This window comes from Pseudomonas sp. DE0010, assembly GCF_007680745.1.
Taxonomy (GTDB): Bacteria; Pseudomonadota; Gammaproteobacteria; order Pseudomonadales; family Pseudomonadaceae; genus Aquipseudomonas; species Aquipseudomonas parafulva_B.
This window is the reverse complement of sequence record NZ_VEJQ01000008.1, coordinates 106,460-163,208: the sequence shown is the minus strand read 5'-3', so window position 1 is coordinate 163,208 and position 56,749 is coordinate 106,460. Positions and strand designations below refer to the sequence as shown.

The window sequence follows — 56,749 nt, the reverse complement described above, 5'->3', positions numbered from 1 at the left end:
CTTTGCGCTGGCGTACCAGCAGGTCGAGGATTTCGTCCTGGCGCTGGCCCAGCACACCGTTGAAGGTGATCCCGCTGGCCTTGCGCGGCGCCAGCATGGCCACGTCGTACAGCTCGACCGACAGCGGCGAGTCGATCGACAGCGGGCCAGAACCGTTGGCCGCCAGCTGCCCGCCCACCAGGATCAACGACACCTTGGTGTCGAACGGGTCGAGGGCAATGTCACGGTCGGTGTCGGACAGGTCCTTGATGTGGCCGTAGACACCCACAAGGCCGTTGGCCATGGCGACGTTGTCGTACAGCCGGATGTTCACGCTGTTGCGCACGCGAATGCCGTGGCGTCGGTTGTTGACCAGCGTGTTGCCCCAGAGCAGGTTGTCGCCGCTCTCGTACAAAGTGATGCCGTCGGTGTGGTTGCGGTAGATCTGGTTGTACGCCACCAGGTTGTTGACGCTGTTGCGATCGATCACCACGCCTGACAGCTTGTTGTCGAAGCTCTTGTTGTTGAAGATCCAGCTGTCGTTCACCTCGCGCGAGACGATGATGCCGTGCTTCTTGCGCGTGCCATGCACGCTGTTGCCGGCGATGATCAGCCCATGGGAGCGGTCGTGCGGGTCGATGCCGTAGACGATGTTGTCGCGGTAGGTGTTGTCCTTGACCACGAAATCGCGTGTCTCATAGCAGTAGAAGCCGTACCACAGGTCGCTGAACTGCGAACCGATGATCCAGCCGGTCGGCTCCGCCCGGCCCATGCGCTTGGCCAGGTTGGGTGTGTACTGGGAAATGCTCACGCCATAGGACTTGGACTTCGCATAGCCAAGGCTTGCCAGGGTGCTGTTGACGATATAGGTCTCGGTGCCGCCCCAGGACAGCAGGAACGGGCGAAACGCCTGGGGCGAGCGGAACGTGGCCGGGCCCTTGGCTTGCTCGCGCCACCCGGTTACTTGAGTGTCGGTGATGAACAGCTTGCCGTCGTTGATCAGAAATGCCCCACCTTCCTCGGACAGGCGCAGTTGCTTGACCTTGCCGTCGATTTCCAGCGTCCCGGTGCGCCCGACCACGATGGGCAGGCGCGCCAGGTACACACCGGGCTGCACCTCGGACAGGTACTGGCGCGGCACCTGGCGGCGCAACTGCGCCAGGTCCACGTGGCCATCGTCGATGAAAATGGCCTGCGGAATGCCGTGTTGGCGCCGCACCCATTCGGCGGCCTTGTTGTCGCCACCGACGAACTCCTTGAGGCTGTCTTGCTGGAACATGCGGCGCAGGCTGACTTTGCCCGGGTGGCTGCGGTCGATCTTTTGCTGCACGGCCTGCGGGGTGTAGCCACTGAGGTCAGGGAGCGTCGGCGGGTCGAGTTGCAGCGGTGCGATCGGCGCGCTGGTCACGGTGTAGCTGCGCGCCTGTTGCAATTCCTTGGTCAGCAGGCCCGGTTGCGCCGCGCAGGCCCAATCGCTGGCAAGCAGCAGCGCGCAGGCCAGCAGGCTGTGGCGAAGATGTGGATGAACGTTCATGACAATTCCCCGTGGCCTCAGAAACGCCAGATCACATCGACGAAGGCGCGGTGCATGTAGCTGTCGGCCTCCTTGCCGTAGGCATCGCCCGGCTTGAACACTCCAGCCCGCAGACGTACCAGGGCCGAAGGCTCGTCGATCGCCTGGCTCAGCGAAGCAGGCAGCAGGCCTTGCTTGAAGTACTTGGTCACGACCACATCCATTTCCTGGCCGAGGTCTTTCTCACCCTCGACCAGTGGCCGGTTGATGCCGTTGTCGTTGACCACGGCGTTGATGCCGCTGGAGCCGATGTTCTGCCGACCGTCCACACGCCAGAAGCGGTGGTAGAGGAAGCTGGCGTCGTAGTCGTCGCGCAGTTGCCAGGAGGCGAACACGGTCGCGGCCTGCAGGTTGCCCAGCTCGCCACGGAAGGCTTCGCCGAAGCGATGCACCCGCGACCGGGTGCCGGTGAAGTTGGAGCGATTGCTTTCAAGGCCGGTCTGCTCGAAGTTGTGGCCGCCCTGGTCACCGCCGCCGCTGCCGCGGGCATAGGCGGCGCCCACCTGCCACTGCGGGTTCAGGCGCAGGCGCACGCCCAGGTCGGTGGCCCAGGCATTGACGTCGCCGCGCTGGGTGCCGGTGGCCACTTGCTGGTCGCCCATCTGGCGGCTGCCGAGTGTGTCGCGGTTGCCGGTCAGCCAGGTCAGGCTGCCCCAGTAGTTGACGTCATGCTCATTGCGCCAGTTGTAGGCATCGCTGTTGGCCTCAAGGCCCAGCCATGTCAAGTCGCCGGTGCGGGTCTTGTCCAGGACGTCGACGGTTTCGCCGGGGTTTTTCAGGCTGCCGCTGTCGTGGGTGTGATGAGCCCGCAGGCCCACCCAGTGGCCAGGTGTCCACTGGGCGGCGACATTGCCGTAGAGGTGAGTACGGTCCTTGTCCTGCGGGGCCAGGTCGGTCAGGTCGGTGCGGTATTCGCTAAAGCGCCGGGCCACGCCCAGGTCGGCCTTGAGCAGGGTGGTGTCGAAGGTCCAGTTGAGGGCTTCGATGTTGGTGTCGCGCCACATGCCATCGTCGCTGCGCAGCCGTTGCCGGCCCAGTCGCAGTTGTTCGCCGGGGTAGGCGGTCAGGCCGCTGTAGCCCACCCAGAATTCGCGCATGGCCAGGTAGCTCTTGTCCGGTTGACGGCTGTCTGCGCCCGTGTCGGTGGTGGTGCCATCGTCGTTCTGGCGCAGGGTATCGGTTTCGATGGTGTCGGTGGCGGTGACCGCCTGACCCATGGCATAAGCGCTCCAGTTGCCGCGCTCGCCGTAGATCCAGGGGCGCAGGTCCAGGCCCAAGCCATTGACGTCACCGCCTGGGCGAGTGCCCAGGTCACGGTCGTCTTCGGACTGGCCAGTGACTTTCACTTCCAGGCCAAAATTGCGTTCGGCCGTGACCTGGGCCAGGCTCGGGCAGGACCACAGCAAGGCAAAGCCAAGGCCGATCCCGGCTTTGACGAAAGGGTTGAGCATCATGGCGAGTCCTCACCGTCTACGTCGTCTTGATCGTCCTGCAGCACATCCAGGGCCAGGGCATTGCTGGCGCCGGGCGTCATGGCCGCGCGGGCCTGGGTTTCCCGCGCCAGCGTCTGCTGGGCCTGGCGGCGCGCGTCGGGGGCAAGCTGCTGGTCGAGCTGCTGCAACAGCTCAGCCGACTGGGGCGTGGGGTTGGCCTGGGCGAGTTGCGCAAAGACCCATGCATCGGCAGGTTGCGGGCGGATGCCATGCCCCTCGCTGAACAACTGCGCCAGGGCATAGTCGGCACTGACCTGACCACCGCGTGCGGCTGCCAGCAGGTTATCCAGCGCTTTCTGCGGCTCTACGTTGCCCAGGTAGCCACGGCGATAGAGTTGGCCCAGGTAATAGCGGGCACTGGTCTCCCCGGCCGTGGCGGCGGCCAGCAGGTGACGCTCGGCCTTCTCGGCATCGGCCGGCAGCTGCTTGCCCTCGTAGTACAGGCGGCCGAGCAGCAAGTCCGCGCGAGGTTGCTGTGCATCACGGCCTTTTTCCAGGTAAGCCAGCAACTGGTCGGTGTCCCCCAATTCAGGGAAGTCGTACAGCAGCTGCGCCAGGCTGACCCAGGATGCCGGGTACGCCGGCGCCACCCGTTCGAGCAACGCCTTGGCAGCCTGCCCGTCGGTCTGGCCCAGGCTGCGGTCGGCCAGCACGCGCGCGACGCTGTCCACCCGGCTGGCAGGCACTGCCCCACGGGCGTAAGCCGATTCGAGCTGCTGCAACAAGGCGGTCAGCTGCTCGGCCTGGCCACGCTTGCGGTACACAGTGGCCAGCTCCACATAGCACAGGTCGGCAGTTGCCAACCCCGCCTGACACAGGCTCTGCACCTGGTCCAGATGCTGGTCGTAGGTGCCCTGCGCGCGGTAGAGCAGCACCTGGGCGATGCCCGCTTCCGGGTAGCCCTCGGTACGCCACCGATCGATCTGCTGCTGCGCATTGATGTTGGGGAAGCTCTGCGGATAGGCCAGGTACAGCAGGGCCAGTGGCACCAAGGTATTGCCCTGGCCCTGGCGGGCGGCAAGTTTGAGCAGCGTTTGCGCTTCTTCCCGCTCGGCCTGGGTGCTGCCCGGCTTGGTCACCAGCAGGCGGCCGAGGCGCGCCTGGGCACGGGGCGAGGTGGCGGCGGCGGCGCGGTAGGTGGCTTCGGCTTGGTCACGCTGAGCGCTGTCACCGGTGGCCACCTTGATGTCGGCCAGTCCCACCTGGGCATCGCTGTAGCCCAAGTCGGCCAGCGCCTGGTAGTTGCGTTCGGCTACTGCCAGGTCGCCGCGCTTGAGCGCTTCGTTGGCCAGGCGCTGGTCGGGCAGACCGGCACATCCGGCCAGCGTCACGGTCAGGGCAAGTGCGCACGCAGTAAAGGGGCGCGGGTTCGACCCTGGCAAGGTTGGCATGCTCGTCATCACCTTGCCCTCACAGGCCACGGGCCGACGCGCTGCCGATCAGCCAGTCCAGCGAAGGGCCCCGGTCGCTGGTGACCGACACCGGCCGGCCTGCCAGGGCTGCTGGCAGTGCGCTGTCCGGTTTGATCTGCACACGGATGTCGGCGGCCAGCGCCTCGGGTTCCAGGCTGCTGCTGGCGACGATTTCCCCAGCGCGCACCTGGTCTTCGCCTGCTACCTGGAAGTTGACCCGCGTACCCGGCCTGACCTCGTCGAACTGGCGGTAACTGAAGCGGGCCTGGACAGTGGGTGTGCTGGTACGTGGCACCAGCTCGAAGATCGGCTGGCCCTTGGCGGCGTACTGGCCGTCCTCCACACGCTGGCGGGCGACGATGCAATCGCAAGGGCTGGTGAGGGTGCCGGACAGTTGCTTGCCGAACAGCTCCTGGATTTTGTCAGGTTCGAGCTGCGTGTCGTCCAGGCTGCCCTTGAGCATGTCCAGCATGCTGGTGCTGAAGCTGGCGAGCGGTGCGCCCTTGCTCGTTTGGGCCCCGCCTGGCACCAGGCTGCTGACGGTGCCGTCCCTGGGCATGGTGATGGTGGTGACGGGCACGGCGACGACGGCGGCCTGGGCATGGCTGACGAAGTACAGGCCATACAGCGATTTGGCGACGAAGCCGAACGCTGCCACGCCCGCCACGAACACGCCCAGCGTCACGCTGACCGCCTTGAACCGGGCCAGGGGGCTTAGCCCGCTGCCGGCGTCCTTTTGCTTGCGCGCCTTGGTGAAGTTGTCCCGTTGCAGCGTGCTGAGCACATCGCCCACGGTGATCAGCTCACCGGACAGGTGGCTGGTGATCAGGTGGCGCAAGGTGGCGATATCGCGCGGCTCCAGGTTCTGGAACTGCACGCCGGCCCGTCCGCTGCCAGGCACGTAGGCGCGCACCTGAAACGCCACGTCCATCGACAGCCCCAGGTGATCGACGGTGAACTGCAACCGGCCGTGCAGTATCTGGCCCACGGCCAGAGGCTGCGGGCTGTGGAAGCTCAGGCCGCCGGCCGACAGGTCATCTACCTTGGTTTCATGGGGCTGACCCTGGGCGTCGACAAAACGCAGCCTGGCAGGCATGCGCACCCGTGCGTGCTGGCGCTGGGCTTCGGATTCATGCACGACGTTGGCGTTCACGGCGGTATTCATGGCGGTTGTTCCTGTTAGTTCCGATCCGGGGTGGGGTCACACGACCATGAACAGCGCAGCGACGAACAGGCTGGCAGCCGAAAAGGTCATGGCCCGCGAGGACCAGGTGTTGAACCATTGTTGAAAGCTGGCGAGGTCACGCTTGAGAGTGGTGGGCTGGCGCGTCCACGACTGTTTGTCGAGGCGGAAGAACACGTAGATCTTCATCAGCGCGCCGACGATCTGGTTGTAATAGAGAATCAGCGGGTAGGCCGGGCCCACGCTGTGGCCCGAGCACAGCAGCATGAAGGTGAGTACCAGGCGGGTGAAACCGATCCATAGCAGGTACACCAATAGGTAGGCCATGCCGAATTTCAGGCTGGCGATGAGGGCCACTGTCAGGCCCAGCAGGCTGGTCCACATCGAGACCCGCTGATCGAACAGCACGATGCTGGTGAACAGCCCCAGGCGGCGCAGGCCAAGCCCGAGGGCACGCGAATTCTGCCGCAGGTTGTTGCCGTACCAGCGGTACATCAGCTTGCGGCTGGCCTTGAAGAAGCTCTTTTCAGGCGGGTGCTCGACCGTGTTGATGGACGCATCAGGTACGTAGAACGTGTCGTAGCCCAGGCGCATCAGGCTGAACCAGCTGGACTTGTCGTCACCGGTCAGGAACTTGAAGCGGCCCAGGCGCCAGTGCATCAACGCGTCGCTTTCCACGTCGGCGATGAACTCGGGGTTGGTCACCACGCTGGCGCGGAACATCGACATGCGACCCGTCATGGTCAGCACGCGCTTGGACAGGGCCATGGAACACATGTTGATGTGGCGCTGGGCGAAGCGCAGCTTGTGCCACTCGCTCATGATGTAGCCGCCGCGCACCTCGCAGAACTCGTTGGTGGTCAGGCCGCCGACGTTGGGAAACAGCTTGAACCACGGCACGGTCTTGCGCACCACACCCTCGTCCAGCACGGTATCGCCGTCGATCACCGCCACCACGGCATCGTCATCGGGCAGCATGCGGGAAATGGCGCGAAAGCCGTAGGCAAGGCCATCACGTTTGCCGGTACCTGCAATGCGCACGATGTCCAGGGTGACATGGGGGGGCGGGTTGTACTTGGCCCACAGGCTCTTGACCAGTAGCTCGTCCGACATCTCCACCAGCGAACAGACCACGGTGGTGGGGAAGCCGCAGTCGATCGCTTCGCGAATCACCGAGCTGTACACCTGGGCGGTGGTCAGCGCTTCGATGCGAAAGCTGGTGACCATCAGGTAGACATGGGACGGGTCGGCCGCCCGGCCCATCTTCTGCACCTTGCGGCGCAGGTACGGGTAGACGCCGTACAGAAAGACCATGCCACGGATGAAGTGGGTGGCGCCCATGGAGTAACGCCAGATGCCAACTGCGCCGACCAGGAAGATGAAGTGCCTGGACTGCGGGTCGAAGATGTCGGCTGGCAGGGCCAGGGCGATCAGCATGAGCAGGCTCATGTAGAACAACCAACCGGCGCACTGCAGCAGCGCTGTCTTAAGCCTTTGCATGTTCAGCATCCGTGAAGAATTCAGGGGAGGGCGACGCGGGATGGGGCACCGCGTCGCCTGGCCAGGTGTTACCAGCAGATGCCTTCGGTACGGCCATCGGGGCTGGTGGGCTTGGCCATGAAGCCCACCAGGTCGATCACTTGCTTGCCGGCCGGGGCGTGCTGGGCCAGGGCGCGGAACTGCTCGTCACGGTTGCCGAGCACGATGATGTCGGCGTTGTCGATCACCTTCTGGAAATCGGCATTGAGCAGCGAAGACACGTGCGGGATCTTCGATTCGATGTACTCCTTGTTCGCCCCGTGTACCCGGGCGTACTGCACGTTTTCGTCATAGATGTCCAACTGGTAGCCCTTGCCGATCAGGCGCTCGGCCAGCTCCACCAGTGGGCTTTCACGCAGGTCATCGGTGCCGGCCTTGAAGCTCAGGCCCAGCAGGGCCACCTTGCGCTTGTCGTGGCTGTCGATCAGGTCGAAGGCGTTCTGCACCTGGGACTCGTTGCTGCGCATCAGCGAATCGAGCAGGGGCGCTTTCACATCGAGGCTGGCGGCGCGGTAAGTCAGTGCACGGACATCCTTGGGCAGGCACGAACCGCCGAAGGCGAAGCCTGGGCGCAGGTAGTACTGGGAGAGGTTCAGTGCCTTGTCCTGGCAGACCACCTCCATCACTTCGCGGCCATCGACGCCCACGGCCTTGGCGATGTTGCCGATCTCGTTGGCGAAGGTCACCTTGGTGGCATGCCACACGTTGCAGGTGTACTTGATCATTTCGGCCACTTCGACCGACTTACGGATGACCGGCGCATCGAGTTCTTCGTAGAGCGCCTGGAGCACGTCGCCACTGGCGCTGTCGAGCTCACCGATGACGGTCATCGGCGGATGGTCGTAGTCCTTGATGGCCGTGCTCTCACGCAGGAACTCAGGGTTGACCGCGACGCCGAAGTCGATCCCAGCCCGTTTGCCGGAGCAGTCCTCGAGCAGCGGGATCACCACGTTCTTCACCGTGCCTGGCAACACGGTACTGCGCACCACGATGGTGTGGCGGCTGGCTTTTTCACGCAGCACGAAACCGATCTCCCGGCACACCGATTCGATGTACTCAAGGCCCAGGTCGCCATTCTTCTTGCTGGGGGTGCCCACACAGATCATCGACACATCGCTGGCCCGGATGGCCTCGGCAAAGTCGGTGGTTCCCCGCAGGCGGCCATTGGCAATCCCCTGCTGCAACAGCGCCTCAAGGCCGGGTTCGACGATGGGCGACTTACCCTGGTTGATCAAGTCGATCTTGGTGGCCGAGACATCGACGCCAATCACGTCATGGCCACGTGCAGTCAGGCAACCTGCACAGACGGCACCTACATAACCCAAACCAAAGATGCTGATACGCATCGCTATCACCTCGTGTGTTATCACGCTGGCACTTGTACGTGCCGAGTGGGGTTGATAAACAACAAATTCAGGGTGCACGGGGGCGTGGCGAATATCGGCATCGCCCCCGGGCAGTTACATTGAAATTAAACGGTTGCGTTTAACGTGCTGAATTGAGCAAGTTCATTGAGCCACCCGTCGAACGTATAGGGGCGCGGTCGGTACGTATGTTCATGTTTACGTACAGCTGTCCGGTGTTGGGTTTGTTTTTTAAATAACAAACCACTGAGTTTAATCACTCACGCTAGGCGAGGCCATTACGGCTGGCACGCTGGATGCGATATTCGATTGCCAGGGTTTGATGTCGAGATGCTGGCAACTTTTCAATATGGAAATTTATCTTTAGGCCATCTCTTACAACCTGCGAACAGCAAAATCGTTACGGCACCTATGAGCAGTAAGGTTGAGAGAAGTTCCGGCTTGAGATTCATTCGTATGAAGGTTTTTTCAGTATTTCGCGATGGTCATACAATTTCAAATTGATGGCACCTGGCGGCTTGGCCTCGGTATACAAAGGGCGAAAATGTTTCGGGATATTTATATGCCAGCATGGGCGCCGGGAGCGAAAAAAAACGAAAAAAATGCCCCAGGTGATGATGGCAATCTGAAATTTCTTGGTCCGATGTTTATTTTTTGACGTCAATAAACGGTCCTTCGCGCCTGGGCTCCACGATTTCTCGGCACATCCCGTAACGTTTGAAGGCCCTTCAGTTCCTAAGGTTTTTCAGCGCCGGGCCGCCAACGTGGCCAGACGTCGTGATTGGCGGCTGTGAACGAAGGATCGTCGCAGTCAATGCGTGGCCGGCCCACGCAGGCGTCTGATCCCTAACCACATGGAAGAGACGAGGCTTGAAACGATGAAGAACGGCATGCGAATCCTTTCTGCCACCGCAGTCATGCTGGCAGCGGCCCCCGCCCTTGCGGGGCCGCCCGTTGAAGTGACGTTCAGAAATCTCGGAACCGAGCCGGTGAAGCTCCAGCTGACCAATGCGAACGAGACCAGTACGTATCAGATTGCCAGACCCACACCACTTCAGGAGGTACAGCCCGGCTCGTCGATTACGTTTAGCGTGCAACGATTGGTGAGCCCCGATACCAACGGCGCCATGTTGAGGTATGCGGCAGGGCGTAAAACCTGTGCCTTCAGCACTACGTTCGTGATGATGATGTCCGGTGGCATCAAACAGCCTAAATGGAACAAGACCGCGACCCCTTCCGGTGGGGCCACGTGCACGGCTGTGAACTCTGGATTCAGCGCGAATTATGCCTGGAAGGCTGAATTCACCATGAAGTAAGCGGCTAAAAATGCCTGCAGTGCTTGGCGTCACAAGCACTGCGGGCATTTAGGCTGTCCGTGGAACTTCAAAATAGTGAGTGATTGGTCATGTCAAAAGTTGGTGAGTTTTCTGTTGCTCCAATCCGTGCGCTCGCTTCTACGCGCGTCCATACCCATTCAGCAGTCCCGAATCAAGAGGCCGCGGCAACCTCAGGTGCAACTCGCCAAGCCTCCCTTGATCTCTCTACGTTGTCCAAACAACTTGCAAGTGCCGCTCAGCGGGCGGCTGCGCGCGACAGTCAGCTTAGTCGGCAAGAGCTGGCTGCTTTGGCATCCAAGATACAGATGGAGCTAGGCTGAAGTGCATATAGGCTTACCAAGCCCCTTCACGACGCACATGTCCCAGACACGGATGATCCCGAGTTATTGGCAAGGGCAAGGCAAGCCACGGATTTTCTGAACGGAAAGGGGAGTAATCCTTTCCAGAAACTGACAATTGAACAGCTCGCTTTGATTGGTTACGACGAAGGCGGCGATTTCACCCACAACGAGCGCCTCGCCGCAAGCAGAGAGTTAGGCAAGCGCTATGAAGTATGGTCCCGGGCGATAGTGGATAAAGTAAACGCTGAATATCAGCAGACTGGGTATCAAGATGAGGCGATCAGGGAAATTATTGCAACTTACAAGTCGCTGCCGCCCATTTTGGAAGCAGGTTTCGGCAATTACGAAGTCAACATGACCCTGATGATAGGCAAAACCGACCCCCCTCGCAGCGATGATCCCGATTCTCTGATCGACACCCTCCTGAAAACCGCCCGCAAGCTTGGAGAACAGGCAAAAAAAGATCACCCGCCGCTCGGAGGCCCTGACGAACCAGGCAAGCCCGCATGATGCCCGCCGTACAGCTGTGCAATGTCAGCCGTTTTCAGGGGGACGTGCCGGTGCTTCATGGCATCGACCTGTTGATCCCCAGCGGGCAGACGTGCGCTGTCATCGGCCCGTCCGGTTCGGGCAAGAGCACGTTGCTGAACCTCGTTGGGCTGCTGGACCGCCCTTGCGCAGGCCAGGTATGGATCGGTGGTACCGACATGACAGGGGCCAGCGCCGACCAGCGCGCCGTGATGCGTAACCGCCTGATCGGCTTCGTCTTCCAGAGCTTCAACCTGCTGCCGCGGTTATGCGCCCTGGACAACGTGGCGTTGCCGCTGTCGTACCGAGGGCTGCGCTTGCCCGTTGCCCGCCAGCTCGCCGAGGTGCAATTGCGTGCCGTAGGCCTTGCCAGTCAGGCTGGCAAGCGGCCCGCCGAGATGTCCGGTGGTCAGCGCCAACGTGTGGCGATCGCGCGTGCGTTGGTCACCGAGCCGAACCTGCTGGTGGCCGATGAGCCCACCGGGAGCCTTGACGCCCAGACCGGTGAGCAGGTCCTGCAACTGCTGCTGACGCTCAACCGGGAGAGGGGCACGACCTTGCTGGTGGTCACCCATGACGCCAAAGTGGCGCACAGACTGCAGCGGCGTGTGCGCGTCGATCAAGGCAGGCTGACCGATGCATGAGCCCTACGGCCCTGGCTGGCAGCAACGTCTGAGCGAGGCACTGGACAACGTGCGGCTAATGGGGCGTCGTGCCTGGCTGGCCTTGCTGGGTATCGGCGTCGGCTGCGCGTCGGTGGTGGCGTTGCTGAACATGGGGCAAAGCGCAGCGCAGCATGCGCAGCAGTTGTATGAGGGCCTTGGCAGTGAGCTGATGGTCGCTGAACTGCAGCGCGAGGGCACGGCAGGCCCGAAAGCCGAACCTGATCTGACCGCCATGCCGGCGTCCGTACGGGCGGCCGTCGCGATCAGCCTGGCTGCGGCCAGCATTCGCCGTGCTGGCCTGCAGCAGGAGGCGATGATAGTCGGCAGCGGCGCTGGCCTTGCCAGGTTGTTGAAGCTGGACGTGGACGAAGGTCGCTTGCTGTCAGCGCATGACGACAAGGCACCCCACGTGGTGCTGGGCAGCATCCTGGCCAGGCAGCTGGACGCCAAGACGGGCGATCGGTTGCAGATAGGCGGTTACGTGTATGACGTCGTTGGCCTGTTGGTCTCGACCGGTGACAACCCGCTGTTGCCGGTCATGCTCGACCAGGCCGTGTGGATGCCATTGGCAGGCATGCGCCGATTGACGCCGACGCCGGAGGTGAGCCTGGTGCTGGCACTGGGGCGCGACGCGCAGTCCCTGGCGTTGGCAGCCGATCACCTGTCCGCTTACCTGCAGATGCAGTTGCCGCGCCACCAGGTGCTCGTCAGGTTGCCCAGTCAACTGTTGGCAGGCATGACCGCTCAATCGCAAATGCTCACGTGGCTGTTGGCCGGGTTTGCCGGCATCGCCTTGTTGCTGGGCGGCATCGGGGTGATGAACATCATGCTCATGACGGTGGCCGAACGACGCCGAGAAATCGGTATTCGCCTTGCATTGGGCGCGCGGGCACAGGATATCGGCTGGTCATTTCTGCTCGAAGCCGTGTTGCTTTCAGGCATGGGGGCGGCTGGCGGGGCCTTGATCGGCGTACTGGCCGCCTGGGTTTTTGCCCTCCTGTCCGGGTGGCCTGCTGGGCTGGCCCTGGCCGCGGTGCCGCTTGGCATGGTCAGCTCAGTGACCGTAGGGGTTGCCTGCGGGGTATACCCAGCGGTTGCGGCAGCAAGGTTGCAGCCGGTGGAGGCGCTGCGTGAAGACTAGTTGGCTGGCGCTGGCCTGGGTGTTGTCCATTCCCATCGCAGTCCGGGCAGATGCGGTCAGCGCGTTGGCCCTGGCCCGGACCGATTCAGTGCCGCTTCAACTCGATGAAGCCGTGGCCTTGGCATTGCGTGAAAACCGTGCCATTCGAAGCGCCCACCTCAAGCGTGTGGCGGACAGGTTCGACCTGCGCGTGGCGCGCGACCGATACGCCCCGCAGTTGCTGCTCAAGGCGCGCTACCTGCGACACCGCGATCAGAACGACCGCCAGCGCGATGTGCAGCTCGTGCCTGCCGCCAGCCTGCTGACCCCCTACGGTACACGCCTGGACCTTGACTGGTCTTATGACCACATCGAGATTGAGGGCCAACGGCCCCGCCAACGGGACGGGGCGAACCTGACCGTGGTCCAGCCCTTGCTGCGCGGCGCTGGCGTGGACGTCGCCACCGCCCCCTTGCGTCAGGCGCAACTGTCGGAGCAGCTCAACCGATTGGCCTTGCGCGAAACCGTGGGGCAGACCATCAGTCAGGTCATCCTGCTTTATCGAGCCTTGCTCCGTGCCCAGGAGCAGCAAAAGATCGCCGACCAGGCCTTGCAGCGTGCCCGGCGTTTGGTCGACGTGAACCGGGCGCTCATCGAAACCGGCCGCATGGCAGCGTTCGACATTGTTCAGACGCAAGCGGAAGTGGCCACCCAGGAGTTGGCCCGGGAGAACAGTCACCGGCAACTGGAAGAAAGTCGCCTGGCACTGGCTCAGACCTTGGCCATTGACTTGAGCACGCCACTGCTGGCCGTGGATGAGATCGAGCCACGCCAGGTACACCTTGACGCTACCCGTGCGCTCGCCCGGGCCAAGGCTCTGCAACCGGCCTACCTCATGCAGCAGCTCACAGGCGAGCAGCTTGCCGTGGACCTGCTGTTGGCCAAGGACCAGCAGCGCTGGGACCTGTCGCTGGTTGCCGGCGCCGCGCAGGCCCACGAAAGGCCCGGCCTGCAGGCCAGCTGGCGGCGTTACGTCGGGCTGGAGCTGGCGATCCCCATCGGTGACCTTCAGGTACGACAAGCTCAGGTGCGCACGCAGGTTGCGCTGCAAGAACATGCCCTGGGGCAGGCCGAAACCGACCAACAGCTGCAACGCGAAATCTTCAACGCCGTGAAGGATATTCAGGGGCGATGGCGGCAGTTGCAGATCGCCGGCCGGGCGCTGGCGTTATCCCGGCGCAAGCTTGCGATCGAGCAGGAGAAACTGTCGCTTGGCCGCTCAAGCAACTTCGAGGTCCTGAGCTTCGAAAGTGACCTTCGCTACGCTCAGCATGCGCGTCTGGATGCGGCTATCGCCTATCTCAATGGTCAGACAAGCCTTGACCAACTGCTGGGCACGACCCTCGAGCGCTGGGGGGTTGTACTCCATGATTAACTGGCGCAACGGTCTGCTGCTGCTAGCGCTGAGCGTCGGATTCGGCGCGTGGTATCAGGGGGCCCGTTCGGAGCAGCCTGAGACGGCGCGATGGGTGCGCATCGAGCCGCAAACGCTCGAGCAACGACTGGGCTTGGTCGGTCGCCTCCAGGCTGCGCGTCAGGTGACGGTGAATGCGCCCTTCGAGGGACGGGTGGCAGCGGTTTTGGCACAGCCAGGGCAGCAGGTAGGCGCGGGTGATCCACTGTTCACCCTCGATACCGAACAGCTCGACATCGAATTGCGCATGGCTCAGGCGGCCTGGTTGAAAGCCCGCCGCTACGCGGACGCACTGGAGCACTGGACCACCGGTCCCGAGGTGGCCAGGGCGAAACGGAACCTGAGCAGCGCCCGCAATGCGCTGTCCACAACTCAGCTGGACCTGGAGGAAAACCGGCGCCTTTTCGAGCGCGGTATCGTCGCGGGTATGGAAGTTCGTAGCCTGATCCAGCTGGTCGACTTGCATGCGCAGGCGGTGCTTGAGGCCGAGCAGGCGTTGGGGCAGACCCTTGCACAAGGTCAAGGCGACGCGCTTCAGATTGCCCGTATGGAGCTGCTGAACGCTGAAGCTCAGTACCATGCGCTGCTCGCGCTGCATGGGCAACGCACCATCAATGCGCCTTTGAGCGGCGTTGTCGTCCCTGCCAAGACCGCAGGCGTCAATCAGGTCGTGCCCTTGCAGCTTGGCCAGCACGTCGCGCGCGGCGTGCCAGTGCTCGAGCTCATCGGCCTGGACCGATTGCAGGTGCTGGCAACAGTCGAGGAGCAGGACTTGCCCAACGTACAGCAAGGGCAGCATGTGCGAGTCACCGTGGCCGGGCAGCACCTGGAAGGCAAACTAGGTCCCATCGCTCAGCAACCCAGGACGCTGGATGGCGCAGGGGCCTGGTATGAAGTGGTGGCCGAACTCGAGCTGCCCGCCGAGCCAGCCCGCTCTAGCTTGCGCCTGGGCATGAGCGCGCAGGTGGACATACGTATCTCGAGCAAGGCCCAGGCGTTGGTCATCCCGCCAGAGGCGCTGCAGCGCAGCAGCGCAGGTGAGCACGTTGTGTGGTTTCGTGAGGACCCTGGCCAAGCGCCGAGCGAGGTGACCGTCAGCGTGGACGGCATAGGGCCGCAGGGGGTCGAGGTGTCAGGGCTGGGGGCAGGGTACGTCAGGTTACCCTGATGCCCCGCCGCGCTCGGCGCCCTATGCTTCGGGCTGATCGCGCAAGAACACCAGGTGATCGACCTTCGACTGCTCGGCGCTGTAGTAATACCCCTGCACGTCGAACTGCTTGAGCTGCGCTGGGTCACTGATGCGCTCTTCGATGACGAAGCGGCTCATCATGCCGCGCGCCTTCTTGGCGTAGAAGCTGATGATCTTGTGCTGGCCGTTTTTCAGGTCCTTGAAGTCCACATTGATCACCCGGGCCTTCAGGGCGCTGCGCTTGACCGCGCTGAAATATTCGTTGCTGGCCAGGTTCAGCAGCAGATCATCGCCCTGTTCGGCCAGGGCCTCGTTGAGCCACTCGCTGATACGCGTGCCCCAGAACGCGTAAAGGTCCTTGCCACGGGCGTTGGCCAGCTTGGTGCCCATTTCCAGGCGGTAGGGCTGCATCAGGTCCAGAGGGCGCAGCAGGCCGTAGAGGCCGGAGAGCATGCGCAGGTGATCCTGGGCGTAGCTGAGGTCGTCTTCACCCAAGGTCTGGGCGTCCAGGCCGGTGTAGACGTCACCTTTGAAGGCCAGCAGGGCCTGCTTGGCGTTCTCTGGCGTGAACGTGGGTGTCCAGCTGCCGAAACGCGCGGCGTTCAGGCCCGCGAGCTTGTCGGACAGGTGCATCAGTTCGCTGATCTGCGCCGGGCTCATTTCTCGCAGCTGCTCGATCAGTTCCTGGGAATGGTCGAGGTGGCGGGGCAGGGTGAAGCGCTCGGTCACCGGTGGGGTGTCGTAGTCGAGGGTCTTGGCGGGGGAAATCACCGTCAGCATCGGATCGGCTCCTGGCATCGTTGTGCAGGGATTCTAAGGGTTGGACGAGGCAAGTCCAAACTATGGCGACAATAGTCAACGCCCATGGCCGATGCAGCGGCTATAGTGCCTGTTTTCCTTGAACGGAGCCCTGACCGTGCGCGTCGTTTCAGCCCTGCTGACTGGCCTGTTGAGCCTGGCCGTGCAAGCCGCCCCTTTCACGCCGGCCAGCCTGGACCGTGGCCTGTGGCCCGAGCAACTGGACAGCCCTGCGCTGTTCGATGTGGCGTCGCGGGCCGAAATCCTCTCGTTCGCCCGGGTACTGCACAAGAACGAGCTGCTCGACGAGAACGCCCTGGCAGCCCGGCTGGGCCTGCGGCAGGTCAACTTGCAGAAGATCAGGCAGGTGCGGGCGCGGCTGTGGCAGCGTCTTTGGCAGGGTTATCAACAGGCGCAACGCAGTTGCGAGCAAGATGCGTCCTTTTGCTATGCGGTGACGTCGATGGCCGAACTGCGCTTGCAAGCTGCGACCTTCGCCACCGATGTGGGTGAGTTCTACACCGGCTGGATCGAGCCCAGCCGGCAATTTCATGAGCAGTACCTGAACGAGCAACTGCGCAAGGCGGCGTTGTTGCCCCAGACCAGCAGCGAAGTACAGCGGCTGTCTGCCGCCGAGCGCAACGGCGATGAACTCAATGACCGGCTGTTTCTGCTCACCTTTGCCGGTGGGCCGGGTGCGGCGGCAGGCACCACAGACGAGCTGACTGCCTACTTGCGCAAGCAGAAACTCGACGGGACGTTCTTCGTGCTCGGCAGCCGTTTGCAGCAACGTCGCGACGGCGAGTCGCTGGCGGCCCTGCGGCGCTTGTATGCTGGCCAGTGCGTAGGCATTCAGGGGTGGGAATACCGGTCCCATGCGCAGTGGACGGACTGGCAGGCCTCGATCAGCCGCAGCCAGGCACGGGTACGGGCAGACCTGCCCGAGCAGTATGTGCCGCTGTTTCGCCCACCGTATGGCCAGCGGCGGGCCGATGGCCAGGCGTTCATGCAGCGTCAGCAGTTGCAGGTCTCGCTGTGGGATATCGATGCGCAGGACGACTCGGGCCTGAGTGCGCAGGCGTCAGCCGAGCGTGTGTTGACCTTGATGCTGCTATGGCGCAAAGGCGTGATCCAGTTTCACGACGCCTTGCCCAAGGCCAGGCCTGCGGTGCAATGGCTGCTTGAGCACACCGCGCAAAGCGGCATTGGTTGGCAGGATTGTCGCGAATATGGACAGGGCGAGCAGCAACCTGACTTCTGACTGTAGACCTGCTTGGCGCTGGCGCCAAGGCCTGTTCGTCAATCGGAAAAATAAAGTTGGCAATCGCATGAAAATGCTTTTTCCGGTCATGGCTTTTGCGGTATGAAGAAACCAGACAGCCGATTCCTGCAGCACAGGTGGCGTCACATCGGTCCACCTGGCCAGATCGCTTCCCGCCCGTAACAACGCGGATACGGGAAGAACGGCAGTCACTCCGCGGCGTAACAGACCACGCCGTGCCGCTTCGACATAAGGTGACCGAGTATGGATGACCAAGGACGCACCCCTTCCTCCAGCAAGCCAATCCTCTATGTGCTCGATACCAACGTCCTGATTCACGACCCCAACGCATTACTCAACTTCGAGGAGCACCACGTCGCCATTCCCATGACGGTGCTGGAGGAACTCGACAAGCTCAAGGCCGGTAAGCAAAGTATCGCTGCCGAATGCCGCCAGGCCATCCGCCTGATCGACCAGACGCTGGGTGATGCCTCGCCCAGTGTGGTGGAGCAGGGGGTACCCATCCAGCGTGGCAAGAGTGGGCCAAAAGGGTATCTGTCCATCCTGATGACTCCGCGCAACGAGCCGAACAAGCTGTTGCCCGAAACCCTCAACGACAACATCATCATCAATCAGCTGCTCGAAGTCAGGGCACGGCGCACCGACCTGGACGTGGTGCTGGTCACCAAGGACATCAACATGCGCCTGAAGGCGCGCGCCTGCGGCATCGCCGCCGAGGACTACAGCACCGACCAGCTGGTCGACGACGTGTCGCTGTTGTCCAAGGGCTATCATTCGGTCACCGGCTCGTTCTGGGACCGGGTCAGCAAGGTCGACACGCGTCAGGAACGTGGCCGTACCTGGCACCGGGTGCAACTGGCCGAGCCGCTGCCAGCGGTGCACGTGAACGAGTTCATCATCGATGAGCAAGGGTTCGTCGGCTGGATCAAGGGCACGCGCGAGGGCGAACTGCTGCTGCTCGACCTGCACCAGGAGCCGTTGCTGCATCAGGAAGCCTGGGGCCTGAAACCGCGTGACATTCACCAGAGCCTGGCGCTGTTGGCGCTGCTCGATCCGGATATCCACCTGGTCAACCTGACCGGGGCGGCGGGGTCGGGCAAGACCATCCTGGCACTGGCGGCGGCCATCGAGCAGACCATGGTCAGCAAGCGCTACCGGCGCATCATCGCCACCCGAAGCGTGCAGGGGCTCGACCAGGAAATCGGTTTTCTGCCGGGAACAGAGGCCGAGAAGATGGAGCCCTGGCTGGGCGCCATCACCGACAACCTCGAAGCCTTGCACATGGACGATGAAAGCACCCACGGCAGTGTCGAGTACATCCTCGAACGTGTGCCGCTGCAGTTCAAGTCGCTCAACTACATCCGTGGTCGCAGCTTCCAGCAGAGCCTGATCCTCATCGATGAGTGCCAGAACCTCACGCCGCACCAGATGAAAACCATCATCACCCGTGCTGGCGCGGGATCGAAGGTGGTGTGCCTGGGTAACCTGGCGCAGATCGATACACCGTACCTGTCCGCGACCAGTTCGGGCCTGACCTACCTGACCGAACGCTTCAAGGACTTCCCCCATGGCGTGCACATCACCCTGCAAGGGGTGCCTCGGTCGGTGCTGGCCGAGTTCGCCGAGTCCCACATGTAGCCCCGCGCGCCGGGCGGTTCATCCGCCCGGCGGCTTCTGGCCGCAATGCGTCGGCCTGGCCCCTGCTCAAACCTGACCCACCGGTTTACACTCTCAGCTCCCTTCACAGGAGCAGAGCAGTGCTGACACATCTTGATTCCCAAGGGCGGGCCAACATGGTCGACGTCACTGAAAAAGCCGTGACCGAGCGCGAGGCCACGGCCGAAGCGCGCGTGCGCATGTTGCCGCACACCCTGCAGATGATCGTCGACGGTGAGCACCCCAAGGGTGATGTCTTCGCCGTGGCGCGCATCGCCGGCATCCAGGCGGCGAAGAAGACCAGCGACCTGATTCCGTTGTGTCATCCGCTGATGCTGACCAGTGTCAAGGTCGAGCTCAGCGCCGAGGGCAGTGATGCAGTGCGTATCGTCGCCCGGTGCAAGCTGGCCGGGCAGACCGGTGTGGAGATGGAAGCGCTGACGGCGGCCAGCGTAGCCGCGTTGACCCTCTATGACATGTGCAAGGCCGTGGACAAGGGCATGGTCATCGAGCAAGTGCGCCTGCTGGAGAAGCTGGGCGGCAAAAGCGGCCCGTACAAGGTGCAAGGCTGATGAAGATCAAGGTGATGTATTTCGCTCGCTACCGGGAGCGGCTCGGGCGAGGTAGCGAGTCGCTCGAAGGGACGTTCAGGGTAGTGGACGATGTGCGCCTGGCGTTGGTGGGTAGAGGCGAGCCTTACCAGGTGCTGGCCGAGCAAAACCTGATGTGCGCGCGCAACGAGGAATTGTGCAGGCTGGATGAGCCTGTGCAAGACGGCGACGAAGTGGCCTTCTTTCCGCCTGTGACCGGAGGTTGAGCATGGCCGTTCGGGTACAGGAAGGCGCTTTCGATCCAGGCGTTGAGACCAACGCCTTGCATGCGGCCAACGTGGGTGTCGGGGCAGTGGTCAGTTTCATCGGCTACGTGCGGGACTTCAACGACGGCCAGGAGGTGGCGGGCATGGTGCTCGAGCATTATCCCGGCATGACCGAGAAGGCCCTGGCCAAGATCGTGGCCGAGGCACAGCAGCGCTGGCCGTTGTTGAAGGTCGAGGTGCTGCACCGCGTGGGGCATTTGGCGCCCGGCGAGCCGATCGTGTTCGTCGGCGTGGCCAGTGCCCATCGGCAGGCCTCGTTCGAGGCTTGCAACTTCATCATGGATTACCTGAAGACCCGGGCACCGTTCTGGAAGAAGGAAACGACCGGGCAAGGGGAACGATGGGTGGAAGGACGTCAGAGCGATCAGGACGCGGCGGGGCGATGGGCATAGGGGGGCGCGATTGACCTTGGGCGCTGCACGAACGCCCGGGAATCTGTGATGCCCAGGGCCGCTGCGCGGCCCATCGAGGCCGGTCCGGCGGCCAGGGGCATGGGCAGATCGACCTGACCGACCCAACCCGATCAGGCGTGCTTGCGCGGCACCGGCTTGAGCAACTCCTCAGGCGGCATTTCGCACTTGATCTTGCGCCCCAGCAGCGTCTCGATCGCAGGTAACTGGTACGAATCATCTTCGCCGGCAAAGCTGATCGATACGCCACTGGTGCCTGCCCGGCCGGTACGGCCGATCCGGTGCACGTAGTCGTCAGGGTCTTCCGGCAGGGTGAAATTGATGACATGGCTGATGCCGTCGATATGGATCCCGCGTCCAGCCACATCGGTCGCCACCAGCACCGTGATGCGCCCCTCACGGAAGTTCTCGAGGGTACGGATACGCTTGTGCTGGGGTACATCGCCGGACAACTGCGCGGCATTGACACCATCGCGTACCAGTTTTTCCTCGATACGGCGTACTTCATCCTTGCGGTTGGCGAACACCATCACCCGTTCCCACTTGTTCTGGGTCACCAGGTTGTACAGCAGCTTGTACTTGTCGCTGCCAGCCACCGCATAAACGTGCTGCTCGACCGTTTCGCTGGCCACGTTCTCGGGCTCGATCTCGACGATGGCGGGATTGGTCGTCCACTGCTTGGCCAGGTTCATCACATCATCGGTAAAGGTGGCCGAGAACAGCAGCGTCTGGCGCTCGCTCTTGGGCGGCGTCTGGCGAATGATCTGGCGCACCTGCGGGATGAAGCCCATGTCCAGCATGCGGTCGGCTTCGTCCAGCACCATCACCTCGACCATGTCCAGGTGCACCTCGCCACGCTGGTTGAAATCCAGCAGGCGGCCGGGCGTAGCCACCAGGATGTCGCAGTGCCGTGCTTCCAGGGCCTTGAGCTGCTTGTCGAAGTCCATGCCGCCGACGAAGCTCATCACGTTCAGGCCGGTGTATTTGGTCAAGGCGACCGCGTCCTTGGCGATCTGCACCACCAGTTCGCGGGTGGGTGCGATGATCAGGGCGCGCGGCTCGCCCATGTAGCGTTCCTTGGGCGGGGGCGTCTGTTGCAGCTGGGAAATGATCGAGATCAGGAACGCGGCAGTCTTGCCCGTACCGGTCTGGGCCCTGCCGATCGCATCCTGGCCGCGCAGCGTGAAGCCCAGCACTTGCGCCTGGATCGGCGTGCAGTAGGGGAAACCCAGGTCGTGAATGGCGTGCATTAGCTCGTTGGAGAGTTTGAAGTCGTGGAAACGCGTCTTGCCCTCCTGGGGCTCGACCACGAAGTCCTCCGGTTTCCACAGGCTGGCCTGGGGCTTGGGTTTTGGCTTGCGCTCTCGACGCGGTTTGTCGCTGGCAGGCTTGGTAGCGGCAGGTTGTTCGACCTGGGCGGCAGGCTGGCTGCGCGCAACGGCAGGGGCCGATGGCGCATGGGCCTGGGGGGCCGCTGGCGCCGGGGCAATGCTGGCAGCGGGCGCAGTGGCCTGGGGGGCAATGTCTCCCTTGCCGAATATTTTCTTGAGTGCCTTGAGCACGGTCATCTCGTCAATTGGTTAAGGAATGTACGCCGGGCAGTGTAATGCAAGATCCCTGCTCGGCGTAGTGCAATGGCCTTGAACGACCCGTGCGCGCGGCTTATTGAAGTTGCGTGGTCAGCCATTGGAGGATGTCGTTCAGCTCTTCGACGACCACTTCATGCTCCATTGGGTACTCGTGCCAGCGGGCAGCGACGCCCCAGGTGTTCAGGTACTCGAAGGCCGTGCGCCCCATCGACGGGATCACCACCGGGTCGTGCACGCCATGCAGGCACAGGGCCGGGGTGCGTTGCTGGCACGCGCTCAGCGTGTGCTCGTCAGCGAAGGTGGGGGCATAGGTGGAGAGGGCCAGCACGCCACCCAGGGCTTCCTGCCACTTTATATAGGCCGTGTGCAGCACCACGGCGCCGCCTTGGGAGAACCCGGCCAGGAAGATGCGCGACAGGCTGATGCCCTTGGCCTGCTCGGCCTTGATCAAGGCGATGACCTGCTCGGCCGAGGCATCGAGCTCGGCCTCGTCGATGGCCCTGGCCGGCGTCATGGCCTTGATGTCGTACCAACTGGGCATGGCGTAGCCGCCGTTGATGGTCACCGGCCGGGTCGGCGCCTGGGGCATGACGAACCGGGTCGTGAGCAGATGCTGCTGCATGAATTCGGCCACCGGTAGGAAGTCGTAACGGTCCGCGCCCAGGCCGTGCAACCAGATCACACAGGCATCTGCGGCTTTTTGAGGTTCGAGAATGAGTGGGTCGGTCATGGCTGCTCCGAAAACGTGCGTGTGGAAGAGGTCGTGCTTGAAAAGAAGGCGCGCGCCCGGCGAGTCGGAAAAAGAATGTCGCAACGATGCAACTTTCCCTACTTGACTCGTGCTTAAACGCTCAAGCCACGCAATCTGGTACGCGGTTTGCACTTCCATCTGTGATGCAAAGGACAGGCCGAGACGGTAACACCCTTTGCACGCGAAGGCTGTCACAGAACAGCCCATTGCGCCAAGTGACCCAATAACAAGCCAATACGGGTCGGATGCGCCTCAAAAGGGTGCGGTGCAATTCCGGCTCGATACAACAAGAGCGATTTGGAGGTTGTGAATGAAGATGTTGAAAACCACCCTGGCAGTCCTGACCGCTGCCGCTGCCCTGGGCGCTGTGAGTACGGCCCAGGCCGGGGCGACGCTCGATGCGGTTAAGAAGAAGGGCTTCGTCCAGTGTGGCGTGAGTGACGGTCTTCCTGGCTTCTCGGTTCCGGATGCACAAGGCAAGATCGTCGGGATCGACGCCGATGTCTGTCGCGCCGTGGCGGCAGCCGTGTTCGGGGACGCGACCAAGGTCAAGTTCAGCCAGCTCAACGCCAAGGAACGCTTCACCGCGCTGCAATCGGGCGAAGTCGACGTGCTGTCGCGCAACACCACCTGGACCAGTTCGCGCGATGCCGGCATGGGCCTGATGTTCACCGGGGTCACCTATTACGACGGCGTAGGTTTCCTGGTCAACAAGAAGCTTGGCGTATCCAGTGCCAAGGAGCTCGATGGCGCGACCATCTGCATCCAGGCCGGCACCACGACCGAACTGAACGTATCGGACTTCTTCCGCGCCAACGGCCTGAAATACACCCCCATCACCTTCGACACCTCGGATGAAAGCGCCAAGTCCCTGGAGTCTGGCCGTTGCGATGTGCTGACGTCGGACAAATCTCAACTGTTCGCCCAGCGTTCCAAGCTGGCTGCCCCGGCTGACTACGTGGTACTGCCGGAAACCATTTCCAAGGAACCGTTGGGGCCGGTCGTGCGCAAGGGTGACGAGGAGTGGTTCAGTATCGTCAAGTGGACCCTGTTCGCCATGCTCAATGCCGAAGAAGCCGGCATCACCTCCAAGAACGTCGAGGCCGAGGCCAAGGGCACCAAGAACCCGGACGTGGCGCGTCTGCTCGGTGGCGACGGCGAGTACGGCAAGGACCTCAAGCTGCCCAAAGACTGGGTAGTGCAGATCGTCAAGCAAGTGGGCAACTACGGCGAAGTGTTCGAGAAGAACCTTGGCCAGAGCACCGACCTGAAGATCGACCGTGGCATGAATGCCTTGTGGAACAACGGCGGCATCCAGTACGCACCCCCTGTGCGCTGATGGTTGCACCTGCGGCGGCATCCCGCCGCCGCAGGCGGTCCGCTACCCTTTTCTTCGGGGCATTTCATGCAAAATCCAATTGGCGCACGAAAGGGTTTATCCCTGAGCGATCCACGTGTGCGCGCGTGGCTGTTCCAGCTACTGACCATCGTCTTCGTGGTCGGTCTGGGCTGGTACCTGTTTCACAACACGCAAACCAACCTGCAGCACCGGGGCATCACCTCGGGGTTTGACTTTCTTGACCGCAGTGCCGGCTTCGGCATCGCCCAGCACCTGATTCCCTACGTGGAGTCGGACAGCTATGCGCGGGTGTTCGTCATCGGGCTGCTCAACACCTTGCTGGTGACCCTCATCGGCGTGGTGCTGGCCACAGTGCTGGGCTTCATCATCGGCGTCGCCAGGCTGTCGCCGAACTGGATGATCAACAAGCTGGCTACCGTGTATGTGGAAACCTTCCGCAACATCCCGCCGCTGTTGCAGATCCTGTTCTGGTACTTCGCCGTGTTCCTGACCCTGCCAGGGCCGCGGGGCAGCATCAACATCGACGACGCGTTCTTCATCAGCAACCGCGGCCTGAACATGCCTGGGGCCTCCATGGCAGAAGGCTTCTGGCCCTTCGTGGCTGCCCTGCTGGTAGCTGTGCTGGCAACCGTGTTGATGGTGCGTCGAGCCAACCGGCGCTTCGAAGAAACCGGCCAGCCGTTTCACAAGTTCTGGGTAGGGCTGGCGCTGATGATCGTCATCCCAAGTGCCTGTGTGCTGTTGTTCGGCAGCCCCGTGCAGTGGGAGGTGCCGCAGCTCAAGGGCTTCAACTTTGTCGGCGGCTGGGTACTGATCCCTGAACTGCTGGCGTTGACCCTGGCCTTGACGATCTACACGGCGGCGTTCATCGCCGAAATCGTGCGCTCGGGCATCCGTTCGGTCAGCCACGGCCAGACCGAAGCAGCCCGCTCCCTGGGACTGCGCGAAGGGCCAACCTTGCGCAAGGTGATCATCCCGCAGGCGCTGCGCGTGATCATTCCACCGCTTACCAGCCAGTACCTGAACCTGGCGAAGAACTCCTCGCTGGCCGCAGGCATCGGCTACCCGGAAATGGTTTCGTTGTTCGCCGGCACCGTACTCAACCAGACCGGCCAGGCCATCGAAGTGATCGCCATCACCATGAGCGTCTACCTGGCCATCAGCATCAGCATTTCGCTGTTGATGAATTGGTACAACAAGCGCATCGCGCTGATCGAACGGTGAGGACACGCCTGTGAATGCTCATGTTTTCAAACCTGACATGCCGCCTCCGGTCAAGACCGTCGGTGTGCTCGCCTGGATGCGTGCCAACCTGTTCTCCAGCTGGCTCAACACCCTGCTTACCCTGTTCGCCATCTACCTGGTCTGGCTGATCGTGCCGCCGCTGCTGCAGTGGGCGTTGATCGACGCGAACTGGGTGGGCACCACCCGTGCCGACTGCACCAAGGAAGGCGCCTGCTGGGTGTTCATCCAGCAGCGTTTCGGCCAGTTCATGTATGGCTACTACCCATCCGAGATGCGCTGGCGGGTGGACCTGACGGTATGGCTGGCGGTGCTGGGCGCAGCGCCGCTGTTCATCCGCAGCTTCCCGCGCAAGGCGGTCTACGGCCTGGGGTTCCTGGTGCTGTACCCGCTGGTGGCCTACACCCTGCTGCACGGCGGACTGTTCGGCCTGGAGACGGTACCGACCAGCCAGTGGGGCGGCCTGATGCTGACGCTGGTGATCGCCACCGTAGGCATCGTCGGGGCCTTGCCCCTGGGGATCGTACTGGCACTGGGGCGGCGCTCGCGCATGCCGGCGGTGAAAGTGGTGTGCGTAACCTTCATCGAGTTCTGGCGAGGCGTGCCACTGATCACGGTGTTGTTCATGTCGTCGGTGATGCTGCCGCTGTTCCTGCCCGAGGGCATGAGCTTCGACAAGCTGCTGCGGGCCATGATCGGGGTGATCCTGTTCCAGTCGGCGTACATCGCCGAAGTGGTGCGTGGGGGCCTGCAAGCCATTCCCAAGGGGCAGTACGAAGCCGCCGCCGCCATGGGGCTGGGCTACTGGCGCTCGATGGGGCTGGTGATCCTGCCCCAGGCGCTCAAGCTGGTTATCCCTGGCATCGTCAACACCTTCATCGCCCTGTTCAAGGACACCAGCCTTGTGATCATCATCGGCCTGTTCGACCTGCTCAACAGCGTCAAGCAAGCTGCCGCCGACCCGGCCTGGCTGGGCATGGCCACCGAAGGCTATGTGTTCGCCGCCCTGGTTTTCTGGATTTTCTGTTTCGGTATGTCCCGCTACTCCATGCACCTGGAGCGCAAGCTGGACACTGGCCACAAGCGTTAGGAGTTTCGAAATGAGTGAAGCGATCAAGCAGCCTGCCGGCCCCGAAGGCATCATCCAGATGCAGGGCGTGAACAAGTGGTATGGCCAGTTCCATGTGCTCAAGGACATCAACCTCAATGTTCGCCAGGGCGAGCGCATCGTGCTGTGCGGGCCCTCGGGCTCGGGCAAGTCCACCACCATCCGCTGCCTGAACCGCCTGGAAGAACACCAACAAGGGCGAATTGTGGTCGACGGTGTGGAGCTGACCAACGACCTCAAGCAGATCGAGGCCATCCGCCGCGAAGTGGGCATGGTGTTCCAGCACTTCAACCTGTTCCCGCACCTGACCATCCTGGAAAACTGCACTTTGGCCCCCATGTGGGTGCGCAAGATGCCCAAGCGCAAGGCCGAGGAAATCGCCATGCACTACCTGGAGCGAGTGCGTATACCGGAGCAGGCGCACAAGTATCCAGGGCAGTTGTCCGGTGGTCAGCAGCAGCGCGTGGCCATCGCCCGGGCGTTGTGCATGAAGCCCAAGATCATGCTGTTCGATGAGCCGACCTCGGCGCTGGATCCGGAAATGGTCAAGGAAGTGCTCGATACCATGGTTGGCCTTGCCGAAGATGGCATGACCATGCTTTGCGTGACCCACGAAATGGGCTTTGCCCGCACCGTGGCGAACCGGGTGATCTTCATGGACAAGGGCGAGATCGTCGAGCAGGCGTCACCGGACGATTTCTTCGACCGGCCACAGAGCGACCGCACGCGCTTGTTCCTTAGCCAGATTCTGCATTGATGCAGTAGAAGGGCGATTGGCCTGCGTGGCGCCGCAGGCCAATCCCAAGCGCCCACGTGCTGGCCACTTGCGTTACTTTTCTTCCTGCTTGGCCACCGGCGCTGGCGGTGGCCGCAGGCCTACCTCGGCGATCAGCTTGAGCTGCTGACCGTTGCGCATCACCTCGATGGTGATCTTTTCGTTGGGCTTGATGCGCGCCACCTGGTTCATCGACCGGCGGCCATCGCCCGCCGGCTCGCCGTTGATGCTCAGGATCACATCCCCCAACTGCAGACCGGCCTTGGCTGCCGGGCCTTCGCGGAAAATGCCCGCCACCACGATGCCTGGCCGGTCCTTCATGCCGAACGACTCGGCAAGCTCTGCGCTTAGCGGCTGAACTTCGATGCCCAGCCAGCCCCGGATGACCTGGCCGTGCTCGACGATCGACTTCATCACCTCAAGGGCCAGCTTCACTGGAATGGCGAAGCCGATGCCTTGCGAGCCACCCGACTTGGAGAAGATAGCGGTGTTGATGCCGATCAGGTTGCCGTTGGCATCCACCAGGGCGCCGCCCGAATTGCCCGGGTTGATCGCCGCGTCGGTCTGGATGAAATCTTCGTAGTTGTTCAGGCCCAGCTGGTTGCGGCCGGTGGCGCTGATGATACCCATGGTCACGGTCTGGCCGACCCCGAACGGGTTGCCGATCGCAAGGGATACGTCGCCGATGCGAATGGTGTCGGAGCGCCCGATGGTGATGGCCGGCAGCTTCTTCAGGTCGATCTTGAGCACCGCCAGGTCCGTCTCCGGGTCGCTGCCGATCACCCTGGCCAAGGTTTCCCGGCCATCCTTGAGCGCCACGACGATCTGGTCGGCGCCGCTGGTCACATGGTTGTTGGTCAGCAGATAGCCCTCGGGGCTCATGATCACCGCCGAGCCCAGGCTGGACTCCCAGCGGCGTTGCTTGGGCAGGTTGTCGCCGAAGAACCGGCGGAACTGCGGGTCTTCGAACAGCGGGTGCGAGCTCTTGTTCACCACCTTGGTGGTGTACAGGTTGGCCACCGCAGGCGCAGCCAGGGTAACGGCATCGGCATAGGAGACCGGGCCCTGCACCACCTGCGTGGACTGGGGCGCCTGTTGCAGGTTGACATCCTGGCTGGGCAAGCCGACCCACTCCGGAAAGCGTTGGATGATCAGGGCGGCGATGAGCACGCCGGTGAGCAGGGGCCAGCCAAAGTAACGCAGAGCCTTGAACATGAACGAATCCTGGAAAGAGCCGGGGCCTGGGGCCGCGCAGTGGAGCGTGGGCGCGCGATCATACACCGGTTCCCCCAGTGCCTACGACGGCCCATAATGGCCGGCATTATACGGACCTTCGCCAGGCCTTGCGCCTGGCAGGCACGCAGTTTTTCGAGGAGATTTCCCATGGCCGTCGCGCTGAGTACATTGGTCGAAGAAGCCGAGCGCTACCTGGGCAGCAGCAGGATCCAGGACTATTGCCCCAACGGCTTGCAGGTCGAAGGCCGGCCGCAGGTCGGGCGCATCGTCACTGGCGTGACCGCCAGCCAGGCCTTGCTCGATGCAGCCGTTGAGGCTCAAGCCGATCTCGTGCTGGTGCACCATGGTTATTTCTGGAAGGGGGAAAACCCCTGCATCACCGGCATTCGCCAGCGACGCCTGAAAACCCTGCTCAACAACGACATCAGCCTGCTGGCCTTTCACCTGCCGCTCGACGTCCATCCGGAAGTGGGCAACAACGTGCAGCTGGCGCAACAGCTTCAGATCACCGTAGAGGGCCCGCTCGACCCAGACAACCCGAAGGTGGTCGGGCTGGTCGGGTCGCTGGCCCAACCCATGACTGCCCGCGATTTTGCCCGCCGTGTGCAGGATGTGCTGGGGCGTGAGCCGTTGCTGGTCGAAGAAGACAGGGTCGTTCGTCGTGTCGGGTGGTGCACCGGCGGTGGGCAGGGGTACATCGACACGGCCATCGCGGCCGGGGTGGACTTGTACCTGACCGGCGAAGCATCGGAACAGACCTACCACAGCGCCCGCGAAAACGGCGTGAGCTTCATCGCCGCAGGGCACCATGCGACCGAGCGCTACGGAGTGCAGGCATTGGGCGATTACCTGGCACGGCGTTTTGCCGTAGAGCACCTGTTCATCGACTGCCCAAATCCGATCTGACCGACCTGTCGGCGCAGGCCGCGTGGCAACGGGTTGGCGGGCTTGAGCGCCGACCCGCAGCCCAAACCCGCAGTCATATGGTTAGACGCTTTCGATCTATCCAGGCGCCTAAATAGAAGCATCTGCTGTGATAGAGTGGCTCGCTCGAACACGGCCCGCTGGCCGTCCATAAGATCGTTTTTCGTGAGTAGCCATGGTCGACAAACTGACGCACTTGAAACAGCTGGAGGCGGAAAGCATCCATATCATCCGCGAGGTGGCCGCCGAGTTCGACAACCCGGTCATGCTGTACTCGATCGGCAAGGATTCCGCCGTGATGCTGCACCTGGCGCGCAAGGCTTTCTTCCCGGGCAAGCTGCCGTTCCCGGTGATGCACGTCGACACCCAGTGGAAATTCCAGGAGATGTACCGCTTCCGCGACAAGATGGTCGAGGAAATGGGGCTCGACCTGATCACCCACGTCAACCCCGAGGGTGTGGCCCAGGGCATCAACCCGTTCACCCATGGCAGCTCCAAGCACACCGACATCATGAAGACCCAGGGCCTCAAGCAGGCGCTGGACAAGCATGGTTTCGATGCCGCTTTCGGTGGCGCGCGCCGCGACGAAGAAAAGTCGCGTGCCAAGGAGCGCGTGTACTCCTTCCGTGACAGCAAGCACCGCTGGGACCCGAAGAACCAGCGCCCTGAGCTGTGGAACGTGTACAACGGCAAGGTCAACAAAGGCGAGTCCATTCGTGTGTTCCCTCTGTCGAACTGGACCGAGCTGGACATCTGGCAGTACATCTACCTCGAAGGCATCCCGATCGTGCCGCTGTACTTCGCCGCCGAGCGCGAAGTCATCGAGAAGAATGGCACCCTGATCATGATCGACGACGCGCGCATCCTCGAGCACCTGTCCGAGGAAGAAAAAGCCCGCATCGTCAAGAAGAAGGTGCGTTTCCGTACCCTGGGCTGCTACCCGTTGACGGGCGCCGTGGAGTCCGAAGCCGAGACGCTCACCGACATCATTCAGGAAATGCTCCTGACCCGCACCTCCGAGCGCCAGGGCCGGGTCATCGACCACGACGGCGCCGGGTCCATGGAAGACAAGAAACGCCAGGGCTATTTCTAAGCTTCAAGCGGCAAGCTGCAAGAGCAATCGAGCGCGCAGCGTTCGAACCTTGTGGATTGCCGCCTGCATGGCCCGCGAGCGCTCCAGAATGCCAAGTGGGTTGATCAACCTAATTTCTAACTAGTTGTACGCCGACAAGCTTGCCGCTTGAAGCTGACAGCTTGGAGCTTGAATGAGATGAGTCACCAATCCGATTTGATCAGCGAAGACATCCTCGCTTATCTGGCTCAGCACGAGCGCAAAGAACTGCTGCGTTTCCTGACCTGCGGCAACGTGGATGACGGCAAGAGCACCTTGATCGGGCGCCTGCTGCATGACTCGAAGATGATTTACGAGGACCACCTCGAAGCCATCACCCGTGATTCGAAGAAGTCCGGCACCACAGGCGAGGAAGTGGACCTGGCGCTGCTGGTCGATGGCCTGCAGGCCGAGCGCGAGCAGGGCATCACCATCGACGTGGCCTACCGTTACTTCTCCACGGCCAAGCGCAAGTTCATCATTGCCGACACCCCGGGCCACGAGCAGTACACACGTAACATGGCGACCGGCGCATCCACCTGCGACCTGGCCATCATCCTGGTCGATGCCCGCTACGGTGTGCAGACCCAGACCCGCCGCCACAGCTACATCGCCTCGTTGCTGGGCATCAAGCACATCGTGGTCGCCGTCAACAAGATGGACCTCAAGGGCTTCGATGAAGGCGTGTTCGAGTCGATCAAGGCCGACTACCTGGCCTTCGCCGAAGCCATCAACCTGACGCCCAGCAGCCTGCACTTCGTGCCGATGTCCGCGCTCAAGGGTGACAACGTGGTCAACCACAGCGAGCAGTCGCCGTGGTACACCGGCCCGACATTGATGGAAATCCTGGAAACTGTGGAAGTGGCGGCCGACCGCAACTTCACCGACCTGCGTTTCCCGGTACAGTACGTCAACCGCCCCAACCTGAACTTCCGTGGTTTTGCAGGCACCCTGGCCAGCGGCGTGGTGCACAAGGGCGATGAAGTCGTCGTGCTGCCGTCGGGCAAGAGCAGCCGTGTGAAGTCCATCGTCACCTACGACGGCGAGCTGGAAAGCGCAGGCCCGGGTCAGGCCGTGACCCTGACCATGGAAGACGAGATCGACATCTCCCGTGGCGATTTGCTGGTGCATGCCGACAATGTGCCGCCTGTGACCGACCAGTTCGAAGCCATGCTGGTGTGGATGGCCGAAGAGCCGATGCTGCCGGGCAAGAAGTACGACATCAAGCGTGCGACCAGCTACGTGCCGGGTTCGATTGCCAGCATCACCCACAAGGTGGACGTCAATACCTTGGAAAAAGGCGCTGCCAGCGCCTTGCAGCTGAACGAGATCGGTCGCGTCAAGGTATCCCTGGACAGCGCCATTGCGCTGGACGGCTACGAGAGCAACCGCACCACCGGTGCGTTCATCGTCATCGACCGCCTGACCAACGGCACCGTGGGCGCCGGCATGATCATCGCCCAGCCTGTGCTGCCCCATGGCAGCGCCGGGCAGCATGGCAAGTCGGCGCATGTCTCGACCGAAGAGCGTGCCCTGCGCTTTGGCCAGCAGCCGGCGACCGTACTGTTCAGCGGCCTGTCCGGCGCTGGCAAGAGCACCCTGGCCTACGCTGTGGAGCGCAAACTGTTCGACATGGGCCGTGCCGTTTATGTACTCGACGGGCAGAACCTGCGCCATGACCTGAACAAGGGCCTGCCACAGGATCGCGCTGGCCGTACCGAGAACTGGCGCCGCGCCGCCCATGTGGCGCGCCAGTTCAACGAAGCCGGCTTGCTGACCCTGGCCGCCTTCGTGGCCCCGGATGCCGAAGGCCGCGAACAGGCCAAGGCCCTGATCGGCAAGGATCGCCTGGTGACCGTCTACGTCCAGGCCTCGCCACTGGTGTGCCGCGAACGCGATCCGCAGGGCCTGTATGCCGCCGAAGGCGACAACATTCCAGGCGAAAGCTTCCCGTTCGATGTGCCACTGGATGCCGATCTGGTCATCGATACCCAGGCCACTAGCGTGGATGAAGGTGTGAAGCTGGTGCTGGATGTGTTGAGGCAGCGGGGGGCGATCTAATCGCTGGCTTGCAAAAAAACCCGCTTCGGCGGGTTTTTTATATACGCGTAATCCGTTGCTTTTGCGGGGTCCGTAAGAGCAACTGTCTTGCTGAGAATCTGAAAGGTTGCGCAACCAGGAGCTATAGCCGCGAACACTGGCAAAACTGGTGCCATTCACCGCCGCGTGCAAAGAGTCTTCCCTAAGCCTCAGAGCTGTATCCATACCCGGGAGGCTAGCGATTTTTAATTCTGAATCCTGCAAGCCCCCCTGACGCTCTCCACTCCAAGAGCTGCGCCATGCCTTGTTCGGAGCATCCTTCTCTTTCGTCGTCGGTGTCGGTTAAGGGTGTTCGCCGTGGCATATATCTTCTATTGGGGAGCAGGCGCTCATGATGTATTCAGACGGATCCTACAAGTTAAAACTTACTCCGTCAGGTAAGCTTCAATTGCTCATTGAAAATGTGAGTGTGCTTTTAGGCACAAAAAGCGCCGTTATAAATTCCAGCAGTGGAGGGGCTGTATGGCTTTGCGTAGTGAATTAATGCCACCCAAACTTGATGAGAAGCTAGTTTCGAAGCTGACTAGTCTTTCTGAGGAAATAGACTGCGGGCAACGCGACCTGACGGAACACATGGTTCTCGAGTTTAATCAGCTCGCTTCAACTTCCTTTGATTTCCTGGATTTTCAAGGCATCTACGGTGGCCAAGATCATGATACTTGGGTCCGCAAAGTCTTATATGAGCCCTATATCAAGCCGGTACCCGACGTTACTACCGATGAGCTGGTTGAGATGATGCGAAGGGTCATGGAGTGTGAAGGGGCTGAACATGAGGTTGATTTTTGGTTATTTATGTTGGAAGTGAATGTACCTAATGAGCGACTCGTGGATTTGATTTTTCGCCCCCATGTATATTTCGCTGTCCCCGATTTTTCTCAGGAGTTATCACCTGAGCAAGCAGTTTATTTGGCGCTGAATACAACAGCTGTTGCTGATGGCTAGATTCGGTGATGGAGTAGCAGCCTTGCTTGATGTGATCTATAACTCAGCTGGCACCTAGGTCACCTCAAAGTTGAGGCCCTAGGTAGTCAGGGCCTTGCTGCTTTTTACTAGCATTGAAATCTCCTTTTCCGTTCACCTGCCATCACACTTTTACAACTTTTAGAATCTCATATGCCTCAGTGTCGGTCACGGTGCTGAATAGCAGGTAATATCCGGAGGGATGCTGTCACACCTCTGGACGCCAGCGATGAGGATCATCGTCGTGAAGCGCTGCCGGCCTACAGCCTGTTCGACAACTTGGTCAAGCAGGCATTTGGTTAGGCTGGCGGGCGTCAAGAGCGGCTGCAGGCATTGTTTATCGCTCGGAACTTGTCCTAGGCTCTGTATGAAAGGTTTTGAGACGAAGGTCAGGTAAGGCGAAAACAGCCGAGGAACGGTCAGAGTCGCGTTCGACTTTACGGGTTGTAAATGAGCATTCCGACCGGGCTGGCGATCCAGGCTGTTTCCAACCCAGCATCACCGTGTATCAAGGCTTTTCACACAGAGCCTAGATATGCTTCTCCGACACAGGTATCACTCGTCTTTCCTTCACCGCCTTGTAGGAAAAGCTCGAATAAATTTCCTTCACTCCCGGCAGACGCTGAAGCACCTCACGGGCAAATTCTCCGAAGGCCTCTAAGTCCTTGGCCACGATTTCCAGCAGAAAATCGTACCGCCCGGAAATGTTGTGGCAGGCCACAATCTCGGGTATCTCCATCAGCCGCTGCTCGAACGCCAGCGCCATGGGCTTGGTGTGGGAGTCCATCATGATGCTGACGAAGGCAGTTACCCCAAACCCAAGCGACTTGGGTGAAAGTGTGGCCCGGTAGCCAGTGATATAACCGTTCTCTTCCAACAGCTTGACCCTGCGCCAGCATGGCGAAGTGGTCAGCGATACCAGGTCCGCAAGCTCGGCGACGGTGAGGCGGGCATTATTCTGCAAGGCCGCGAGTAGTGCGCGGTCGATGCGGTCCAGGGGTGCAGGCATGCTTTGCCCTCAAGTATTCACGTTTCTTGTTTTTGTTCCAAAGCAGCGCTGATGGGCTGGTCATTTTGGAAAAATTCTTGGGTTGCAGTGGCATAAGCTTAGATCAAACCAACAAGAGGCTGTTGCCATGCGCGACTCCCGTCACGACAACGGTTTTTCAACGCGTGCCATCCATCACGGCTACGACCCGCTTGCGCACGGCGGCGCACTGGTACCGCCGATCTACCAAACCGCTACCTATGCCTTCCCCACCGTCGAATATGGCGCGGCGTGCTTTGCCGGTGAACAGGCCGGACATTTCTACAGCCGTATCTCCAACCCCACGCTGAATTTGCTCGAAGCGCGCATGGCTTCGCTTGAAGGCGGGGAGGCGGGCCTTGCGCTGGCATCGGGGATGGGCGCCATCACGTCCACGCTCTGGACCCTGCTGCGCCCGGGCGATGAGTTGATCGTCGGGCAGACCGTGTATGGGTGCACCTTTGCCTTTATGCATCATGGCATCGGGGCGTTTGGCGTGACGATTCGCCACGTCGACCTCAACGATGCCGATGCGCTGCGCGCTGCGCTCAGTGACAAGACGCGCATGATCTACTTCGAGACCCCCGCCAACCCGACCATGCGGCTGGTCGACATTGCCGCTGTGGCCGAAGCGGTACGCGGCCGCGATGTGCTGGTGGTGGTCGACAACACCTACTGCACGCCTTATCTGCAACGGCCGCTGGAACTGGGCGCTGATCTGGTCGTGCATTCGGCCACCAAGTACCTCAGCGGCCATGGCGATATCACCGCCGGCCTGGTGGTGGGCCGCCAGGCACTGGTCGATCGCATTCGTCTGCAAGGGCTCAAGGACATGACCGGGGCGGTGTTGTCACCCCAGGACGCCATGCTGCTGATGCGCGGCATCAAGACCCTGGCCCTGCGCATGGACCGGCATTGCGAGAACGCCCAACAGGTCGCCGACTACCTGTCGCGTCAGCCGCAGGTGGAGTTGATTCACTACCCAGGCTTGCAGTCGTTTGCGCAGCACGACTTGGCCAAGCGGCAAATGCGCCTGCCCGGCGGCATGATCGCCTTCGAACTCAAGGGCGGCCTGGGCGCCGGACGCCGCTTCATGAATGCGCTGGGCCTGTTCGCGCGCGCTGTGAGCCTGGGTGATGCCGAGTCGTTGGCCCAGCACCCGGCAAGCATGACCCACTCAAGCTATACGCCCGAAGAGCGGACGCAGCACGGTATCTCCGAGGGGCTTGTGCGTCTATCGGTAGGGCTTGAGGATGTCGAGGACCTGCTGGCAGACGTACACCAGGCGTTGCGCGCTGGCGCATGAGGTGGGGTCGGGCAAGCGCTACTGCGGGGGACGCCTGGATTGACGGTGATCGTGCATTGAAAAGGCCTCTTTCGAGGCCTTTTCAATGTCAGTGCTTCAGACCATAGCTCTCGTCGAGCATGCCCGGTGAGTTGGGCGTTTTCGGTGCATAGTCGCGCGGCACTTCGGCGGTGTCTCTGGGCGGCGTCAGGCGACTGTGCGGACCGTGGGAGCTTTCCGAGTGCAGCGCTGCCAGCAGGCGTTGACGCGTCACTTCGTCCAGGGCCAGGTTGTTGGCGCCGTCGGCCAGATGATCCTGGACATCCTGATAGCTCTGGTTGAGCTTTTTGACCAGTACGGCGGTGCTGTTGAAGTGCGTCACCACCTGGTTCTGGTAGCTGTCGAAACGCTGTTGGATGTCATCGAGCTGGCGCTGGCTGCTGCTGGGCGCAGCGTTGGGCAACAGGCGCGCCACGACGAAACCGACGACCACACCGATGACCAGGGCCAGGGTAGGCAACAACCAAACAAGGAGCGAGAGTTCCACGAGTCCTTCCTCTATAAACGGCTTTGCTTTACGTTAACGGCTCAGACCTGCGCTGTATACCGCGAGCGATCGCAAATCAGAACAGAATTCCTCACCTAGACGAATCGACCTCCCCCAAGGTCACGGAGTAGTGCCTTGCTTGTCCGCGAAACCCCTCTGTTCATCGACGGCCCCAGTGGCCCGCTCGAAGCCCTCTACCTGGACGTGGCAGACGCCCGTGGCGCCGTGCTGATCTGTCACCCCAACCCGGTCCAGGGCGGCACCATGCTCAACAAAGTGGTTTCGACATTGCAACGCACGGCCCGGGATGCCGGGTATGTGACCCTGCGTTTCAACTACCGCGGCGTCGGGCAGAGTGCCGGCAGCCATGACATGGGACAAGGCGAGGTGGCTGATGCTCAAGCCGCTGCCGCCTGGCTGCGGGCGGCGCATCCCGGTCTGCCCTTGGTGCTGATGGGCTTTTCCTTCGGCGGCTTCGTGGCGACCGCCCTGGCTGGCCGCCTGGAAGCCGAAGGCGTAGCCTTGCAGCATCTGTTCATGATCGCCCCGGCCGTCATGCGCCTGACCGAGCAATTTCCCGTGCCGCAACGGTGCCCGGTGACCCTGGTGCAACCCGATGCCGACGAAGTCGTTTCACCGACGCTGGTATACGATTGGTCCGACAGCCTGTCGCGCCCCCATGAGCTGCTGAAAGTGGCAGAATGCGGACACTTCTTCCATGGCAAGCTGACCGACCTCAAGGATCTGCTGCTGCCACGCCTTTCGAACTGAGCCAAGCCTGAATAAGCGAACACCCATGACCACGCGTATCCTCACCGGTATCACGACCACCGGCACTCCGCACCTGGGCAACTACGCCGGTGCCATCCGCCCGGCCATCCGAGCCAGCCAGCAGCCTGGCGTGGACTCGTTCTACTTCCTGGCCGACTACCACGCCCTGATCAAATGCGACGACCCGCTGCGCATCCAGCGCTCGCGCCTGGAAATCGCCGCCACCTGGCTAGCCGGTGGCCTGGATCCGGACAAGGTGACCTTCTACCGCCAGTCCGACATTCCGGAAATCCCCGAGCTGACGTGGCTGCTGACCTGCGTTGCGGCCAAGGGCTTGCTCAACCGGGCCCATGCCTACAAGGCATCGGTGGACAAAAATGTCGAAAACGGCGAAGACCCGGACGCTGGCGTCACCATGGGCCTGTTCAGCTACCCGGTGCTGATGGCGGCGGACATCCTGATGTTCAACGCCAACAAGGTGCCGGTTGGCCGTGACCAGATCCAGCACGTGGAAATGGCCCGCGATATCGGCCAGCGCTTCAACCACCTGTTCGGCCAGGGCAATGAGTTCTTCGCACTGCCGGAAGCGGTCATCGAGGAAAGCGTGGCCACCTTGCCCGGCCTGGATGGGCGCAAGATGTCCAAGAGCTATGACAACACCATCCCGTTGTTCACCAGCGCCAAGGACATGAAGGATGCCATTTCGCGCATCGTGACGGACTCGCGCGCGCCCGGTGAGGCCAAGAATCCGGACGACGCGCACCTGTTCACGCTGTTCCAGGCCTTCTCCACCCCTGCACAGTGCGCCGAGTTCCGAGCCGAGCTGGAGCAGGGCCTGGGTTGGGGCGAAGCCAAGCAGCGCCTGTTCCAGCTGCTCGATGGCCAGTTGGCGGAAAAGCGCGAGTATTACCATCAGCTGATCGCCCGGCCTGCGGACCTGGAGGACATCCTCCTGGCAGGCGCGGCCAAGGCGCGCACCATCGCCACGCCGTTCCTGGAACAATTGCGCGAGGCCGTTGGCCTGCGTTCGTTCCGCAGCAGCGTGCAGACCACGGCGAACGTCAAGAAGAAGGTCGCCAAGAGCGCGCGCTTTGTCAGCTTCCGGGACGAAGACGGCAGCTTCCGCTTCCGCTTGTTGGCTGCCGATGGCGAGCAACTGCTGTTGTCCCGCAGCTTTGCCGATGGCAAGGGCGCCGGTGCCGCAAGCAAGCAGTTGCAGCAAGGCGATGGGATCGATATCCGCGCCGAGGGGCTGGGCTTTGGTGTGTGGCTCAAGGGTGAGCCGGTTGCCGACGGTGCGTCATTCGACAGCGAACAAGCCCGTGATGCAGCCATCGAGCGTCTTCGTGCAGCGCTTGAGCCGCAACAGGACTGATCGACGGACGGAATGTGCCCGCCCTCTGGCACGGTGATCAGAGCACTATCATCGGGCTCTGGTTACCGGTATGGGGCATATTGACGCAAGTCGCATTGCCATTAGGCGGGCCGCTCGCTACAGTGACGGCCCGTTTTTTGTTGCCTCGCTAACGAATCATGACTCCCCTAGAACGCTATCAAGCAGATCTGAAACGTCCCGATTTCTTTCATGACGCGGCGCAGGAAACTGCGGTGCGTCACCTGCAGCGCCTGTACGACGAGCTGGTGCAGGCCCAGAACAACAAGCCAGGTGTATTCGGCAAGTTGTTCGGCAAGAAGGAGCAGACCCCGGTCAAGGGCCTGTACTTCTGGGGCGGGGTAGGGCGAGGCAAGACCTACCTGGTCGACACCTTCTTCGAAGCGCTGCCGTTCAAGCAGAAGATGCGCACGCACTTCCACCGCTTCATGAAGCGTGTCCACGAAGAGATGAAAACCCTCAAGGGCGAGAAGAACCCCCTGACCATCATTGCCAAGCGCTTCAGCGATGAGGCCAAGGTGATCTGCTTCGACGAATTCTTCGTCTCGGACATCACCGACGCCATGATCCTGGGCACCCTGATGGAGGAGCTGTTCAAGAACGGTGTTTCCCTGGTGGCCACTTCCAACATCGTGCCGGACGGCCTCTACAAGGATGGCCTGCAACGTGCACGCTTCCTGCCGGCCATCGCCATGATCAAGCAGTACACCGATGTGGTGAACGTCGACAGCGGTGTCGATTATCGCCTGCGCCACCTTGAGCAGGCCGAACTGTTCCATCACCCGCTCGACGAGGCGGCGCAGCAGAGCATGCGTGCCAGCTTCAAGGCGCTGACGCCCGAGTGCACCGCAGCGGTCGAGAACGACGTGCTGATGATCGAGAACCGTCCCATTCAGGCGCTGCGCACCTGCGACGATGTGGCCTGGTTCGACTTCCGCGCCTTGTGCGATGGGCCGCGAAGCCAGAACGACTACATCGAACTGGGCAAGATCTTCCATGCGGTCTTGCTGAGCAACGTCGAGCAGATGGGCGTGGCAAGCGATGACATCGCGCGTCGCTTCATCAACATGGTCGACGAGTTCTATGACCGTAACGTCAAGCTGATCATCTCGGCCGAGGTGGAACTCAAGGACCTGTATACCGGTGGGCGCCTGAGCTTCGAGTTTCAGCGCACGCTGAGCCGACTGCTGGAAATGCAGTCTCACGAATTCCTGTCCCGCGCGCACAAGCCTTGAGGCCCTGGGGCTGCCTGGCAGTCCACCGCCTGATTGCCGGCGATGGGCTGTCAGGCAGCCCGATTGCGCTCAGGCTTCTTGCATGAACTGCTGGCGATACTGGTTGGGCGACAGGTCGGTGTGCTGGCGAAACAGCCGGGCAAAGAAGCTGGCATCGTCATAGCCCACCTCGTAACTGATGGTCTTGATACTCTTGCGCGTGCTCGACAACAGTCCCTTGGCCGTCTCGATGCGCAAGCGTTGCAGATAATGCAACGGCTTGTCCCCGGTCGCACCCTGGAAGCGGCGCATGAAGTTGCGAATGCTCATGCCGTGGTTGCGGGCCACGTCCTCGAAGCGGAACTTGTCGGCGAAGTGCTCTTCGAGCCAGTGCTGGATCTGCAGGATGATCAGGTCCTGGTGCAGCTTCTGGCCGCCAAAGCCCATGCGTCCCGGCGTGTAGTTGCGCTGCACTTCGTACAGAATGTCGCGCGAGACGGCCCGCGCCACATTGGCCCCGCAGAAGCGCTCGATCAGGTAGATGTACAGGTCGCAGGCCGATGTGGTGCCGCCGGCGCAGTACAGGTTGTCGGCGTCGGTCAGGTGTTTGTCCTGGGTCAGGCGTACTTGCGGGAAGCGCTCGGCAAAACTGTCGAAGAAACGCCAGTACGTGGTCGCTTCCTTGCCGTCGAGCAGGCCTGACTCGGCCAGCCAGAACACGCCACTGGCCTCTGCACACAGCACGGCGCCCCGGGCATGCTGTGCCTGCAGCCAGGGCAGCACCTGCGGATAACGTTGCAACAGGTTGTCAAAATCGTCCCAGAACGCCGGCAGAATGATCACGTCGGCATCATCCAGGCCGCCGTCCACCGGCAGTTGCACGTTGCTGAAGCTCTCGACCGGCAACCCGTCAGGGCTGACCAGATGGATCTCGAACATGGGCTGCAAGCCCAGGCCTAACTGCTTGCCGTAGCGCAAGCTGGCCAGGTGAAAGAAGTCCTTGGCCTGCATCAAGGTCGAAGCGAATACCTTGTCAATGGCCAGGATGCTGACGCGCCGCAACGACGCGGAGGGTTGGGTAAACATCATTGTCATTGTTCTTATAGGATGGAGTGGTCAATCACTGGCTGGATCGTCTTATTTTTTACGGGTCGTGTCTAGCCTGGTAGATCGCGCCGCCCGCTGCACGGGTAAGCCCGTGAAGCAAGCGGCGTTGGGTGCGTGCTCAAGGCGCGGGGTTGGGCTGGTCCTGATGGATGGCCTCGATGGCTGCCAGCAGCTCGTCATCGAGGGTGAGTTCGAGGCTGGCCAGGTTGCTGTCCAGTTGCTCAAGGCTGGTAGCGCCGATGATGTTGCTGGTCACGAATGGCTGACGGGTAACGAAGGCCAGGGCCATCTGCGCCGGATCGACACCGTGTTCACGGGCCAGCTGTACATAACGTTCGCAAGCGGCCACCGTCTGTGGGTTGGAATAGCGGGCAAAGCGGCTGAACAGGGTCAGCCGCGCTTTCTCCGGGCGGGCGCCGCCTTCGTATTTGCCCGAGAGCATGCCAAAGGCCAAGGGCGAGTAGGCCAGCAGGCCGCACTGCTCCCGGATGGCGATTTCGGCAAGCCCCACCTCGAAGCTGCGATTGAGCAGGTTGTAGGGGTTCTGGATGGAGACGGCCCGAGGCCAGCCACGGCTTTCGGCCAGCTGCAGGAATTTCATGGTGCCCCAGGGGGTTTCATTGGACAGCCCGATGTGGCGGATCTTGCCCGCACGCACCTGCTCGTCGAGCACCTCCAGGGTTTCTTCCAGTGGCGTGAAATGGTCCTGGGGCAGGTGCTGGTAGCCCAGCTTGCCGAAGAAGTTGGTGCTGCGTTCAGGCCAGTGCAGCTGGTAGAGGTCGATGCGATCGGTCTGCAGGCGCCGCAGGCTCTCTTCCAGTGCCGCGACGATGTGTTGCCGGTTGTGCCTGAGTTGACCGTCGCGGATATGGCTGATGCCATTGCCGGGGCCGGCCACCTTGCTGGCCAGTACCCAGTCGTCCCGATCGCCCTGGCGGGCGAACCAGTTACCGATGATGCGCTCGGTAGCGGCATAGGTTTCCGGCCGCGGGGGTACCGGATACATCTCGGCGGTATCGATGAAGTTGATGCCCGCGGCCTTGGCCCGGGCAATCTGTTCGAATGCCTGGGTCTGATCGTTCTGCTCGCCCCAGGTCATGGTGCCCAGACACAGCGCGCTGACTTGGAGGTCGGTGCGACCCAGCTGACGGTAGTCCATCGGTTGCTTGCTCCTTGGCTATGGTCATTCATCAAAGCAGGTTGATATTTTTCCCGCAATCTGGATAATTCAGCCCCTCTCCGCGTGGCGGAAGTGATGCACCATCACGCAGGAAGAACCCCGTCGAACATTGGCGTGCCTGACCCGAGCCCCCAAAAGCGTCAGCGTTCGGCTGCGCGCTTGCCCTTGGCAAGCTGTGCACTATCCAGTAAGATTCGCCGTCTATTTTTCGCTGGGCGGCCTCTGAGGCTTTAGAGAATGAAAACTTTTACTGCTAAACCGGAAACAGTAAAGCGCGAGTGGTTCGTAGTCGACGCCGCTGGCCAGACCCTGGGTCGTCTGGCTACCGAAATCGCTAGCCGTCTGCGTGGCAAACACAAGCCAGAATACACCCCTCACGTTGATACCGGCGACTACATCGTCGTCATCAACGCCGAGCAGGTTCGTGTGACGGGTGCCAAGTCTTCCGACAAAATGTACTACTCCCACTCCGGTTTCCCAGGTGGTATCAAGGAAATCAACTTCGAGAAGTTGATCGCCAAGGCCCCTGAGCGTGTTATCGAGACTGCGGTCAAAGGCATGCTGCCGAAGAACCCGCTGGGTCGCGACATGTACCGTAAGCTGAAAGTGTACGCGGGTGCTGCTCACCCACACACTGCTCAGCAGCCTCAAGAACTGAAGATCTAACGGGATAGTTCATTATGTCGGCGACTCAAAATTACGGCACTGGCCGTCGCAAGACCGCAACCGCTCGCGTATTCCTGCGTCCGGGTACTGGTAACATCTCCATCAACAACCGTTCTCTGGACGTGTTCTTCGGTCGCGAAACCGCTCGCATGGTTGTTCGCCAGCCACTCGAGCTGACCGAAAGCGTTGAGAAATTCGACATCTACGTCACCGTTTCCGGTGGTGGTGTCAGCGGTCAGGCCGGTGCGATCCGTCACGGTATCACCCGCGCCCTGATGGAATACGACGAAACCCTGCGTGGCGCTCTGCGTCGTGCTGGCTACGTCACCCGCGACGCTCGTGAAGTCGAGCGTAAGAAAGTGGGTCTGCGTAAAGCGCGTAAGCGTCCTCAGTACTCCAAGCGTTAATACCGCTTCGGCAGTCGAAAAAAGCCCGGTTCCTTGGAACCGGGCTTTTTTTTTGCCTTGAATATTTACCCGCTCGTCGGTGAGCGCCTTTCCCATAGACGTAGATCAAGCAAAGCGTGGGTAGTGGCCGTGCAGCCCGGTAATCACCTTGTCAGTGTGTGGTTTTGTTACTTACCATGGCGACCAATTTTTAGCGCCACAGACACAACCTAGGTACGAGCCTGGTTCAACAGGCCAAGCAAGCTGATGGGAGAGGACTGAATGAGCAATGACGGCGTCAACGCAGGCCGGCGCCGCTTCCTCGTAGCCGCGACATCCGTGGTCGGGGCAGCGGGAGCAGTGGGGGCTGCGGTACCGTTCGTGGGGTCATGGTTCCCCAGTGCCAAGGCGAAAGCTGCAGGCGCACCGGTAAAGGTCAACATCGCCAAGGTCGAGCCAGGGCAGCAGATGGTCGCAGAATGGCGAGGGCAGCCTGTGTTCATCGTGCGGCGAACGGCTGAGATCCTCGGCAACCTCAAGAAAATCACCGGCGAACTGTCAGACCCTGATTCTCAGGCATCGGACCAGCCAACCTACGTCGATCCGCAAGTGCGCTCCATCAAGCCGGAGATCCTCGTGCTGGTTGGTCTGTGCACGCACTTGGGGTGCTCGCCCACCTTCCGCCCGGAAGTGGCTCCCGTGGACCTTGGTCCAAAATGGGTCGGAGGCTATTTCTGCCCGTGCCATGGTTCCCACTACGACATGGCAGGGCGAGTGTACAAGTCGCAGCCGGCACCGCTGAACCTGCCGGTGCCGCCGCATGCCTACGAGTCCGACGAGATCATCGTCATCGGTATCGACCAGGAGAACGCATGATGAGCAAGTTCATGGACTGGATCGACGCGCGTTTCCCAGCAACCAAGATGTGGGAAGACCACCTCAGCAAGTACTACGCGCCCAAGAACTTCAATTTCCTGTACTTCTTCGGCTCCCTGGCCTTGCTGGTGTTGGTCAACCAGATCGTCACCGGGGTCTGGCTGACGATGAGTTTCACGCCTTCGGCCGAAGAGGCCTTCGCCTCGGTCGAATACATCATGCGTGACGTGGAGTACGGCTGGATCCTGCGTTACTTGCATTCGACGGGTGCGTCGGCCTTCTTCATCGTGGTCTACCTGCACATGTTCCGCGGCCTGTTGTATGGCTCCTACCAAAAGCCCAGGGAGCTGGTATGGCTGTTTGGCATGCTGATCTACCTGGCGCTGATGGCTGAAGCGTTCATGGGCTACCTGCTGCCATGGGGGCAGATGTCGTATTGGGGTGCCCAGGTGATCATCTCGTTGTTCGGGGCCATTCCCGTCATCGGTGATGACATCACCCAGTGGATTCGCGGCGACTACCTGATCTCGGGCATCACGCTCAACCGCTTCTTCGCCCTGCATGTGGTGGCCTTGCCGATCGTCATCCTGGGCCTGGTGGTGCTGCATATCCTGGCCCTGCACGAAGTCGGCTCTAACAACCCCGATGGCATCGACATCAAGAAGCACAAGGACGAAAACGGTATCCCGCTGGACGGTATTCCGTTCCACCCGTACTACACCGTCAAGGATATCGTCGGGGTGGTCGTATTCCTGTTCGTGTTCTGCGCCGTGGTGTTCTTCTTCCCGGAAATGGGCGGGTACTTCCTGGAAAAACCCAACTTTGAACAGGCCAACGCCTTCAAGACACCCGAGCACATCGCGCCGGTGTGGTACTTCACGCCGTTCTACGCCATCTTGCGCGCCGTACCGGACAAGCTGATGGGCGTGATCGCCATGGGCGCAGCCATTGCCGTGCTGTTCGTGCTGCCCTGGCTGGACCGCAGCCCGGTTCGCTCCATGCGCTACAAGGGCTGGATAAGCAAACTCTTCCTGCTGGTGTTCTGCGTCGCCTTCATTGTCCTCGGCGTGCTGGGGGTACTGGCGCCAACGCCTGGGCGTACCTTGCTGTCGCAGGTGTGCACGTTCCTGTACTTCGCCTACTTCCTGCTGATGCCGTTCTACACAAGGCTCGAGAAGACCAAACCGGTTCCGGAAAGGGTGACTGGCTGATGAAAAAGTTGATTGCTGTATTTCTCCTGGCAGTGATGCCTGCATTCGCCCTTGCTGCAGAGCATGGCGTGGAACTGGACAAGGTCGATATCGACTTGAGCGACAAGGCAGCGATGCAGGATGGTGCGCGCACGTTCGCCAACTACTGCATGGGGTGCCACAGTGCCAAGTTCCAGCGCTATGAGCGGGTGGCCGATGACCTAGGCATTCCCCACGACGTGATGCTTGAAAACCTGGTGTTCACCGGGGCCAAGATTGGCGACCACATGCAGATTGGCATGAAACCCAGCGATGCCAAGACCTGGTTCGGTGCCGCGCCACCCGACCTTACCCTGGTGGCACGGGTCAGAGGCGCCGACTGGCTGTACAGCTATCTGCGCAGTTTCTATGAAGACCCATCGCGGCCCTACGGTGTGAACAACAAGGTCTTCCCGAACGTCGGCATGCCGAACGTGCTGGTTGGCTTGCAGGGAAACCAGGTGATCGGTTGCAAGCAGGTGCAGACGGTGGTGGGTGGCAAGAAACAATTTGACCCATTGACCGGTACGCCGTTGACCCATGAAGCCTGCGATCAGCTGACCATCACGCCGAATTCCGGTACCCTGACCACCGAGCAGTTCGACGAGAAGGTCAAGAACCTGGTGACCTTCCTGGCCTATTCGGCCAACCCGGTCAAACTGGAAAGCCAGCGCATTGGTACCTACGTATTGCTGTACCTGGCTTTCTTCTTCGTATTCGCCTACTTGCTCAAGCGTGAATACTGGAAGGACGTGCACTGATCACGCAGTAACCTCTGGTTGTTGAACGCGCCTGTGGCGCACTGGTAGTTATGCCAGTGCGCCACAGGCGCGTTTTCATTTACAGTTTTACAAGCATCCCTCGAGAGGAGGCGCTACATGGGCGTAACCAATGGGTTAGCCTGCTATTCCGACCCTGCCGATCAATACTCGCATCGGGTTCGCCTTGTGTTGGCCGAAAAGGCCGTTGACGCGCACATCACCGACGTCGATACCGACAAGATTCCGCCGCGGCTCGCTGAACTGAACCCGTATGGCAGCGTGCCGACCTTGGTTGATCGGGATTTGGTCCTGTATGAGTCGTCGGTGATCATGGAGTACCTGGAGGAGCGCTATCCGCATCCTCCGCTGATGCCGGTCTACCCGGTGGGGCGTGGCAATAGCCGGTTACTGATGCACCGTATCCAGCGTGACTGGTGCAGCCTGGCTGATCAGATTCTCGACCCACGCACCGGTGAGGCTGCCCGTGCAGAGGCTCGCAAGGCGCTGCGCGAGAGCCTGACCGGTGTCTCGCCGCTGTTTGGCGAGTTCGCCTGTTTCATGAGCGATGAGCAAAGCCTGGTCGATTGCTGTCTACTGCCCATACTCTGGCGTCTGCCAATGATGGGTATCGAATTGCCGCGGCAAGCCAAGCCGCTGCTGGATTACATGGAGCGACAGTTCGCCCGGGAGTCATTCCAGGCAAGCCTGTCGTCCGTTGAACGCGAAATGCGCACGCTTTGAGGAGCTGTTGATGAACTCCAGTCGCCCCTATCTGGTTCGAGCACTGTACGAGTGGATCGTCGACAACGATTGCACACCCCATATGTTGGTCAATGCCGAGTACCCGAAAGTACAGGTGCCGGAAGGTTTTGCCAGTGATGGCCAGATCGTCCTGAATGTGTCGCCCAGCGCTGTGCGCAGTTTGCACATGGACAATGATGCCGTCAGCTTCGAAGGCCGTTTTGGCGGCGTGCCCCATTCGTTGTTTGTGCCCATTGGCGCGGTACTGGGTATTTACGCCCGCGAAAATGGTCAGGGCATGGTTTTCGAGTTGGAGTCTTCGATGATGGAGGACGAGGAAATCGAGGACGATCAGGAGCAGCCTGATGATGATGGGCCGCCAGAAGGCGGCGGGCAGCCACCGCGCCCGAGCGGTCGGCCAAGTTTGAAAGTGGTGAAATAAGAAAAGGCGATCCGCAAGGATCGCCTTTTTAGTAATGGCAATAGGCTAGGTGCGCGAGGGCCTGCGCGGCCTGGCGTGCTCAAGTGTTCAGTCGATGTACTCGAACAGTTTCACGATCTTCTGCACACCAGACACGCTTTGCACGACGGCAGTGGCGGCATTGGCCTCCTGCTGGGTGACGAGCCCCAACAAGTACACGATGCCATTCTCGGTGATCACTTTGATCCGCGAGCTGGGTACTGCTGTATCGGCCAGCATCTGGGTCTTGATCTTGGTGGTCAACCACGCATCGTTGTTGCGCGCCAGGATGGAGGAAGGCTGCATGACCTGCAGTTCGTTATGTACCTTCTTGACGCGCTGGACCTGGCTGGCCGTCTGTTCGGCAAGGCTCTTGAGGTCGGCGCGTGGCGTCTGGCCAGCCAACAGAACGATGCCGTTGTAGCTGCTGACGACGATGTGCGAGCCCTTGTCGAGGTCCGGGCTTGCCTTGGCGATGTTCACCGATGCCTTGGTCTCGATCAGTGAATCGTCGATCTTGCTGCCGATGGTGCGAGTGCCTCGGTCATCCTCGATGGGCGAATTACGAGCAGAGTTGAGTACCGAACTGCAGCCGGTGACGCTCAGGCACAAGGTCAAGGCCACAAGGCCAATGCGCATAGGGGTCATTCTTCACTCCCGAACAGTTGGCTGTCGATCAGATCGCACAGGCAATGGATCGCCAGCAGGTGGACTTCCTGGATGCGAGCGGTCACCGTCGAGGGTACCCGAATCTCGACGTCCTCTGGCAGCAATAGCGAGGCCATGCCCCCGCCGTCGCGGCCCGTCAATGCTACGACAATCATTTCGCGGTCATGTGCGGCCTGGATGGCCTGGATGACGTTGGCGGAATTGCCGCTGGTGGAGATGGCCAGCAGAACATCCCCGGGTTGGCCCAAGGCGCGGATCTGCTTGGAAAACACCTCGTTGTAACTGTAGTCGTTGGCAATCGAGGTCAGGGTCGAGCTGTCAGTGGTCAGCGCGATTGCTGGCAGGCTGGGGCGTTCGCGTTCGAAGCGGTTGAGCAGCTCTGAAGAGAAATGTTGCGCATCGCCGGCTGAGCCGCCGTTGCCACACGCGAGCATCTTGCCCTCGTTGAGCAGTGCGTTGACCATGACCAGGCTGGCCTGCTCGATGTGCGGTGCCAGGATGTCCATTGCCTGTTGCTTGGTATCGATGCTGGCCTGGAACAGCCGGCGGATTCGGGATTGCATGTCCATCTGGTGACCTTAAATGGGGCGGAGGCCGTCGCGGCACGCGACGGTAATCAGCCCGCGAAACATAGAGCAAAAAGAACGAAGTGGGTTCAGCATTCGAAGGCGTTTTTCAACCATTCGAGCGGCTTGCCAGCATGGTGGCTGCCTTGAAGGGCGACCACGTCGAAGCGGCAAGGACAGTTGCCCCATTGAGGCTGCTGATGCAGGAACAGGCTGGCGGCAAGCACCAGCCGCTTCTGCTTGCGCTGATCGATACTGCCGAGGGCGCCACCGAAATGCGCATGCAATCGATAGCGGACTTCGACGAATACTACTGTATCGGCGTCGAGCATGACCAGATCAAGCTCGCCTCCATTGCATCGCCAGTTGCGGTCAATCAGCTTCAGGCCATGCCCTTGTAGGTACTCAAGGGCATGGTTTTCCGCAGCTTGCCCGGCGTGGCTTGGGGAGGCAGCGGTCATCAGCGAGGCGTATCGGGGAGGCGCTTGACCTGGCCGCCGGCGAACTCTGCCCACGGCAACTGACGCTCAACGCGCTGGCTGGCATTGATGCCCAGGTTGCCAGACAGGCCCTGGATACGGCTGTCCGGCAGGGCCTTGAGCTGACCGAGGCGCGGGGCCAGGCTGTAGGCGTCTACACCCATGGCATACAGGCGGCCCAGGCTGCCCGCCGCTTGCGGCCATTGCTGTACCACCTGCTGGCGGAGGCTGTTGCTGCTGTCGAGCAACCATGGGGTTTCACAGAAACGGATGCCGTTCATGTCGTTGTACTGGTTCACATCGCCGCTGGCGCTGTACAGGTTGGAGGTCGCGTAGACTGGCACGTCACCTGCGTACTGGAAATTCAGCGTAGGCTTGATCTGCTGCGCCTGCTGTGGGGTGGCTGCCAGGAACAGGAAATCGATGTCCTGGCGACGTGCCGGCTGGGCAGCGATGCTGCCGCCCACGGTGCTTTGCACGCTCTTGGCGCGCCCTTCGCTTTGGCGCAGCTGGAACAGGTCGGCAATCTGCTGGGCCAGTGCCACGGGCTGGGCAATACGCTCTGCAGCCAGCAATGTGCCGCCGTTGCTCTCCCAGTCCTGGCGGAACGCGGCCAGGACACGATCGCCCCATTCACCGCTCGGCACCATGGCAACGGCGCGGACCATGCCGTCTGCGCGGGCCCTGCGGGACACCTCGCGGGCCTCGTCCTCGGCGGCAAGGCCGAACTGGAACAGTTGAGGCGGCGCTTTTTGACCCGCGTCGGCATAGTTCAGTGCCAGGGTGGTGATCGGAAGCTGCGGCTTGGCAGCCAATTGCTTGACCAGCGGTTTTTCCAGTGGGCCAATGACAAGCTGCACGCCGTCGGCCTGGGCCTGGCGGTAGAAGTCGTCCAGCGACCCTATGCGGGAGCTGTCGACCATCTGCACGGACGGGGCGGGTTGCCCGGATTGCTGGGCCTGGAAGTGGGCGGCCATGAACCCGTCACGCAGCGCGCGCGCCACACCGGCCAATGGGCCTTCCTGGGGAAGTAGCAGGGCGATACGCGTCAGAGGCTGGCTAGCCAGCTCCTTGAGCTTGGTGAGGGCAGTGGGCAGCTGTTTCGCGGCAGGATGATCCGGGTGCTGTTTGACCCAGTCGTCGATGGCTGCCTGTTGCTGCTCCAGGGTGCCAGCGCCCTTGACGGCCAGGGCGAGGCTGGACCAGCCCGCCAGGACCGGATCGTTGGCGGGCTGTTGCAGCTGCTCGGTCGACAGCGAGGCGACAAGTGACCAGATGGCATCGTGGTTGGCGCTGGCGGCTTGCCCGCTGAGCAGCGGTGCCAACAGCACACGCTGCTGGGCAGCGGCCATGGCCTGCCCGTCGGCCTCCAGAGCGGCGGCATGTACCGAATAGGTGCGCACCTGCTGTTGCGCAGGCAATTCGGGCACGTGCTGCAGGCTGGGGTGCTGCAGCGCGCTCAAGGCAGCCTTGGGTTGGTTGCGGCTCATGGCAAGTTCGGCGGTCAGCGTGACGGCGAATACCTGCTGGGCGGGCTTGAGCGTATCTACCTGGACTTGTTCGAGAATGCGTGCGGCGCGCGGGAAGTCCTTCTGCTGGTAGGCCATGTCTGCGGCGCTCAGGCGCAGCAGTGCGGCATCTTCGGCAGACTTGCTGGAGGTCGCCCGTTCGAGCAGTTGCTCGATGCTGGCATCCGGCGTACGGGGCAGCTCGCCAAGGCTGGATGAGGGCGAACTGGCGCAGGCTGCCAGCAGGGCAGCGAGACAGAAGGCTGTGAGCAGCCGCAGGCAGGCGATCATGTAATTGTCCTGTTACTCGATCAAGTTGGCTGGCGATTGTACCCAAGCGCTGGCCGGGGCGCGATGTCGCCGTGTGGAAGCTTCACTATAGGCCTGCTGTGGCGCAGCGGCGTTCAACTTCTTTGCGCGCTGTTGCGGGTGCTCGGGCTACAATGCCTGCTTTGATTTCAATGGCAGGTGCGTGCAGTGACTGATGTGGCCGGGGCTTCGACCGCCCCAGTGGGAACGCTTTATGTGGTGGCAACGCCTATCGGCAATCTTGATGACATGAGTGCCAGGGCGCTGAAGGTGCTGGCAAGCGTGTCACTGATCGCTGCCGAAGATACGCGCCATTCGATCCGCCTGCTGCAACACTTCGGCATCGACACACCACTGGCCGCCTGCCATGAACATAACGAGCGGGATGAGGGTGGTCGCTTTCTGACCCGGCTATTGGCCGGCGACGATGTGGCGCTGGTGTCTGATGCAGGCACACCGCTGATTTCAGACCCCGGTTATCACCTGGTCCGACAGGCTCGCGCTGCAGGTGTGCCCGTGGTGCCGGTGCCCGGCGCCTGTGCCTTGATCGCCGCACTGTCAGCGGCAGGCTTGCCTTCGGATCGCTTCATCTTCGAAGGTTTCCTGCCCGCCAAGACAGCGGGGCGCCGCGCCCGTCTGGAGCAGGTCAAGGAGGAGCCGCGTACCTTGATCTTCTATGAGGCGCCGCATCGCATCCTGGAGTGCCTGGACGACATGCAGGCGGTGTTTGGCGCAGACCGTCCAGCGGTGCTGGCGCGCGAAATCACCAAAACGTTTGAAACCCTCAAGGGCCTGCCTTTGTCCGAGCTACATGCGTTCGTTGCCGGCGACAGCAATCAGCAGCGGGGCGAGTGTGTGGTACTGGTAGGCGGCTGGAGCGCGCCGGAAGGCGAACAGGGTATCGGCACCGAAGCGCAGCGCGTACTTGACCTTCTGCTGGCCGAGCTTCCGCTCAAGCGGGCAGCGGCGCTGGCGTCGGAAATAACGGGCGTACGCAAGAACCTGCTGTATCAAGTTGCACTGGAAAAACAGAAAGTGCAGTAGTGGCTAATTGATATAAAAGGCGGTAGCGCTTGTTCTTGGCAGCATCTGCCGGTACTCTTTGCGCCGGAGAGTCGATCGGACAGTCGCTGCCCGTTTAAGTTCCACCGCGTTGCGGTGTCGCTGGCGGGGGGAGGAAAGTCCGGGCTCCGCAGGGCAGAGTGCCAGGTAACGCCTGGGAGGCGCGAGCCTACGGAAAGTGCCACAGAAAACAACCGCCTAAGCACTTCGGTGCCGGTAAGGGTGAAAAGGTGCGGTAAGAGCGCACCGCACGGCTGGCAACAGTCCGTGGCTAGGTAAACCCCACTCGGAGCAAGACCAAATAGGGTTCCATCAGGCGTGGCCCGCGTCGGAACCGGGTAGGTTGCTAGAGGCGTCCAGTGATGGCCGTCGTAGAGGAATGACTGTCCTCGACAAAACCCGGCTTACAGATCGACTCTCCACCTTTTCCCTCCTGCTTGAATCGATAGCAGATCTCATCTGGTAATGCCGAAAAAATCTTACTCTTGATAAATCACTTTAAGTTCGGCCCGCATCGGGTTGTGCGCATTTGATTTCTCAAGTCTTTTTATTCCCCAGATAGTCTTTCCACATTCCTTTAACGCGCTAAATCTCGGTCATGTAAGGCTTTTCCTTCCGAACGTGCCTTGACGGTGCTGCGGGCGGATTCCTATAGTGTGCGCAAGTGGCAGAAAGTGGGATGAAGTGGGTTTTCTGACACAAAAAAGCTAATATTGTGGGGAATCGCAGCCGTGTTTCGCGGAGCCAATGCCGTCAGTCTCGATGCCAAGGGCCGTCTCGCCATGCCGAGCCGGTACCGTGACGAGCTCGATTCGCGTTGCAACGGGCAGCTGATCGTGACCATCGACGCTGTCGATCCCTGTTTGTGCGTCTACCCGCTCGATGAGTGGGAGCAAATTGAAGCCAAGTTGCGAGCCTTGCCGTCGCTTCGTGAGGAAAACCGCCGCCTGCAGCGCTTGCTGATTGGTAATGCGGTCGACCTAGAGCTTGATGGCAGTGGTCGCTTCCTGGTGCCGCCCCGCTTGCGTGAGTACGCCCGGCTGGACAAGAAGGCGATGCTGGTGGGGCAACTGAACAAATTCCAGCTGTGGGATGAGGAAGCCTGGAACACGGTTTCGGCAGCCGACCTCGCAGCTATCCAACAACCGGGCGCCATGCCCGACGAATTGCGTGACCTGATCCTGTGACCATAGATAGCGGCTTCAACCACATTACCGTCCTGCTCGACGAAGCTGTCGAGGCACTGGCCTTGCGCGCCGACGGTTGCTATCTGGACGGCACCTTTGGCCGTGGCGGACACAGTCGGCTGATCCTCAGCAAGCTCGGCCCAGAAGGGCGACTGTTGGGTTTTGACAAAGACCCACAAGCGATTGCCACAGGGCAAGCGCTGGCGGCCGAAGACGGCCGCTTTGTCATTGTGCAGCGCAGCTTTGCCGAGCTGGGTGCGGAAGTGGCCGAGCGCGGCCTGCACGGCAAGGTGAGTGGAATACTGATGGACCTGGGCGTGTCTTCACCACAGCTTGACGACCCGGAGCGTGGCTTCAGCTTCCTCAACGACGGGCCGCTGGACATGCGCATGAACCCTGACCAGGGCATCAGCGCCGCCGAATTCATTGCCACCGCGCCGGTCGAGGAAATCGCCCGCGTATTCAAGGAGTATGGCGAGGAGCGCTTTGCCGGCCGTATGGCCCGTGCAGTCGTCGAGCGCCGTGAAAAGCAGCCGTTCACCCGTACAGGCGACCTTGCCGAGGTGCTCAAGGTGGCCAACCCTGCATGGGAAAAGGGCAAGAACCCAGCCACCCGCGCGTTCCAGGGCTTGCGTATCCACGTCAACAACGAACTCGGCGACCTGGAAACCGGCCTGCAAGCGGCCATCGACGCACTGGAGGTTGGCGGTCGCCTGGCCGTGATCAGCTTCCATTCGCTCGAAGACCGCATCGTCAAGCTGTTCATGCGCAAACTGGCCAAGGGCGAAGCTGACAACCTGCCGCGCAACCTGCCCGTGCAGCACAAGGTGTTCGAACCCACGATCAAGCTGATCGGTAAAGCCCAGTTCGCCTCCGATGCAGAGCTCAAGGCCAACCCCCGCTCACGCAGTGCGGTGATGCGTGTTGCGGAGAAATTGCGGTGAGCAAGTTGTTCGCCAAACCTCTGCCTGGCGGCAGCTTCCTCATGCTCATGCTGTTCGTCGGCGTGCTGGGCTCGGCCATTGCCGTGTCGTACAGCGCGCACTGGAACCGGCAATTGCTCAATACCCTGTACGGGGAGCTCAACGAGCGGGACAAGGCCCAGGCCGAATGGGGCCGGTTGATCCTGGAGCAAAGCACCTGGACAGCGGCCAGTCGCATCGAAAACCTGGCTACCGAGCAGCTCAAGATGCGCGTGCCAGCCGCTGACGAAGTGCGGATGGTGGCGCCATGATGAAGCTCGAAGGCGCACTCTACCCCTGGCGGTTCCGTGTTGTCGTCGGCCTGTTGGCGCTGATGGTTGGTGCCATTTGCTGGCGCATCATCGACCTGCAGGTCGTCGACCGCGATTTCCTCAAGGGGCAGGGCGATGCACGCAGCCTGCGCCACATTCCCATCCCTGCGCACCGGGGCTTGATCACTGACCGCAACGGTGAGCCGCTGGCGGTCAGCACGCCGGTCACCACGCTGTGGGCCAACCCCAAGGAAATGCAGGCTTCGCGCGACCGCTGGCCGCAGTTGGCAACTGCTCTGGGGCAAAACCCCCAGCAGCTCACCGAGCGCCTGACCCAGCAAGCCAACAAGGAATTCATCTACCTGGTCCGCGGCCTGACCCCGGAGCAGGGGCAGCATGTGCTGGACCTGAAGGTACCAGGCGTCTATGGGCTGGAAGAGTTCCGCCGCTTCTACCCTGCCGGCGACGTGACCGCCCACATGGTCGGCTTTACCGACCTGGACGATCACGGTCGCGAAGGCGTCGAGCTGGCCTATGACGAGTGGCTGGCCGGTGTACCGGGCAAGCGGCAGGTGATCAAGGACCGGCGCGGCCGCCTGATCAAGGACATCCAGGTCACCAAGAACGCCAAGGCAGGGAAGACCTTGGCGTTGTCGATTGACCTGCGCCTTCAATACTTGGCTACCCGCGAACTGCGCAACGCCATCGCCGAGCAGGACGCCAAGGCTGGCAGCCTGGTGATCATGGACGTCAAGACCGGTGAGGTTTTGGCGATGGTCAACCAGCCTACCTACAACCCCAACAACCGCCGCAGCATGTTCCCGGCGGCCATGCGCAACCGGGCCATCATCGACGTGTTCGAGCCTGGCTCCACGGTCAAGCCGATCTCGATGAGTGCCGCACTGGAAAGCGGCCGCTGGAAGCCTACCGACAAGGTCGAGGTTTACCCGGGCAGCCTGCAGATCGGTCGCTATACCATCAAGGACGTGTCCCGAAGCGAGGGGCCGATCCTCGACCTGACCGGCATTCTGATCAACTCCAGTAACGTGGGCATGAGCAAGATCGCCTTCGATATCGGCGGCGAAGCCATTTACCGGGTCATGTCCCAGGTCGGGCTGGGCCAGTACACCGGCCTGGGTTTCCCGGGCGAGCGCGTCGGCAACCTGCCTAACCACCGGGAGTGGCGCAAGGCCGAAACAGCCACGCTGTCGTACGGCTACGGCGTTTCGGTCACCGCTCTGCAGCTGGTGCACGCTTATGCAGCCTTGGCCAACGACGGCAAGATGGTGCCGCTGTCGATCCTCAAGGTGGACAAGGCGCCCGACGCCGTCCAGGCGATTCCCAAGGAAACCGCAGAAACCGTGCAGGGCATGCTCCAGCAAGTGATCGAGGCGCCGCGCGGCGTGTTCCGTGCCCAGGTGCCGTTCTACCACGTGGCCGGCAAGTCCGGTACCGCGCGTAAAGCCACGGTGGGTTCCAAGGGCTACACCGAAAATGCCTATCGCTCGCTGTTCGCAGGCTTCGGCCCGATGAGCGACCCGCGCTATGCGATCGTCGTGGTAATCGACGAACCCGGCAAAGGCGGCTACTTCGGCGGTCTGGTATCGGCACCTGTGTTCAGCAAGGTCATGTCCGGCACCCTTCGGTTGATGAACGTGCCGCCAGACAACTTGCCGCCACCTGCGCCGGCAGCGCCGGCAAGCCAATCGCAAGTCAATGCAGCAGCCGCCAACGGAGGGCGTGGATAATGACAATGCCATTGAGCAAGCTCTTCGCCCATGCCAGCCGCGACCCGCTGATTCGTGAACTGACCCTCGATAGCCGCAACGTGCGCCCAGGCGACCTGTTCCTGGCAGTGCCTGGGGCCAAGGTCGATGGCCGCGAGCATATCGCCGACGCGCTGGCCCGTGGCGCTGCCGCCGTGGCTTACGAGGAACAGGGCGCCACGGTGCTGCCGCTGACCGATGTACCGCTGATTCCAGTCAAGGGCCTGATCGCCCAGCTGTCGGACATCGCCGGGCGCTTCTATGGCGAGCCCAGCCGCCAGTTGAACCTGGTAGGCGTGACCGGCACCAACGGCAAGACCAGCGTCACCCAACTGGTGGCACAGGCGCTCGACCTGTTGGGCCAGCGTTGCGGCCTGGTGGGTACCCTGGGGACGGGTTTCTACGGCGAGCTGAAAAGCGGTCGACTGACCACGCCTGACCCGATCGCCGTGCAGTCGACCCTGTACGACTTGAAAAAACAAGGCGCCAAGGCCGTGGCCATGGAAGTGTCTTCCCATGCCCTGGAACAGGGGCGTGTAGCGGCCTTGGCGTTCGACATCGCGGTGATGACCAACCTGTCCCGTGACCACCTCGACTACCACGGCAGCATGCAGGCCTACGAAGCGGCCAAGGCCAAGCTGTTTGCCTGGCCAAGCCTGCGTTGCCAAGTGGTCAATCTGGACGACGACTTCGGTCGCCGCCTGGCTGACGCCTACGCTCACAAGCCGATGGCCGAGCGCATCGATACCCGGCTGATCACCTACAGCCTGGAGCACCCGGACGCCTCGCTGTACTGCCCCAAGGCCAAGTTCGACGACGATGGCGTCTGCGCCACCCTCGTCACCGCCCAGGGCGAGCGCACGTTGCGCACGCAGCTGCTGGGTCGCTTCAACCTGAGCAACGTATTGGCGGCCGTGGCGACCCTGCTGGCGTTGGACTACGCCCTGGAC

At 61.6% G+C, this 56,749-nt stretch carries 54 protein-coding genes and 1 other RNA gene (2 of these 55 cut by a window edge); 37 read left to right on the top strand and 18 right to left on the bottom strand.

Going from position 1 to position 56,749, the window contains the following annotated elements; translation table 11 throughout:
* The 6 genes from algG to FS767_RS08900 form a co-directional block, all read right to left on the bottom strand.
* Window positions 1-1,513: the 5' portion of a mannuronan 5-epimerase AlgG gene (algG, locus tag FS767_RS08925; protein WP_144964900.1), read on the bottom strand. 47 nt of this gene lie to the left of the window's left edge; 1,513 of the gene's 1,560 nt are visible here — the first part of the coding sequence; it begins with the start codon at window positions 1,511-1,513; its stop codon lies off the left edge, out of view.
* Window positions 1,514-1,530: 17 nt separating this feature from the next.
* Window positions 1,531-3,006 (bottom strand): alginate export family protein, encoded by a 1,476-nt coding sequence (locus FS767_RS08920; RefSeq protein WP_144964899.1) that lies wholly within the window; start codon window positions 3,004-3,006, stop codon window positions 1,531-1,533.
* Window positions 3,003-4,436 carry an alginate biosynthesis TPR repeat lipoprotein AlgK gene (algK, locus tag FS767_RS08915; protein ID WP_144964898.1) on the bottom strand — a complete coding sequence of 478 codons (1,434 nt, stop codon included), beginning with the start codon at window positions 4,434-4,436 and terminating at the stop codon, window positions 3,003-3,005. Before algK ends, FS767_RS08920 begins: the two co-directional genes overlap by 4 nt.
* 19 nt (window positions 4,437-4,455) lie before the next feature.
* Window positions 4,456-5,622: an alginate biosynthesis protein Alg44 gene (locus tag FS767_RS08910; protein ID WP_144964897.1), complete on the bottom strand. Its 1,167-nt coding sequence runs from the start codon at window positions 5,620-5,622 to the stop codon at window positions 4,456-4,458.
* A gap of 36 nt (window positions 5,623-5,658) precedes the next feature.
* Entirely contained in the window at window positions 5,659-7,140 is a 1,482-nt protein-coding gene (gene alg8, locus FS767_RS08905) for a mannuronan synthase (protein WP_167338546.1), read from the bottom strand.
* 68 nt (window positions 7,141-7,208) lie between these two features.
* A complete protein-coding gene (locus tag FS767_RS08900; protein WP_023534285.1) occupies window positions 7,209-8,525 on the bottom strand; it encodes a nucleotide sugar dehydrogenase in 1,317 nt (438 codons plus the stop codon).
* An 896-nt stretch (window positions 8,526-9,421) separates the two neighbouring features.
* On the opposite strand from FS767_RS08900, the gene FS767_RS08895 reads away from it, so the two are divergent.
* The 6 genes from FS767_RS08895 to FS767_RS08870 all read left to right on the top strand — a co-directional run bounded on the left by FS767_RS08895 (window position 9,422) and on the right by FS767_RS08870 (window position 15,176).
* Entirely contained in the window at window positions 9,422-9,859 is a 438-nt protein-coding gene (locus FS767_RS08895; RefSeq protein ID WP_144964895.1) for a hypothetical protein, read from the top strand.
* Window positions 9,860-10,350: 491 nt separating this feature from the next.
* The gene (locus tag FS767_RS08890) at window positions 10,351-10,731 is read left to right on the top strand and encodes a hypothetical protein (protein ID WP_144964894.1); all 381 of its coding nucleotides are present in this window, start codon (window positions 10,351-10,353) and stop codon (window positions 10,729-10,731) included.
* On the top strand, window positions 10,728-11,393 hold the full coding sequence (locus tag FS767_RS08885; RefSeq protein ID WP_144964893.1) for an ABC transporter ATP-binding protein: 666 nt from the start codon (window positions 10,728-10,730) through the stop codon (window positions 11,391-11,393). The genes FS767_RS08890 and FS767_RS08885 overlap by 4 nt, the downstream gene beginning before the upstream one ends.
* Window positions 11,386-12,555 (top strand): ABC transporter permease, encoded by a 1,170-nt coding sequence (locus FS767_RS08880; protein WP_144964892.1) that lies wholly within the window; start codon window positions 11,386-11,388, stop codon window positions 12,553-12,555. The genes FS767_RS08885 and FS767_RS08880 overlap by 8 nt, the downstream gene beginning before the upstream one ends.
* Window positions 12,545-13,969, top strand: coding sequence for a TolC family protein (locus tag FS767_RS08875; RefSeq protein WP_144964891.1), 1,425 nt, complete (start codon window positions 12,545-12,547; stop codon window positions 13,967-13,969). Before FS767_RS08880 ends, FS767_RS08875 begins: the two co-directional genes overlap by 11 nt.
* Window positions 13,962-15,176: an efflux RND transporter periplasmic adaptor subunit gene (locus tag FS767_RS08870; protein WP_178102725.1), complete on the top strand. Its 1,215-nt coding sequence runs from the start codon at window positions 13,962-13,964 to the stop codon at window positions 15,174-15,176. Before FS767_RS08875 ends, FS767_RS08870 begins: the two co-directional genes overlap by 8 nt.
* Before the next feature lie 21 nt (window positions 15,177-15,197).
* Here FS767_RS08870 and yaaA read toward each other — a convergent pair whose 3' ends face one another.
* Entirely contained in the window at window positions 15,198-15,977 is a 780-nt protein-coding gene (yaaA, locus tag FS767_RS08865; protein ID WP_144964889.1) for a peroxide stress protein YaaA, read from the bottom strand.
* 136 nt (window positions 15,978-16,113) lie between these two features.
* Here yaaA and FS767_RS08860 point away from each other — a divergent pair, with 136 nt between their 5' ends.
* The 5 genes from FS767_RS08860 (at window position 16,114) to moaE (ending at window position 20,202) form a co-directional block, all read left to right on the top strand.
* A complete protein-coding gene (locus tag FS767_RS08860) occupies window positions 16,114-17,256 on the top strand; it encodes a polysaccharide deacetylase family protein (RefSeq protein WP_144964888.1) in 1,143 nt (380 codons plus the stop codon).
* 264 nt (window positions 17,257-17,520) lie between these two features.
* A complete protein-coding gene (locus FS767_RS08855; protein ID WP_023534350.1) occupies window positions 17,521-18,915 on the top strand; it encodes a PhoH family protein in 1,395 nt (464 codons plus the stop codon).
* Window positions 18,916-19,034: 119 nt separating this feature from the next.
* A complete protein-coding gene (moaC, locus tag FS767_RS08850) occupies window positions 19,035-19,505 on the top strand; it encodes a cyclic pyranopterin monophosphate synthase MoaC (protein WP_023534451.1) in 471 nt (156 codons plus the stop codon).
* Window positions 19,505-19,750, top strand: a complete 246-nt coding sequence (locus FS767_RS08845) for a MoaD/ThiS family protein (RefSeq protein WP_144964887.1) — start codon at window positions 19,505-19,507, stop codon at window positions 19,748-19,750. Before moaC ends, FS767_RS08845 begins: the two co-directional genes overlap by 1 nt.
* Before the next feature lie 2 nt (window positions 19,751-19,752).
* Window positions 19,753-20,202 carry a molybdopterin synthase catalytic subunit MoaE gene (gene moaE, locus FS767_RS08840; RefSeq protein WP_144964886.1) on the top strand — a complete coding sequence of 150 codons (450 nt, stop codon included), beginning with the start codon at window positions 19,753-19,755 and terminating at the stop codon, window positions 20,200-20,202.
* Window positions 20,203-20,333: 131 nt separating this feature from the next.
* Here moaE and rhlB read toward each other — a convergent pair whose 3' ends face one another.
* Both rhlB and FS767_RS08830 read right to left on the bottom strand, forming a co-directional pair.
* Complete coding sequence (gene rhlB / locus FS767_RS08835; protein ID WP_144964885.1) at window positions 20,334-21,782, bottom strand: ATP-dependent RNA helicase RhlB; 1,449 nt, start codon at window positions 21,780-21,782, stop codon at window positions 20,334-20,336.
* Between the two features lie 100 nt (window positions 21,783-21,882).
* Window positions 21,883-22,539: an alpha/beta hydrolase gene (locus FS767_RS08830; protein WP_058604930.1), complete on the bottom strand. Its 657-nt coding sequence runs from the start codon at window positions 22,537-22,539 to the stop codon at window positions 21,883-21,885.
* Window positions 22,540-22,870: 331 nt separating this feature from the next.
* Between FS767_RS08830 and FS767_RS08825 the strand changes: the two genes are divergently transcribed.
* The 4 genes from FS767_RS08825 (at window position 22,871) to FS767_RS08810 (ending at window position 27,027) form a co-directional block, all read left to right on the top strand.
* Complete coding sequence (locus FS767_RS08825) at window positions 22,871-23,899, top strand: amino acid ABC transporter substrate-binding protein (RefSeq protein WP_058604931.1); 1,029 nt, start codon at window positions 22,871-22,873, stop codon at window positions 23,897-23,899.
* Window positions 23,900-23,965: 66 nt separating this feature from the next.
* Entirely contained in the window at window positions 23,966-25,144 is a 1,179-nt protein-coding gene (locus FS767_RS08820; RefSeq protein ID WP_144964884.1) for an amino acid ABC transporter permease, read from the top strand.
* Window positions 25,145-25,154: 10 nt separating this feature from the next.
* On the top strand, window positions 25,155-26,252 hold the full coding sequence (locus tag FS767_RS08815) for an amino acid ABC transporter permease (protein ID WP_058604933.1): 1,098 nt from the start codon (window positions 25,155-25,157) through the stop codon (window positions 26,250-26,252).
* Window positions 26,253-26,262: 10 nt separating this feature from the next.
* Complete coding sequence (locus FS767_RS08810; protein ID WP_027914459.1) at window positions 26,263-27,027, top strand: amino acid ABC transporter ATP-binding protein; 765 nt, start codon at window positions 26,263-26,265, stop codon at window positions 27,025-27,027.
* 72 nt (window positions 27,028-27,099) lie between these two features.
* On the opposite strand, the gene algW is transcribed toward FS767_RS08810, so the two are convergent.
* A complete protein-coding gene (algW, locus tag FS767_RS08805) occupies window positions 27,100-28,260 on the bottom strand; it encodes a Do family serine endopeptidase AlgW (protein WP_023534328.1) in 1,161 nt (386 codons plus the stop codon).
* 168 nt (window positions 28,261-28,428) lie between these two features.
* Here algW and FS767_RS08800 point away from each other — a divergent pair, with 168 nt between their 5' ends.
* The 4 genes from FS767_RS08800 (at window position 28,429) to FS767_RS08785 (ending at window position 33,358) form a co-directional block, all read left to right on the top strand.
* Window positions 28,429-29,187, top strand: coding sequence for a Nif3-like dinuclear metal center hexameric protein (locus FS767_RS08800; protein ID WP_049696503.1), 759 nt, complete (start codon window positions 28,429-28,431; stop codon window positions 29,185-29,187).
* 193 nt (window positions 29,188-29,380) lie between these two features.
* On the top strand, window positions 29,381-30,298 hold the full coding sequence (gene cysD, locus FS767_RS08795; protein WP_058604935.1) for a sulfate adenylyltransferase subunit CysD: 918 nt from the start codon (window positions 29,381-29,383) through the stop codon (window positions 30,296-30,298).
* Between the two features lie 177 nt (window positions 30,299-30,475).
* Window positions 30,476-32,377 carry a sulfate adenylyltransferase subunit CysN gene (cysN, locus tag FS767_RS08790; protein WP_144964883.1) on the top strand — a complete coding sequence of 634 codons (1,902 nt, stop codon included), beginning with the start codon at window positions 30,476-30,478 and terminating at the stop codon, window positions 32,375-32,377.
* Window positions 32,378-32,878: 501 nt separating this feature from the next.
* The gene (locus FS767_RS08785) at window positions 32,879-33,358 is read left to right on the top strand and encodes a hypothetical protein (protein WP_144964882.1); all 480 of its coding nucleotides are present in this window, start codon (window positions 32,879-32,881) and stop codon (window positions 33,356-33,358) included.
* 547 nt (window positions 33,359-33,905) lie between these two features.
* Here FS767_RS08785 and FS767_RS08780 read toward each other — a convergent pair.
* Window positions 33,906-34,385 (bottom strand): Lrp/AsnC family transcriptional regulator, encoded by a 480-nt coding sequence (locus FS767_RS08780; RefSeq protein WP_144964881.1) that lies wholly within the window; start codon window positions 34,383-34,385, stop codon window positions 33,906-33,908.
* Window positions 34,386-34,512: 127 nt separating this feature from the next.
* Between FS767_RS08780 and FS767_RS08775 the strand changes: the two genes are divergently transcribed.
* Window positions 34,513-35,709 (top strand): methionine gamma-lyase, encoded by a 1,197-nt coding sequence (locus tag FS767_RS08775; RefSeq protein WP_144964880.1) that lies wholly within the window; start codon window positions 34,513-34,515, stop codon window positions 35,707-35,709.
* A gap of 88 nt (window positions 35,710-35,797) precedes the next feature.
* Here FS767_RS08775 and FS767_RS08770 read toward each other — a convergent pair whose 3' ends face one another.
* Window positions 35,798-36,235, bottom strand: a complete 438-nt coding sequence (locus FS767_RS08770; RefSeq protein ID WP_023534478.1) for a YhcB family protein — start codon at window positions 36,233-36,235, stop codon at window positions 35,798-35,800.
* 135 nt (window positions 36,236-36,370) lie between these two features.
* On the opposite strand from FS767_RS08770, the gene FS767_RS08765 reads away from it, so the two are divergent.
* The 3 genes from FS767_RS08765 to zapE all read left to right on the top strand — a co-directional run bounded on the left by FS767_RS08765 (window position 36,371) and on the right by zapE (window position 39,634).
* A complete protein-coding gene (locus tag FS767_RS08765; RefSeq protein ID WP_144964879.1) occupies window positions 36,371-37,006 on the top strand; it encodes an alpha/beta hydrolase in 636 nt (211 codons plus the stop codon).
* Window positions 37,007-37,031: 25 nt separating this feature from the next.
* Window positions 37,032-38,381, top strand: a complete 1,350-nt coding sequence (locus FS767_RS08760) for a tryptophan--tRNA ligase (protein WP_144964878.1) — start codon at window positions 37,032-37,034, stop codon at window positions 38,379-38,381.
* 158 nt (window positions 38,382-38,539) lie between these two features.
* Window positions 38,540-39,634: a cell division protein ZapE gene (gene zapE / locus FS767_RS08755; protein WP_144964877.1), complete on the top strand. Its 1,095-nt coding sequence runs from the start codon at window positions 38,540-38,542 to the stop codon at window positions 39,632-39,634.
* A 69-nt stretch (window positions 39,635-39,703) separates the two neighbouring features.
* On the opposite strand, the gene FS767_RS08750 is transcribed toward zapE, so the two are convergent.
* A complete protein-coding gene (locus FS767_RS08750; protein ID WP_167338593.1) occupies window positions 39,704-40,600 on the bottom strand; it encodes a GlxA family transcriptional regulator in 897 nt (298 codons plus the stop codon).
* 238 nt (window positions 40,601-40,838) lie between these two features.
* Complete coding sequence (locus FS767_RS08745; RefSeq protein ID WP_144964876.1) at window positions 40,839-41,879, bottom strand: NADP(H)-dependent aldo-keto reductase; 1,041 nt, start codon at window positions 41,877-41,879, stop codon at window positions 40,839-40,841.
* Between the two features lie 258 nt (window positions 41,880-42,137).
* On the opposite strand from FS767_RS08745, the gene rplM reads away from it, so the two are divergent.
* The 7 genes from rplM (at window position 42,138) to FS767_RS08710 (ending at window position 47,001) form a co-directional block, all read left to right on the top strand.
* The gene (rplM, locus tag FS767_RS08740; protein WP_003260798.1) at window positions 42,138-42,566 is read left to right on the top strand and encodes a 50S ribosomal protein L13; all 429 of its coding nucleotides are present in this window, start codon (window positions 42,138-42,140) and stop codon (window positions 42,564-42,566) included.
* A gap of 14 nt (window positions 42,567-42,580) precedes the next feature.
* Complete coding sequence (gene rpsI, locus FS767_RS08735) at window positions 42,581-42,973, top strand: 30S ribosomal protein S9 (protein WP_003251821.1); 393 nt, start codon at window positions 42,581-42,583, stop codon at window positions 42,971-42,973.
* 261 nt (window positions 42,974-43,234) lie between these two features.
* Window positions 43,235-43,828, top strand: coding sequence for a ubiquinol-cytochrome c reductase iron-sulfur subunit (petA, locus tag FS767_RS08730; RefSeq protein WP_023534417.1), 594 nt, complete (start codon window positions 43,235-43,237; stop codon window positions 43,826-43,828).
* Window positions 43,828-45,039, top strand: a complete 1,212-nt coding sequence (locus FS767_RS08725; protein WP_028687198.1) for a cytochrome bc complex cytochrome b subunit — start codon at window positions 43,828-43,830, stop codon at window positions 45,037-45,039. The genes petA and FS767_RS08725 overlap by 1 nt, the downstream gene beginning before the upstream one ends.
* Window positions 45,039-45,818 (top strand): cytochrome c1, encoded by a 780-nt coding sequence (locus tag FS767_RS08720; RefSeq protein WP_144964875.1) that lies wholly within the window; start codon window positions 45,039-45,041, stop codon window positions 45,816-45,818. Before FS767_RS08725 ends, FS767_RS08720 begins: the two co-directional genes overlap by 1 nt.
* A gap of 117 nt (window positions 45,819-45,935) precedes the next feature.
* Entirely contained in the window at window positions 45,936-46,559 is a 624-nt protein-coding gene (locus FS767_RS08715; RefSeq protein WP_144964874.1) for a glutathione S-transferase N-terminal domain-containing protein, read from the top strand.
* A gap of 10 nt (window positions 46,560-46,569) precedes the next feature.
* Entirely contained in the window at window positions 46,570-47,001 is a 432-nt protein-coding gene (locus FS767_RS08710) for a ClpXP protease specificity-enhancing factor (protein WP_058604945.1), read from the top strand.
* A gap of 87 nt (window positions 47,002-47,088) precedes the next feature.
* Here FS767_RS08710 and FS767_RS08705 read toward each other — a convergent pair whose 3' ends face one another.
* From FS767_RS08705 to FS767_RS08690, 4 genes are all read right to left on the bottom strand, one after another.
* Window positions 47,089-47,667, bottom strand: a complete 579-nt coding sequence (locus tag FS767_RS08705; RefSeq protein WP_023534459.1) for a BON domain-containing protein — start codon at window positions 47,665-47,667, stop codon at window positions 47,089-47,091.
* Window positions 47,664-48,257: a phosphoheptose isomerase gene (locus FS767_RS08700; protein WP_012274070.1), complete on the bottom strand. Its 594-nt coding sequence runs from the start codon at window positions 48,255-48,257 to the stop codon at window positions 47,664-47,666. The genes FS767_RS08705 and FS767_RS08700 overlap by 4 nt, the downstream gene beginning before the upstream one ends.
* Before the next feature lie 86 nt (window positions 48,258-48,343).
* Window positions 48,344-48,715, bottom strand: coding sequence for a YraN family protein (locus FS767_RS08695; RefSeq protein WP_144964873.1), 372 nt, complete (start codon window positions 48,713-48,715; stop codon window positions 48,344-48,346).
* A complete protein-coding gene (locus FS767_RS08690; protein WP_144964872.1) occupies window positions 48,715-50,532 on the bottom strand; it encodes a penicillin-binding protein activator in 1,818 nt (605 codons plus the stop codon). The genes FS767_RS08695 and FS767_RS08690 overlap by 1 nt, the downstream gene beginning before the upstream one ends.
* Before the next feature lie 186 nt (window positions 50,533-50,718).
* Here FS767_RS08690 and rsmI point away from each other — a divergent pair, with 186 nt between their 5' ends.
* From rsmI to FS767_RS08655, 7 genes are all read left to right on the top strand, one after another.
* Window positions 50,719-51,594 carry a 16S rRNA (cytidine(1402)-2'-O)-methyltransferase gene (gene rsmI, locus FS767_RS08685; RefSeq protein WP_144964871.1) on the top strand — a complete coding sequence of 292 codons (876 nt, stop codon included), beginning with the start codon at window positions 50,719-50,721 and terminating at the stop codon, window positions 51,592-51,594.
* Window positions 51,595-51,661: 67 nt separating this feature from the next.
* Window positions 51,662-52,035, top strand: an RNA gene (gene rnpB, locus FS767_RS08680) — RNase P RNA component class A.
* 308 nt (window positions 52,036-52,343) lie between these two features.
* Complete coding sequence (mraZ, locus tag FS767_RS08675) at window positions 52,344-52,799, top strand: division/cell wall cluster transcriptional repressor MraZ (RefSeq protein WP_023534344.1); 456 nt, start codon at window positions 52,344-52,346, stop codon at window positions 52,797-52,799.
* The gene (rsmH, locus tag FS767_RS08670) at window positions 52,796-53,743 is read left to right on the top strand and encodes a 16S rRNA (cytosine(1402)-N(4))-methyltransferase RsmH (RefSeq protein WP_058604950.1); all 948 of its coding nucleotides are present in this window, start codon (window positions 52,796-52,798) and stop codon (window positions 53,741-53,743) included. Before mraZ ends, rsmH begins: the two co-directional genes overlap by 4 nt.
* Entirely contained in the window at window positions 53,740-54,033 is a 294-nt protein-coding gene (gene ftsL / locus FS767_RS08665) for a cell division protein FtsL (RefSeq protein WP_023534348.1), read from the top strand. The genes rsmH and ftsL overlap by 4 nt, the downstream gene beginning before the upstream one ends.
* Window positions 54,033-55,781 carry a penicillin-binding protein 2 gene (locus tag FS767_RS08660; RefSeq protein WP_178102726.1) on the top strand — a complete coding sequence of 583 codons (1,749 nt, stop codon included), beginning with the start codon at window positions 54,033-54,035 and terminating at the stop codon, window positions 55,779-55,781. The genes ftsL and FS767_RS08660 overlap by 1 nt, the downstream gene beginning before the upstream one ends.
* A protein-coding gene (locus FS767_RS08655) for a UDP-N-acetylmuramoyl-L-alanyl-D-glutamate--2,6-diaminopimelate ligase (protein WP_144964869.1) crosses the window boundary here: on the top strand, window positions 55,781-56,749 show its 5' portion. It continues 519 nt past the right edge of the window; the window shows 969 of its 1,488 coding nt (coding positions 1-969); it begins with the start codon at window positions 55,781-55,783; the stop codon falls past the right edge of the window. Before FS767_RS08660 ends, FS767_RS08655 begins: the two co-directional genes overlap by 1 nt.

Excerpts from the sequence above, each read along its gene's own strand:
- FS767_RS08920 (WP_144964899.1), bottom strand. The coding sequence starts at position 3,006 with ATGATGCTCAACCCTTTCGTCAAAGCCGGGATCGGCCTTGGCTTTGCC.
- algK (WP_144964898.1), bottom strand. The coding sequence starts at position 4,436 with ATGCCAACCTTGCCAGGGTCGAACCCGCGCCCCTTTACTGCGTGCGCA.
- FS767_RS08910 (WP_144964897.1), bottom strand. The coding sequence starts at position 5,622 with ATGAATACCGCCGTGAACGCCAACGTCGTGCATGAATCCGAAGCCCAG.
- alg8 (WP_167338546.1), bottom strand. The coding sequence starts at position 7,140 with ATGCAAAGGCTTAAGACAGCGCTGCTGCAGTGCGCCGGTTGGTTGTTC.
- FS767_RS08900 (WP_023534285.1), bottom strand. The coding sequence starts at position 8,525 with ATGCGTATCAGCATCTTTGGTTTGGGTTATGTAGGTGCCGTCTGTGCA.
- FS767_RS08895 (WP_144964895.1), top strand. The coding sequence starts at position 9,422 with ATGAAGAACGGCATGCGAATCCTTTCTGCCACCGCAGTCATGCTGGCA.
- FS767_RS08885 (WP_144964893.1), top strand. The coding sequence starts at position 10,728 with ATGATGCCCGCCGTACAGCTGTGCAATGTCAGCCGTTTTCAGGGGGAC.
- FS767_RS08880 (WP_144964892.1), top strand. The coding sequence starts at position 11,386 with ATGCATGAGCCCTACGGCCCTGGCTGGCAGCAACGTCTGAGCGAGGCA.
- FS767_RS08870 (WP_178102725.1), top strand. The coding sequence starts at position 13,962 with ATGATTAACTGGCGCAACGGTCTGCTGCTGCTAGCGCTGAGCGTCGGA.
- yaaA (WP_144964889.1), bottom strand. The coding sequence starts at position 15,977 with ATGCTGACGGTGATTTCCCCCGCCAAGACCCTCGACTACGACACCCCA.
- FS767_RS08855 (WP_023534350.1), top strand. The coding sequence starts at position 17,521 with ATGGATGACCAAGGACGCACCCCTTCCTCCAGCAAGCCAATCCTCTAT.
- FS767_RS08845 (WP_144964887.1), top strand. The coding sequence starts at position 19,505 with ATGAAGATCAAGGTGATGTATTTCGCTCGCTACCGGGAGCGGCTCGGG.
- moaE (WP_144964886.1), top strand. The coding sequence starts at position 19,753 with ATGGCCGTTCGGGTACAGGAAGGCGCTTTCGATCCAGGCGTTGAGACC.
- FS767_RS08830 (WP_058604930.1), bottom strand. The coding sequence starts at position 22,539 with ATGACCGACCCACTCATTCTCGAACCTCAAAAAGCCGCAGATGCCTGT.
- FS767_RS08825 (WP_058604931.1), top strand. The coding sequence starts at position 22,871 with ATGAAGATGTTGAAAACCACCCTGGCAGTCCTGACCGCTGCCGCTGCC.
- FS767_RS08820 (WP_144964884.1), top strand. The coding sequence starts at position 23,966 with ATGCAAAATCCAATTGGCGCACGAAAGGGTTTATCCCTGAGCGATCCA.
- FS767_RS08810 (WP_027914459.1), top strand. The coding sequence starts at position 26,263 with ATGAGTGAAGCGATCAAGCAGCCTGCCGGCCCCGAAGGCATCATCCAG.
- algW (WP_023534328.1), bottom strand. The coding sequence starts at position 28,260 with ATGTTCAAGGCTCTGCGTTACTTTGGCTGGCCCCTGCTCACCGGCGTG.
- FS767_RS08800 (WP_049696503.1), top strand. The coding sequence starts at position 28,429 with ATGGCCGTCGCGCTGAGTACATTGGTCGAAGAAGCCGAGCGCTACCTG.
- cysD (WP_058604935.1), top strand. The coding sequence starts at position 29,381 with ATGGTCGACAAACTGACGCACTTGAAACAGCTGGAGGCGGAAAGCATC.
- cysN (WP_144964883.1), top strand. The coding sequence starts at position 30,476 with ATGAGTCACCAATCCGATTTGATCAGCGAAGACATCCTCGCTTATCTG.
- FS767_RS08785 (WP_144964882.1), top strand. The coding sequence starts at position 32,879 with ATGGCTTTGCGTAGTGAATTAATGCCACCCAAACTTGATGAGAAGCTA.
- FS767_RS08780 (WP_144964881.1), bottom strand. The coding sequence starts at position 34,385 with ATGCCTGCACCCCTGGACCGCATCGACCGCGCACTACTCGCGGCCTTG.
- FS767_RS08775 (WP_144964880.1), top strand. The coding sequence starts at position 34,513 with ATGCGCGACTCCCGTCACGACAACGGTTTTTCAACGCGTGCCATCCAT.
- FS767_RS08760 (WP_144964878.1), top strand. The coding sequence starts at position 37,032 with ATGACCACGCGTATCCTCACCGGTATCACGACCACCGGCACTCCGCAC.
- zapE (WP_144964877.1), top strand. The coding sequence starts at position 38,540 with ATGACTCCCCTAGAACGCTATCAAGCAGATCTGAAACGTCCCGATTTC.
- FS767_RS08745 (WP_144964876.1), bottom strand. The coding sequence starts at position 41,879 with ATGGACTACCGTCAGCTGGGTCGCACCGACCTCCAAGTCAGCGCGCTG.
- rplM (WP_003260798.1), top strand. The coding sequence starts at position 42,138 with ATGAAAACTTTTACTGCTAAACCGGAAACAGTAAAGCGCGAGTGGTTC.
- rpsI (WP_003251821.1), top strand. The coding sequence starts at position 42,581 with ATGTCGGCGACTCAAAATTACGGCACTGGCCGTCGCAAGACCGCAACC.
- petA (WP_023534417.1), top strand. The coding sequence starts at position 43,235 with ATGAGCAATGACGGCGTCAACGCAGGCCGGCGCCGCTTCCTCGTAGCC.
- FS767_RS08725 (WP_028687198.1), top strand. The coding sequence starts at position 43,828 with ATGAGCAAGTTCATGGACTGGATCGACGCGCGTTTCCCAGCAACCAAG.
- FS767_RS08720 (WP_144964875.1), top strand. The coding sequence starts at position 45,039 with ATGAAAAAGTTGATTGCTGTATTTCTCCTGGCAGTGATGCCTGCATTC.
- FS767_RS08715 (WP_144964874.1), top strand. The coding sequence starts at position 45,936 with ATGGGCGTAACCAATGGGTTAGCCTGCTATTCCGACCCTGCCGATCAA.
- FS767_RS08710 (WP_058604945.1), top strand. The coding sequence starts at position 46,570 with ATGAACTCCAGTCGCCCCTATCTGGTTCGAGCACTGTACGAGTGGATC.
- FS767_RS08705 (WP_023534459.1), bottom strand. The coding sequence starts at position 47,667 with ATGACCCCTATGCGCATTGGCCTTGTGGCCTTGACCTTGTGCCTGAGC.
- FS767_RS08700 (WP_012274070.1), bottom strand. The coding sequence starts at position 48,257 with ATGGACATGCAATCCCGAATCCGCCGGCTGTTCCAGGCCAGCATCGAT.
- FS767_RS08695 (WP_144964873.1), bottom strand. The coding sequence starts at position 48,715 with ATGACCGCTGCCTCCCCAAGCCACGCCGGGCAAGCTGCGGAAAACCAT.
- FS767_RS08690 (WP_144964872.1), bottom strand. The coding sequence starts at position 50,532 with ATGATCGCCTGCCTGCGGCTGCTCACAGCCTTCTGTCTCGCTGCCCTG.
- FS767_RS08660 (WP_178102726.1), top strand. The coding sequence starts at position 54,033 with ATGAAGCTCGAAGGCGCACTCTACCCCTGGCGGTTCCGTGTTGTCGTC.